This window comes from Agrobacterium sp. V1, assembly GCF_030518355.1.
In the GTDB taxonomy this organism is placed as follows: domain Bacteria; phylum Pseudomonadota; class Alphaproteobacteria; order Rhizobiales; family Rhizobiaceae; genus Agrobacterium; species Agrobacterium cucumeris.
The window spans coordinates 2797436-2855106 of sequence record NZ_JAULSF010000001.1 but is presented as its reverse complement, the minus strand read 5'-3'; the positions used below and the strand labels follow the sequence as shown (position 1 = coordinate 2855106).

General features: G+C 58.7%; 56 protein-coding genes (1 of these 56 cut by a window edge). 38 read left to right on the top strand and 18 right to left on the bottom strand.

Features of this window, described 5'->3' with window-relative positions; genetic code table 11:
• Positions 1–281 precede the first annotated feature (281 nt).
• The 9 genes from QSV77_RS13675 to QSV77_RS13635 all read left to right on the top strand — a co-directional run bounded on the left by QSV77_RS13675 (position 282) and on the right by QSV77_RS13635 (position 9182).
• Positions 282–470, top strand: a complete 189-nt coding sequence (locus QSV77_RS13675; RefSeq protein WP_302733802.1) for a Flp family type IVb pilin — start codon at positions 282–284, stop codon at positions 468–470.
• A gap of 113 nt (positions 471–583) precedes the next feature.
• Complete coding sequence (locus tag QSV77_RS13670) at positions 584–1096, top strand: prepilin peptidase (protein ID WP_302733801.1); 513 nt, start codon at positions 584–586, stop codon at positions 1094–1096.
• 121 nt (positions 1097–1217) lie between these two features.
• On the top strand, positions 1218–2024 hold the full coding sequence (gene cpaB / locus QSV77_RS13665) for a Flp pilus assembly protein CpaB (RefSeq protein WP_052820178.1): 807 nt from the start codon (positions 1218–1220) through the stop codon (positions 2022–2024).
• Positions 2021–3604, top strand: a complete 1584-nt coding sequence (locus QSV77_RS13660) for a type II and III secretion system protein family protein (RefSeq protein ID WP_302733799.1) — start codon at positions 2021–2023, stop codon at positions 3602–3604. The genes cpaB and QSV77_RS13660 overlap by 4 nt, the downstream gene beginning before the upstream one ends.
• Before the next feature lie 56 nt (positions 3605–3660).
• The gene (locus QSV77_RS13655; RefSeq protein WP_269700370.1) at positions 3661–4341 is read left to right on the top strand and encodes a CpaD family pilus assembly protein; all 681 of its coding nucleotides are present in this window, start codon (positions 3661–3663) and stop codon (positions 4339–4341) included.
• Positions 4342–4375: 34 nt separating this feature from the next.
• The gene (locus QSV77_RS13650) at positions 4376–5656 is read left to right on the top strand and encodes a CpaE family protein (RefSeq protein WP_302733797.1); all 1281 of its coding nucleotides are present in this window, start codon (positions 4376–4378) and stop codon (positions 5654–5656) included.
• Between the two features lie 33 nt (positions 5657–5689).
• Positions 5690–7162, top strand: coding sequence for a CpaF family protein (locus tag QSV77_RS13645; protein WP_271360534.1), 1473 nt, complete (start codon positions 5690–5692; stop codon positions 7160–7162).
• 15 nt (positions 7163–7177) lie between these two features.
• Positions 7178–8182 (top strand): type II secretion system F family protein, encoded by a 1005-nt coding sequence (locus QSV77_RS13640; protein WP_142840826.1) that lies wholly within the window; start codon positions 7178–7180, stop codon positions 8180–8182.
• A gap of 10 nt (positions 8183–8192) precedes the next feature.
• Positions 8193–9182 carry a type II secretion system F family protein gene (locus QSV77_RS13635; protein WP_046799210.1) on the top strand — a complete coding sequence of 330 codons (990 nt, stop codon included), beginning with the start codon at positions 8193–8195 and terminating at the stop codon, positions 9180–9182.
• 92 nt (positions 9183–9274) lie between these two features.
• On the opposite strand, the gene QSV77_RS13630 is transcribed toward QSV77_RS13635, so the two are convergent.
• Entirely contained in the window at positions 9275–9985 is a 711-nt protein-coding gene (locus QSV77_RS13630) for a tetratricopeptide repeat protein (protein ID WP_368045856.1), read from the bottom strand.
• 355 nt (positions 9986–10340) lie between these two features.
• On the opposite strand from QSV77_RS13630, the gene QSV77_RS13625 reads away from it, so the two are divergent.
• Complete coding sequence (locus tag QSV77_RS13625; protein ID WP_302733794.1) at positions 10341–11735, top strand: M17 family metallopeptidase; 1395 nt, start codon at positions 10341–10343, stop codon at positions 11733–11735.
• A gap of 43 nt (positions 11736–11778) precedes the next feature.
• Here the strand turns inward: QSV77_RS13625 and pncB are convergent, their stop codons facing one another.
• The 8 genes from pncB to QSV77_RS13585 form a co-directional block, all read right to left on the bottom strand.
• Complete coding sequence (gene pncB / locus QSV77_RS13620; protein ID WP_046799208.1) at positions 11779–13083, bottom strand: nicotinate phosphoribosyltransferase; 1305 nt, start codon at positions 13081–13083, stop codon at positions 11779–11781.
• Positions 13084–13283: 200 nt separating this feature from the next.
• Positions 13284–13643: a hypothetical protein gene (locus QSV77_RS13615; RefSeq protein WP_302733793.1), complete on the bottom strand. Its 360-nt coding sequence runs from the start codon at positions 13641–13643 to the stop codon at positions 13284–13286.
• Between the two features lie 95 nt (positions 13644–13738).
• On the bottom strand, positions 13739–14590 hold the full coding sequence (locus QSV77_RS13610; protein ID WP_302733791.1) for a C40 family peptidase: 852 nt from the start codon (positions 14588–14590) through the stop codon (positions 13739–13741).
• A 17-nt stretch (positions 14591–14607) separates the two neighbouring features.
• Positions 14608–14952, bottom strand: coding sequence for a helix-turn-helix domain-containing protein (locus QSV77_RS13605; protein ID WP_302733790.1), 345 nt, complete (start codon positions 14950–14952; stop codon positions 14608–14610).
• 384 nt (positions 14953–15336) lie between these two features.
• Entirely contained in the window at positions 15337–16443 is a 1107-nt protein-coding gene (locus QSV77_RS13600; protein ID WP_052820170.1) for a DUF475 domain-containing protein, read from the bottom strand.
• A gap of 292 nt (positions 16444–16735) precedes the next feature.
• Positions 16736–17653: a DMT family transporter gene (locus QSV77_RS13595; RefSeq protein WP_269700647.1), complete on the bottom strand. Its 918-nt coding sequence runs from the start codon at positions 17651–17653 to the stop codon at positions 16736–16738.
• Between the two features lie 124 nt (positions 17654–17777).
• A complete protein-coding gene (locus tag QSV77_RS13590; protein WP_269700386.1) occupies positions 17778–18659 on the bottom strand; it encodes a LysR family transcriptional regulator in 882 nt (293 codons plus the stop codon).
• Positions 18656–18973: a putative quinol monooxygenase gene (locus QSV77_RS13585; RefSeq protein WP_302733947.1), complete on the bottom strand. Its 318-nt coding sequence runs from the start codon at positions 18971–18973 to the stop codon at positions 18656–18658. The genes QSV77_RS13590 and QSV77_RS13585 overlap by 4 nt, the downstream gene beginning before the upstream one ends.
• A gap of 167 nt (positions 18974–19140) precedes the next feature.
• On the opposite strand from QSV77_RS13585, the gene QSV77_RS13580 reads away from it, so the two are divergent.
• The 3 genes from QSV77_RS13580 (at position 19141) to QSV77_RS13570 (ending at position 22995) form a co-directional block, all read left to right on the top strand.
• Positions 19141–20637 (top strand): CoA-acylating methylmalonate-semialdehyde dehydrogenase, encoded by a 1497-nt coding sequence (locus tag QSV77_RS13580; RefSeq protein WP_142840819.1) that lies wholly within the window; start codon positions 19141–19143, stop codon positions 20635–20637.
• A 227-nt stretch (positions 20638–20864) separates the two neighbouring features.
• Positions 20865–21935, top strand: a complete 1071-nt coding sequence (locus tag QSV77_RS13575) for a YjgN family protein (protein WP_142840818.1) — start codon at positions 20865–20867, stop codon at positions 21933–21935.
• On the top strand, positions 21925–22995 hold the full coding sequence (locus QSV77_RS13570) for a M48 family metallopeptidase (RefSeq protein WP_271360528.1): 1071 nt from the start codon (positions 21925–21927) through the stop codon (positions 22993–22995). Before QSV77_RS13575 ends, QSV77_RS13570 begins: the two co-directional genes overlap by 11 nt.
• Before the next feature lie 46 nt (positions 22996–23041).
• Here the strand turns inward: QSV77_RS13570 and QSV77_RS13565 are convergent, their stop codons facing one another.
• Positions 23042–24091 carry a Fe(3+) ABC transporter substrate-binding protein gene (locus QSV77_RS13565; protein WP_271360527.1) on the bottom strand — a complete coding sequence of 350 codons (1050 nt, stop codon included), beginning with the start codon at positions 24089–24091 and terminating at the stop codon, positions 23042–23044.
• A gap of 173 nt (positions 24092–24264) precedes the next feature.
• Here QSV77_RS13565 and rirA point away from each other — a divergent pair, with 173 nt between their 5' ends.
• The 7 genes from rirA (at position 24265) to QSV77_RS13530 (ending at position 30524) form a co-directional block, all read left to right on the top strand.
• Positions 24265–24735 carry an iron-responsive transcriptional regulator RirA gene (gene rirA / locus QSV77_RS13560; protein ID WP_142840815.1) on the top strand — a complete coding sequence of 157 codons (471 nt, stop codon included), beginning with the start codon at positions 24265–24267 and terminating at the stop codon, positions 24733–24735.
• A 169-nt stretch (positions 24736–24904) separates the two neighbouring features.
• Entirely contained in the window at positions 24905–25951 is a 1047-nt protein-coding gene (locus tag QSV77_RS13555) for an AbrB family transcriptional regulator (RefSeq protein ID WP_302733789.1), read from the top strand.
• Between the two features lie 138 nt (positions 25952–26089).
• The gene (locus QSV77_RS13550; protein ID WP_142840813.1) at positions 26090–27001 is read left to right on the top strand and encodes an ABC transporter substrate-binding protein; all 912 of its coding nucleotides are present in this window, start codon (positions 26090–26092) and stop codon (positions 26999–27001) included.
• A gap of 87 nt (positions 27002–27088) precedes the next feature.
• Positions 27089–28255 (top strand): ABC transporter permease, encoded by a 1167-nt coding sequence (locus tag QSV77_RS13545; protein WP_302733788.1) that lies wholly within the window; start codon positions 27089–27091, stop codon positions 28253–28255.
• Positions 28252–29190 (top strand): ABC transporter ATP-binding protein, encoded by a 939-nt coding sequence (locus QSV77_RS13540; RefSeq protein ID WP_302733787.1) that lies wholly within the window; start codon positions 28252–28254, stop codon positions 29188–29190. Before QSV77_RS13545 ends, QSV77_RS13540 begins: the two co-directional genes overlap by 4 nt.
• Positions 29187–29927 (top strand): ABC transporter permease, encoded by a 741-nt coding sequence (locus tag QSV77_RS13535; RefSeq protein WP_142855168.1) that lies wholly within the window; start codon positions 29187–29189, stop codon positions 29925–29927. Before QSV77_RS13540 ends, QSV77_RS13535 begins: the two co-directional genes overlap by 4 nt.
• Positions 29928–30035: 108 nt before the next feature.
• Entirely contained in the window at positions 30036–30524 is a 489-nt protein-coding gene (locus tag QSV77_RS13530) for a gluconokinase (RefSeq protein ID WP_065114584.1), read from the top strand.
• Between the two features lie 54 nt (positions 30525–30578).
• On the opposite strand, the gene QSV77_RS13525 is transcribed toward QSV77_RS13530, so the two are convergent.
• The 7 genes from QSV77_RS13525 to QSV77_RS13495 form a co-directional block, all read right to left on the bottom strand.
• The gene (locus QSV77_RS13525) at positions 30579–31880 is read right to left on the bottom strand and encodes an FAD-binding oxidoreductase (protein ID WP_302733786.1); all 1302 of its coding nucleotides are present in this window, start codon (positions 31878–31880) and stop codon (positions 30579–30581) included.
• A gap of 1 nt (position 31881) precedes the next feature.
• On the bottom strand, positions 31882–33243 hold the full coding sequence (locus QSV77_RS13520) for a glutamine synthetase family protein (protein ID WP_161991293.1): 1362 nt from the start codon (positions 33241–33243) through the stop codon (positions 31882–31884).
• Positions 33244–33415: 172 nt separating this feature from the next.
• Positions 33416–34663, bottom strand: coding sequence for an FAD-binding oxidoreductase (locus QSV77_RS13515; RefSeq protein WP_302733784.1), 1248 nt, complete (start codon positions 34661–34663; stop codon positions 33416–33418).
• Positions 34664–34763: 100 nt separating this feature from the next.
• The gene (locus tag QSV77_RS13510) at positions 34764–36404 is read right to left on the bottom strand and encodes an ABC transporter ATP-binding protein (protein WP_302733783.1); all 1641 of its coding nucleotides are present in this window, start codon (positions 36402–36404) and stop codon (positions 34764–34766) included.
• Positions 36405–36409: 5 nt separating this feature from the next.
• Positions 36410–37555 carry an ABC transporter permease gene (locus tag QSV77_RS13505; protein WP_142840807.1) on the bottom strand — a complete coding sequence of 382 codons (1146 nt, stop codon included), beginning with the start codon at positions 37553–37555 and terminating at the stop codon, positions 36410–36412.
• Positions 37555–38649: a microcin C ABC transporter permease YejB gene (locus QSV77_RS13500; RefSeq protein WP_046799187.1), complete on the bottom strand. Its 1095-nt coding sequence runs from the start codon at positions 38647–38649 to the stop codon at positions 37555–37557. The genes QSV77_RS13505 and QSV77_RS13500 overlap by 1 nt, the downstream gene beginning before the upstream one ends.
• Before the next feature lie 141 nt (positions 38650–38790).
• Positions 38791–40635 carry an extracellular solute-binding protein gene (locus tag QSV77_RS13495; RefSeq protein WP_302733782.1) on the bottom strand — a complete coding sequence of 615 codons (1845 nt, stop codon included), beginning with the start codon at positions 40633–40635 and terminating at the stop codon, positions 38791–38793.
• Positions 40636–40838: 203 nt separating this feature from the next.
• Here QSV77_RS13495 and mepA point away from each other — a divergent pair, with 203 nt between their 5' ends.
• The 4 genes from mepA to dapB all read left to right on the top strand — a co-directional run bounded on the left by mepA (position 40839) and on the right by dapB (position 44397).
• Positions 40839–41894, top strand: a complete 1056-nt coding sequence (mepA, locus tag QSV77_RS13490) for a penicillin-insensitive murein endopeptidase (protein ID WP_302733781.1) — start codon at positions 40839–40841, stop codon at positions 41892–41894.
• Positions 41895–41995: 101 nt separating this feature from the next.
• Positions 41996–42379, top strand: coding sequence for a methylglyoxal synthase (locus tag QSV77_RS13485; protein ID WP_302733780.1), 384 nt, complete (start codon positions 41996–41998; stop codon positions 42377–42379).
• 27 nt (positions 42380–42406) lie between these two features.
• A complete protein-coding gene (locus tag QSV77_RS13480) occupies positions 42407–43429 on the top strand; it encodes a glucokinase (protein ID WP_302733779.1) in 1023 nt (340 codons plus the stop codon).
• A gap of 140 nt (positions 43430–43569) precedes the next feature.
• Positions 43570–44397 (top strand): 4-hydroxy-tetrahydrodipicolinate reductase, encoded by an 828-nt coding sequence (dapB, locus tag QSV77_RS13475; RefSeq protein WP_142840803.1) that lies wholly within the window; start codon positions 43570–43572, stop codon positions 44395–44397.
• A 9-nt stretch (positions 44398–44406) separates the two neighbouring features.
• Here dapB and phnF read toward each other — a convergent pair whose 3' ends face one another.
• Positions 44407–45144, bottom strand: a complete 738-nt coding sequence (gene phnF / locus QSV77_RS13470; protein ID WP_302733777.1) for a phosphonate metabolism transcriptional regulator PhnF — start codon at positions 45142–45144, stop codon at positions 44407–44409.
• An 82-nt stretch (positions 45145–45226) separates the two neighbouring features.
• On the opposite strand from phnF, the gene phnG reads away from it, so the two are divergent.
• The 14 genes from phnG to phnN all read left to right on the top strand — a co-directional run.
• Entirely contained in the window at positions 45227–45688 is a 462-nt protein-coding gene (phnG, locus tag QSV77_RS13465; RefSeq protein WP_142840801.1) for a phosphonate C-P lyase system protein PhnG, read from the top strand.
• Entirely contained in the window at positions 45688–46296 is a 609-nt protein-coding gene (gene phnH / locus QSV77_RS13460) for a phosphonate C-P lyase system protein PhnH (protein ID WP_269700425.1), read from the top strand. The genes phnG and phnH overlap by 1 nt, the downstream gene beginning before the upstream one ends.
• Before the next feature lies 1 nt (position 46297).
• On the top strand, positions 46298–47407 hold the full coding sequence (locus QSV77_RS13455; protein WP_302733776.1) for a carbon-phosphorus lyase complex subunit PhnI: 1110 nt from the start codon (positions 46298–46300) through the stop codon (positions 47405–47407).
• A 133-nt stretch (positions 47408–47540) separates the two neighbouring features.
• On the top strand, positions 47541–48443 hold the full coding sequence (locus tag QSV77_RS13450; RefSeq protein ID WP_065114568.1) for an alpha-D-ribose 1-methylphosphonate 5-phosphate C-P-lyase PhnJ: 903 nt from the start codon (positions 47541–47543) through the stop codon (positions 48441–48443).
• The gene (gene phnK / locus QSV77_RS13445; RefSeq protein ID WP_003524419.1) at positions 48440–49216 is read left to right on the top strand and encodes a phosphonate C-P lyase system protein PhnK; all 777 of its coding nucleotides are present in this window, start codon (positions 48440–48442) and stop codon (positions 49214–49216) included. Before QSV77_RS13450 ends, phnK begins: the two co-directional genes overlap by 4 nt.
• A gap of 4 nt (positions 49217–49220) precedes the next feature.
• Positions 49221–49928, top strand: a complete 708-nt coding sequence (gene phnL / locus QSV77_RS13440; protein WP_142840798.1) for a phosphonate C-P lyase system protein PhnL — start codon at positions 49221–49223, stop codon at positions 49926–49928.
• Positions 49925–50542, top strand: a complete 618-nt coding sequence (locus QSV77_RS13435; RefSeq protein WP_142840797.1) for a DapH/DapD/GlmU-related protein — start codon at positions 49925–49927, stop codon at positions 50540–50542. The genes phnL and QSV77_RS13435 overlap by 4 nt, the downstream gene beginning before the upstream one ends.
• Positions 50543–50779: 237 nt before the next feature.
• Positions 50780–51640: a phosphonate ABC transporter ATP-binding protein gene (phnC, locus tag QSV77_RS13430; RefSeq protein WP_142840796.1), complete on the top strand. Its 861-nt coding sequence runs from the start codon at positions 50780–50782 to the stop codon at positions 51638–51640.
• 85 nt (positions 51641–51725) lie between these two features.
• Positions 51726–52631 (top strand): phosphonate ABC transporter substrate-binding protein, encoded by a 906-nt coding sequence (gene phnD, locus QSV77_RS13425; protein WP_142840795.1) that lies wholly within the window; start codon positions 51726–51728, stop codon positions 52629–52631.
• A 70-nt stretch (positions 52632–52701) separates the two neighbouring features.
• Positions 52702–53688 carry a phosphonate ABC transporter, permease protein PhnE gene (phnE, locus tag QSV77_RS13420; RefSeq protein ID WP_142840794.1) on the top strand — a complete coding sequence of 329 codons (987 nt, stop codon included), beginning with the start codon at positions 52702–52704 and terminating at the stop codon, positions 53686–53688.
• Positions 53688–55037 carry a phosphonate ABC transporter, permease protein PhnE gene (gene phnE, locus QSV77_RS13415; protein WP_302733774.1) on the top strand — a complete coding sequence of 450 codons (1350 nt, stop codon included), beginning with the start codon at positions 53688–53690 and terminating at the stop codon, positions 55035–55037. The genes phnE (QSV77_RS13420) and phnE (QSV77_RS13415) overlap by 1 nt, the downstream gene beginning before the upstream one ends.
• 290 nt (positions 55038–55327) lie before the next feature.
• Positions 55328–56026, top strand: coding sequence for a DUF1045 domain-containing protein (locus QSV77_RS13410; protein WP_161991291.1), 699 nt, complete (start codon positions 55328–55330; stop codon positions 56024–56026).
• On the top strand, positions 56023–57159 hold the full coding sequence (locus tag QSV77_RS13405; RefSeq protein WP_271360510.1) for an alpha-D-ribose 1-methylphosphonate 5-triphosphate diphosphatase: 1137 nt from the start codon (positions 56023–56025) through the stop codon (positions 57157–57159). Before QSV77_RS13410 ends, QSV77_RS13405 begins: the two co-directional genes overlap by 4 nt.
• On the top strand, positions 57156–57671 hold the 5' portion of the coding sequence (phnN, locus tag QSV77_RS13400; protein WP_161991290.1) for a phosphonate metabolism protein/1,5-bisphosphokinase (PRPP-forming) PhnN. 78 nt of this gene lie beyond the right edge of the window; the window shows 516 of its 594 coding nt (coding positions 1–516); the start codon lies at positions 57156–57158; its stop codon lies beyond the right edge, outside the window. The genes QSV77_RS13405 and phnN overlap by 4 nt, the downstream gene beginning before the upstream one ends.

Sequence of the window (57671 nt, the reverse complement as noted above, 5' to 3'; positions counted from 1 at the left end):
CACCGGCTCGCATCAAAATTGAACATATATGTCCCATCGAGGGAGTCGCTTTCCAAAAATGGGAAATCCCTTGCGCCGGAATATATTTGTTTATCAGCAAATATAAAAATACGCGCAATACTTTTTATCTTTGTTTACCAAGAGAAACTCATCATGCCATTTACTTTGGATTAAGGATTTTTTTTAAGTGGTTGGAAATCGCTCGGCTGTAGTTTGAACGCAACCGAACAACGGAAAACAGTTGTCGGCGTGCTGAACCAAACAAGAGTTAGGAGATACTCATGACCAAGATTTTCGCTCGTTTCCTCAAGGACGAATCCGGCGCCACGGCAATTGAATACGGCCTGATCGCCGCGCTTATTTCCGTTGCAATCATCGGCGGTGCCACGACCGTCGGCAGCCAAATCGGCACACTTTTCGACAACATTGGATCGAAGATGACAGAGGCCGCGACGAAGTCGGGCGAATAGTCCCTTTACTTCCTTGGGTGGCCGCTCCGGAAAGGCGCGGCCATCTTAATATTTTTGATTCCGCCTTTCATTGCTCGCCACTCACACACGGAATCCTTTGTGGAATTGATCCAATGGTCGTAGCAGCAATTTTTCTGACTTTGCCTTTGTGCCTGGCTTTTGCTGCGCTGAACGATTTATTCAGCATGACCATACCCAATAGAATACCGCTTATCTTGCTAGTTTGCTTCCTCGTTGTTGCACCATTTACCGGCATGGAATGGCAGACTTTCGCAATGAGCATTGCAGCAGCGGCCGCCGTTTTTTTTGCTTGTTTTGCGCTCTTTGCCGCCAATGTGATGGGTGGGGGGGACGCCAAGCTGTTGACCGCGGCTACGGTCTGGTATGGATTCAATTCTTCGCTCATCGAATTCTTGCTTGGAGTCTCCGTCATTGGCGGCTTGTTGACAATCGGCATCCTGCTTTTGCGGTCGCGATCGCAGCAAATCATGGCGATTGGCATTCCCATTCCGGACTCCCTGATAGTGGCAAAAAAAATCCCTTATGGCATCGGAATCGCCATTGCCGGCCTTTTGACTTACGGTGACGCGCCTCTTGTAAAAGCCGCCATCGCCAGTCTTTCCTGAACAACAGCGCTGACGGATTAAAGTACGGTTAACCACAAATCCAAGCATAATATTAACCATAATTATACCAATCACACGCCATCCTGAGGGGAGAACAACCTGATTCCCTCAAGGATCGAGCATGAAACCGTCGCGTATCGTTATTCTATCCGTTGCCCTGGTCGCTGCCGGTCTTGCCGGTCTCGTCGCCATGCAGATTTCCGGCGCAAAGCAGGTCATCGAAAAAGCGGAAACGATCATCCAGAAGGAGCCGACGGTCAATGTTCTCGTTTCCTCGGTCAACTTGCCTGTCGGTAGCCGCCTGAACGATAGTTCGATGCGCTGGACACCGTGGCCACAGGGCAATGTCGTCGACAACTTCATAACCGAAACCAAAAATCCGAACGCGATCACCGAACTCACCGGTGCCGTCGTGCGGTTGCCCCTGTTCGAGGGCGAACCGGTGCGGCCGGAAAAGGTCGTCGATTCCAGTACCCGCATCATGTCTTCACTTCTGCCGGCGGGCAAACGCGCCGTCGCTACGGAAATTTCCGTCTCCACCGGCGCCGGCGGTTTCGTGCTGCCGAATGACCGGGTGGATGTCATCATGGTTCGCAAGGGCGATAACGGCAATTTCCTGACCGAGAACGTTTTGAACAATGTCCGCGTTCTCGCAATCGACCAGCAGATCAAGGAAGGCGAGGACGGCATCTCCGCCGTCGTCGGTGCGACTGCAACTCTGGAGCTGACGCCAGAACAGGCAAAAATCATAACGGTGGCGCAGCAGATGGCGGATCGGCTCACTCTTGCGTTGCGCTCGATCGCCGACGCGCAGGAAAACGATACGCTTTCAGCAGGCTACCTTCTCAACGGCGGCTCCGGTCAACCGGAAATACAGGTGATCAAGTCCGGGTCGATCGTCAAAGGCAGTCAAGGAGCATCACAATGACCGGGGAGTTCATGGCAAAGCGCGTTAAAAGACACCTGCGTTCATCGATGCTGGGCGGACTTGCATTCTGCGTGGCTTTTTCAGGCATTCCAGGCTCGCATTCGCCTGAATTTCTGCGCCTTGGCGAAGCCGCGGCACAAAGCGCAAGTATCGTTCGGATTACCGAGAGCGGATCAGGCATCCGCAAACGGCTGAAGCTAGGTCTCAACAAGGCATTGGTGATTGATCTGCCTGAGGATGCGCACGACATTCTCGTTGCGGATCCAAGCCTTGCCGATGCCGTGACACGCACTTCTCGGCGTATTTATCTCTTCGGCAAGACGGTGGGACAGACCAATATTTTTATTTTCGGTCAGGGCGGTCGCGAAATCGTCAGTCTCGATCTTGAAGTGGAGCGCGACATCTCCGGCCTCGAGGCCAATATCCGACGCTTTATTCCCGAGTCGGATATCAAGGTGGAAATCGTTTCGGACAACATCGTTCTCACCGGCTCTGTGCGCACGCCGCAGGATTCTGCGCGTGCCGTGCAGCTCGCCGACGCGTTTCTAAAGGGCGGGGAAGCCACCACGCGCAATATATCACTCACCGGCGGTGACAATGGCGGCGATGCAGCGATTTTTGCGGAAAGACGCCAAGTATCGCAAATCGTCAACATGTTGACGATCGAGGGCGAGGATCAGGTAACACTGAAGGTGACTGTCGCCGAAGTCAGCCGGCAGGTGCTGAAACAGCTCGGCTTCAACGGCTCCATTGGCAGCTCGACAAGCAATAACGGCTTTTCGTTCTCCAATCCGTCCAATCTTGGAAATGCAATCAGCACTGCCTCGCGAATAGCCAGCGGTTCAATCGGTTCCGGCTCGATGAACTTTGCCAGCTACCTCAATGCCATGGAGCAGGCTGGCGTCGTGCGCACCCTTGCGGAGCCTAGTCTCACCGCCATCTCCGGTGAACAGGCCAAGTTCTATGTGGGTGGAGATTTCCGTCTGGCCGCAGAGCAAGAAGTATCCGTTGACAAGGAAACCGGCCAGCAGACCATAACACGTAAAACAGATACGGTTGACTACGGCATCACGTTGAACTTCAAGCCCGTTGTACTTTCGCCAGGGCGTATCAGCCTTAAGATCGAGACCAATGTTTCCGAGCCGACATATGAAGGCAACGTGGTAACGGGAAATTCGGGCGGCAACATTCCCGGCTCGACCTATATGTCAGTCCGCAAGCGCGAAACGTCCACAACCGTCGAGCTTCCGTCCGGCGGATCGATCGTGATCGCGGGTCTTGTTCAGGACAATGTCCGTCAGGCCATGTCCGGACTTCCGGGCATGTCGAAAATCCCGATTTTCGGCACGCTTTTCCGCAGCAAGGACTTTATCCGCAACGAGACGGAGCTGGTCATCATCGCCACGCCCTATCTGGTGCGGCCTGTTGCGCGCAACCAGATCGCCCGCCCGGATGACAACTTCAACCCGGAAAACGATGCCGCCATGTATTTCATGAACCGCGTCAACAAGGTCTATGGCCGGAAAGACCAGGTTCAGGCAGCGCCCTATCAGGGATCAGTGGGGTTCATCTACAAATGACGACACGCGCACGAAATCTCCTCTTCAGAGCAAGCCCGATAAGGGCAGGGAACGTCATGCCGGAAATAACCTCTTCTTCTTCCCTCAGACGGGCCGGTCTCGTCTCCATGGTTGCGCTCGTCGCTGGCCTGCTGCAAGGCTGCGCACGCGATCCGCTAACAACCAATGCCATTCCCGATGATTATCGCACACGTCATCCGATCACCCTTTCGGAAGCGGAGCACTCGCTGGATATTCCGGTTTCAGCGGGCGACAGCCGCTTGACCACCGCAGTGGCGGATAACGTTCGTGGTTTCGCCCAGAATTACGCATCCATGTCGACCGGCATCATCAATATTCAGACGCCGTCGGGATCAGCCAATTCGGCAGCGGCCTCCAGAATGGCAAAGCAGATCCGTTCAACGCTTTCCGGCGCTGGCGTCCCTTCGGGCAAAATCATGGAAACACGTTATGCGGCATCCCCAAATGGCGATGCCGCCCCCATCCGCCTGAGTTATGTCGCTGTTACCGCCATGACCGGGCAATGCGGCCAGTGGCCCGAAGACCTTTCGGACAATACCTTCGCCAACAAGAACTGGTACAATTTCGGATGCGCTTCGCAGAGCAATCTCGCCGCACAGGTTGCCAATCCAATGGATCTGGTCGGCCCGCGGGGCATGAGTCCGATCGATGCCGAGCGTCGCGCCGTGGTCATAGACTCCTATCGCGGCAAGAGCACGACGGCTGCGACGGACTGATGTGGTTCCACCATTTGTTACGGCAGGATAGACGATGAGCGCTGTAGAATACGATATCAAATCAAGCGGCGGCATAGACGCCGCGCCCGTCCGCGCCGGGGACATGGATCGTCTGCGGCCCCTGCCCCGCATTTCCGTCCATGCCTTCTCTGTCAGCGACAATATGCAGGGCGTCATGGACGCATTGTCCGGCGACAGACGCATGAGCAAGGTGACCCTTCGGGTGACCAAGGGGGACATCAACGCGGCAGCCACGATGTTCTCCGCTTCGCCCACGCCCAATCTCATCATTCTGGAGACGGCAAGCGCACCCGCTTCCCTGCTGGATGATCTCGCTCCGCTGGCGGAGGTTTGCGACCCCACCACCCGTGTCATCATCATCGGCCGACACAATGACATAACGCTTTATCGCGATCTCATCCGTAACGGCATTTCCGAATATCTTGTCGCCCCGGTCAGCATGGCCGATCTGCTAGGCTCGATCGCGACGATCTTCGTCGATCCGGAGGCGGAACCGCTCGGCCGCAACATTGCCTTCATCGGCGCCAAAGGCGGAGTGGGCTCCTCGACGATCGCGCATAACTGCGCCTTCGGCATATCCACGCTGTTTTCCACCGAAACCATCCTGGCCGACATGGACCTTGCCTATGGCACGGCCAATATCGATTTTGATCAGGACCCTGCCCAAGGCATGGCGGAAGCCGTGTTTTCACCGGAACGGCTGGACGAGGTGTTTCTCGACCGTCTTTTGACGAAATGCTCCGACCATCTGTCACTTCTGGCGGCACCGTCACTTCTCGACAGGACCTATGATCTCGATCGTCAGGCTTTTCTCCCAATTCTCGAGGTTCTGCAGCGTAGCGCCCCTGTTGCGGTCCTCGATCTTCCCCACCAATGGTGCGACTGGACGCGGGCAGTCCTTGCGGAAGCCGATGAAGTGGTGATTACGGCGGTTCCCGATCTCGCAAATTTGCGTAATACGAAGAACCTGTTCGATGCGCTGATAAAACTGCGACCGAATGACAAGTTACCGCACCTCATTCTCAATCAGGTGGGCATGCCGAAACGTCCGGAAATCGCGCCGGCGGACTTTCTCGAGCCATTGGAAATCGAGCCGATTGCGATCATTCCGTTCGATACCCTGCTGTTTGGAAATGCCGCCAACAGTGGTCGCATGATCAGCGAGATGGATGAAAAATCCCAGATCGCGGAAACTTTCTCACAGATCGCCCATACGATTACCGGCCGTACCGTGCTGCGCAAAAGCAAACGCGGCGGCCTGGACAAACTCAAGAATATTCTCAAGCGCAAATAGGCTTCGCCTGTGCGTCCTTAGACGGAAACGCCGATGTTCGGAAAACGCGGGTCTGACGGCCCATCCAGAAACACAAAGCCGGATTTGGCCGCAGCTGTCCCCATGCAGGCGGCGGTGGCAGCCGAGCCTCGGCCTCTTACGATCGACACGCTTGAACCCGGCCAGTCGCCCGCGACGCGCCAGGCGCAGGCAACATCGCAGTCGCCGCAGAAAAAACGCGCGCGCACGGAAGATTATTACAACACCAAGAGCCAGGTTTTCTCTGCGCTCATCGATACGATCGACCTTTCGCAGCTTGCCAAGCTCGACGCGGAGAGCGCGCGCGAGGAAATTCGCGATATCGTCAACGATATCATCACGATCAAGAACTTCGCCATGTCGATTGCCGAGCAGGAAGAACTGCTCGAAGACATCTGCAATGACGTTCTCGGTTACGGCCCGCTGGAGCCGCTTCTCGCCCGCGACGATATTGCCGATATCATGGTCAACGGATCCGGCCAGACCTTCATCGAAGTTGGCGGCAAGACCATTGAATCCGACATCCGCTTTCGTGACAACGGCCAGTTGCTGTCCATCTGCCAGCGTATCGTCAGCCAGGTCGGCCGGCGTGTGGATGAATCGAGCCCGATATGCGACGCCCGCCTGCCGGACGGATCACGCGTCAACGTCATCGCGCCGCCGCTTGCCATTGACGGACCGGCGCTGACAATCCGAAAATTCAAGAAGGACAAGCTGACACTCGATCAGCTGGTACGTTTCGGCGCAATCACGCCCGAAGGCGCGACCTTGCTCAAGATCATCGGGCGCGTACGCTGCAATATTGTCATTTCGGGCGGTACTGGCTCCGGCAAGACCACGCTGCTCAACTGCCTGACCAGTTTCATTGACAGGGACGAACGTGTCATCACCTGTGAGGACACGGCCGAACTGCAACTGCAGCAGCCACATGTGGTGAGGCTGGAAACACGCCCGCCAAACATCGAAGGTGAAGGCGAGATCACCATGCGCGATCTGGTCAAGAACTGCCTTCGTATGCGTCCAGAACGTATCATCGTCGGCGAAGTGCGTGGACCGGAAGTTTTCGACCTGCTTCAGGCCATGAACACCGGTCACGACGGCTCGATGGGGACGCTGCACGCCAACACGCCGCGTGAATGCCTTAGCCGTATCGAATCCATGATTGCCATGGGTGGCTTTACCCTGCCGGCCAAGACCGTGCGCGAAATTATCTCCGGATCAATCGATATCGTCGTTCAGGCGGCGCGCCTGCGCGACGGCTCCCGCCGGATAACGCAGATTACCGAAGTCATCGGCATGGAAGGCGACGTCATCGTTACCCAGGATTTGATGCGGTACGAGATTGAAGGCGAAGATGCGAATGGCAAGCTGATCGGCAGACATGTGTCGACCGGCATCAGCAAACCGCATTTCTGGGATCGCGCACGTTATTATGGCGAAGAGAAACGTCTGGCGGCCGCGCTCGACGAAATGGAAAAGACATCCTAAGGGAAGGCGACTGCCATGGACCCGACAATCCTGTTACTGGCCGTACTTGTCGCCATTTCGGCAGGAGCGCTGGCTTACGCCTTCCTTTTTCAGCAGATAGAGGTCGAAAAAAAGACCACCAGCCGTTTCAAGCGGGTGAAGGCTGCGGAAACGGACCACGCCAATATCAAAGCTGCGCGCGACCGGGTCCAGGAGCTCGGCAAACGCCGCAAATCCATGCAGGACAGCCTGCGGGAAATGGAAAAGAAACAAAATGAAAAGGCAAAAAGGACAAAGAATGTCAGTTTGCGCGACAAACTGGTTCAGGCTGGCCTGCGACTTTCGATCCGGCAGTTCCACCTGCTGAGCGCAGGCGGGGCTGTTGCCGCCGGTATCATAGCAATTCTTTATGGCCTGTCGCCGCTCATCGCTCTGCTTATAGGAGTGGTCGTTGGGTTGGGACTGCCACGGTGGGTATTGGCCTTTCTTCTCAAGCGGCGGCAGAAAAAATTCCTGGAGGAGTTTCCCAATTCGCTGGACGTCATGTGCCGGTCGATCAAGTCCGGGTTGCCGCTGAACGACGCCGTGCGATTGATCGCATCGGATGGCCAGGAGCCGGTGAAAACGGAATTTCAGCGGGTTGTCGATGCACAACAGGTCGGGATCAGCATTCCTCAGGCAATCGAGCGTATGATGCTGACCATGCCCCTGTTCGAGGTCAGTTTCTTCGGCACCGTCATTACCATTCAGGCACAGGCGGGCGGCAATCTTTCAGAAGCGCTGTCCAATCTTTCAAAAGTCCTGCGTGACCGCAAGAAGATGCGCGCCAAGGTGAATGCCCTCTCAATGGAGGCGAAAGCCTCGGCGGTCATCATTGGGGCACTGCCTTTCATCGTCATGACGCTGGTGCACTTCACGTCGCCCGATTACCTGTCTGTGCTTTTCACCGATTTGCGCGGGCACATCATTCTCGGAGCATCCGGCATCTGGATGCTGATTGGCATTTTCATCATGCGCCAAATGATCAATTTCGATATCTGAGGGCGGGGCCATGACAGGAAATCTCGTTTCCCGCCTGACGGATCCGCAGACGATCATTGCCATTCTGGTCACGCTTGCGGTTTTTGCCACCCTTTACACCCTCATCATGCCGTTCTTCGAGCGCAAGGACTTCGCCAAGCGCATGAAAGCGGTGTCGACGGAACGCGATGTTATCCGCAGCCGCGAACGCGAGCGGCTCGCAACGACCTCCAGAGATGGAAAGACCTCGTTGCGTGGTAGCAACAACAAGTCCGCGCGCCGCATCGTCGAAAGGTTCAATCTTCAGGAAGCACTTGCCGACGCAAATACGATGAACAAGCTGCGTGCAGCGGGTTTTCGTTCACAGAATGCGCTCAACACATTTCTCGCCGCGCGATTCGTCCTACCATTCGCCTTTCTTGCCATCGCTTTTACCTGGGTTTTCGTCTTGGGAAACCTCGCCGACAAGGCCTTTGTCGTCAGGCTGATGGCTGTCCTGCTTTTCGGTTATATCGGCTTTTACGCGCCGAATATCTACGTTTCCAACGCCATGACAAAGCGACAGGGGTCGATCAAGCGTGCGTGGCCGGATGCGCTGGATCTGATGCTGATCTGTATAGAATCCGGTGTCTCGATGGAAGCCGCGATGCGCCGTGTGGCAGAAGAAATGGGCGAGCAATCCCCTGAACTGGCGGAAGAAATGATGCTGACGACAGCCGAGCTCTCCTTCCTTCAGGACAGGCGCATTGCCCTGGAGAATTTCGGTATGCGAACCCAACTGGATGGTGTCAAAAGCGTGGTGCAGGCGCTTATCCAGGCGGAGCGCTATGGCACGCCGCTGGCTCAGGCGCTACGCGTGCTGGCGCAGGAAGGCCGTGACGAGCGCATGAACGAGGCCGAAAAGAAAGCCGCCGCGCTGCCACCGAAACTGACCGTGCCGATGATCATATTCTTCCTGCCGGTGCTCATCGCCGTCATCCTCGGGCCGGCCATCATCCGGGTTATGGACACGTTCAAATAAAAAACCGCCGGCATTTTGCGCGGCGGTATATTCCGATCCCGGCTGGCAAGATCGCCGGCCACTTATGCCGGCGGCTGCACCTAAAAGCCTTATCAGCCTGCAGGCTTTGCGTCTTTTTTCGCCAGCTGCTGCCAGGAATTCTGCTGCGAGAGCATCGCGCGCAGATAGGTGAGATTTGCCTGCGCCTGCTGCGCCGAAAGCTCCTGAACCGCGATGCGCTCGGCTTCGGCGAAACGTCCCTGAAGACCCACAACAAGCGCAAGGTTCTGGCGAACGCGGCTATCCGCGCCGGGCTGCGAAATGGCGGACTGCAAATATGTTTCGGCGGTGCGGGGATCGCTCGACAGGACATAGGACATGCCAAGGTTCGAAAGCACGCTTGGATCGTTCGGCTTGAGGTCGAGCGCCTGCCGGTACCGCGAGCGCGCCTCGTTCGAGCGGCCCAGCTGGTCGAGCACAGCGCCTTCGGCGGAATAAAGCCGCCAGTCGGGACGGTCGGGGGTCTGCGCCCGCTGTATGGTCGAAAGCGCCTGCTCCAGCTGGCCGGCCGCCGCCTGCGCCTTGCCATAGGCCGCAAGCACATCGCGATCCGCCGGATTGGCGATGGCAATCTGCTGCATGACGGCGAGCGCCTGGGTATTCTTGCCCGTCATCATCAGAACGCTGGCATAGCTCATGCCCACCGACTTGTCCTTTGGGCTGCGCTCATAGGCTTTGCCGGCGGTCGCTTCCGCCTGCCGCAGCTGATCCATGTTCATCGTGTCATAGGAACGTGTGGCGGCGGGAATGGAACCGGTGGACATGCGATCCGGCTTGTTGGTGCTCGCGCATCCGGAAACGGCTAGAACCAGCGCTAACAGGCACGTTCCGCGCAGCAATCCGGTCCGGCCTGTTTTGGCCAAAGAAAAAGCAGTCATGGCAGCGCCCCCGCCCAAAAATGATCGATCTTGCGCCCGACATACGACAGACTCACATGACGCAACTTTCACTAAAGCAATAATCTGTTAACCCTAACAGAGCGTTAATCGCACCGATTCACGACACTGGAGCGCCGCGTCCGAGAGGATGCAAAAGGCCGCTCCGGCACTTTGAAACTACGCATCGTTCCTGTCGAAAATCATTCCGATTTTCGGGCCGATGCACCAACGGAAGCATACAATGGCGCCCTATCAGTTCATCGAACGCCCCACCCCTTTCAGCTCGAAGGCCGGCAGCACCTTACCGGTTTTTGCCGTCACGCCAGCCCATATCGAACAGGGCGCCATCGATCCTGTCGCTCTGGACTGGGCGAAAAAGGCCGGGTTCAAGGCAGAAGCAGGCGCCATCCTGCTCGTGCCTTCCGCCGACGGTTCGCTGGGTGGCGCGCTTCTCGGGCTTGGCGGCAATCCCTCCGAAATTCCCTTCATAACCGGGAAACTCGCCCGTGAACTGCCGGAAGGCGAGTGGCACATCGAAACGGCGCCCCTGACCGCCAACCGCCTGGCGCTCGGCTTCGGCCTCGGCAGCTATCGCTTCGACAAATACAGAACCACCAAGACCAACGGGGCAAAACTTCTCATTCCGCAGGATGCGGAAGACGGCGACATCAAGCGCATTCTGGCCGGCGTTTTCCTTGCCCGCGATCTCATCAATATACCGGCCAATGACATGGGACCGGACGAGCTTGAAATCGCCTTCCGTGCTCTTGCCGCTCACTATAAGGCAAAGGTCAGCGTCACCACCGGCGACGATCTGTTGAAGGAAAACTTCCCGCTGATCCACGCCGTTGGCCGCGCCAGCGAAAGTGCCCCGCGCCTCCTTGAGATGAACTGGGGCAAGAAGGGCAATCCGCGTCTCACCCTCGTCGGCAAGGGCGTCTGCTTTGATACCGGCGGTCTCGATATCAAACCCGCTGCCTCCATGGCTTTGATGAAGAAGGATATGGGCGGAGCGGCCAATGTTCTTGGCCTTGCACTGATGATCATGGACGCGAAGCTGCCGGTCGACCTTCGCGTGCTTGTACCAGCCGTCGAAAATTCCATCTCTTCCAATGCCTTCCGCCCCGGCGACATCTACAAAAGCCGCAAGGGCCTGACGGTGCAGATCGACAATACTGACGCGGAGGGACGTCTCGTTCTGGCGGATGCGCTCGCCTATGCCGATGAGGATGCGCCCGACCTGATGATCGACATGGCGACGCTGACGGGTGCCGCCCGCGTTGCCCTCGGCCCGGATCTGCCGCCTTTTTATACCGATGACGAAGATCTGGCCCATGACATCTCGGAAGCCAGCATCGATATAGACGACCCGCTGTGGCGGATGCCGCTCTATATGGGATATGACAAGGATATCCGCTCGCGCGCAGCCGATATCACCAACGCCCCGTCAGGCGGCATGGCCGGCTCGATCACCGCAGCCCTGTTTCTCAAGCGTTTCGTGACCAACACCAAGCGCTGGGCGCATTTCGACATTTACGGCTGGTCGCTGAGCGAGAGGCATCACTCGTCGATTGGCGGCGAGGCGCAGGGTATCCGGGCGCTCTTCCATTACATCGCACATCAATTCGCGAAGTAATCACTTCCACGGGCGCTTCGTTAACAGGAGCGCCCGGTCTTTCTCAAACCAGAACCTTCTGTTCCTTGTGGTCTTCCTCGCCGAAGAACTTCAGGTAGCGCTCCACTTCGGCCGGCTCGCCCGTCGCCTTTTGCGGATTGTCCGAAAGCTTGACCGCCGGCCGGCCATTGGCATCGCTGACCTTGCAGACGATCGAGATCGGCTTGAGGCTGGCGATGGTCTTCGGCGCGCAGCCGGCAAAGTCGTTGGTCAGATTGGTGCCCCAGCCGAAGCTCATGCGAACCCGGCCTTCGAAATGCCGGTAGGTGTCGATGATCGCGTTGACATCGAGGCCATCGGAAAAGATCAGCATTTTTTTACGCGGGTCGCGGCCCATCTTCTGCCACCACTCGATGATCTTTTCGCCGCCTTCGATCGGCGGCGCGCTGTCTGGACGAAAGCCAGTCCAGTCCGCCACCCATTCCGGCGCGTTGCGCAGAAACGCTGCCGTGCCGAAGGCATCAGGCAGCACGATCAGCAGGTTACCGCCATAAAGCCGGTTCCAGTCTTTCAGAACCTGATAGGGGGCAGCAGCCAGTTCCTCGTTCGTCTGCGCGAGTGCTGCAACGACCATCGGCAATTCATGCGCGTTGGTACCCACGGCTTCGAGATCGGAATCCATGGCGAGCAGAACATTGCTCGTGCCCGTGAAAGCCGGTCCAATGCCTTCCTTCAGCGCCTCGACGCACCAGCGTTGCCACAGGAAGCTGTGGCGGCGGCGCGTGCCGAAATCGGAAATGCGCAGGCCCGGCAGTTCCCGCAGCCGTTCGACCTTTTCCCACATCTTGGCCTTCGCCCGGGCATAAAGGACATCCAGCGTGAAATAACCGAGCGAGCGCATGGCGCTGCGCGAGCGCAACTCGTTGATGATCGCCAGCGCCGGAATCTCCCAGAGCGTCGTATCCATCCAACGGCCATGGAAGTTCAGTTCATACTGCCCGTCACGCTTGAAAAGCTCATATTCCGGCAATTGATAACTCGAAAGCCAGGAGAGGAACTCGGGCTCGAAAATCTGCGAGCGACCGTAAAAGGAGTTACCCGCGAGCCAGATGTTCTCCTTCTTGGAGAGACGCAGGGTGCGCGCGTGATCGAGCTGCTCGCGCAGTTCCATCTCGTCAATCTCTTCGGCCAGCCGCACCGTCTTGGTACGGTTGATCAGGGAAAATGTCGCGTCGACTTCCGGATAGAGCTTCCAGATCATCTGCAACATCAAGAGCTTGTAAAAATCCGTATCGATCAGGCTGCGAACGATTGGATCGAGCTTCCAGGTGTGATTGTGGACACGGGTCGCTATATCGGTCTTCGTCATGCTCGCATTCCCCAACATCGGCCGAGACCCGACGTCACCCCGCACCTCGGCAGGTCTCAACCTGTCATGGCAAAGACTTATCTGAAAAAGCGACAACAAGTCCAGAGCACCGACAGCAGAGGGCCTTAGTTTTGCGCACGCATCGGATTTTTCGAAAAGCATACCGCACCTTTCGGGCAGAGGCACTCAATGCCTTTGCCTCAGAAGGTCGGGTCGACGGGGTTGATGCCGGGATACCAGTCCTTCGAGACCGGATTTCTGCCGCCGAAGCTGGAAATACCATTTTCATCCGTGCAGCGATAACCCTGAACGGGAAGTCCCCGGCTACCAAAAACATTGCGGTAGGCGCCTCTGGAATATCCAGTTCTTCCCAGTTCGCTGTGGCATGTATAACGCACCTTGGGCTGCAGCGTGCGCGGATCCTTGACCCCGGGCAGGTTCGCATAGGCATCGGGTGCGGGGGCAAAGCCATTCTGGAAAACGGTCTGCGCCTGAGCCGAGGCGCTCAATAGAACCGCCGTCAGGAATGCTGCCAATTTTGTCGTGGTTTTTGTCTTCATCGATGCCGGTCCCGTACCATCCTTCCTCAGATGTAGGCCGTTGACGACCGTCCTACAAAGGGTGGGGCGGGCACGATTTCGTGAAAACGGCTTTCTCAGCCCTCCAGACGACGAAAAGCCGTCGGCTTTTCATAAAGCCAGCCGATACGCTCGATGGCCGCATCGAGATTTTCGCGAGCGACATTCATCGTATGCCCATTGGCGTGAAGCAGCGTTTCCTCGTTTTCCATGAGGCCGACATGACCCTTCCAGAAAACAAGGTCACCGCGGCGCAATTCGTCGCGCTCTATTTCCACGCCGAGCGACTTTACCTGCATATCGGTATCACGCAGAACCCGCCGGCCCGCCATTGCCATGGAAAGCTGCACGAGGCCGGAACAATCGATGCCATGGCCGGAGCGTCCGCCCCACAGATAGGGCGTCTCGATAAAGCGCAGTGCTATCGCCACATAGTCCTCTTCGAGAGCATCACCGACTGCCCGGCAATGGGCGGCGATGATGCCCTCGCCTTTTTCAGTCATGAGATAGCGGGTGCCGCGCGTCTCCGCGTCACCGACGATGCGAACAAGGCTGCCCATGGAAAGCGCCGCGACCGGCGGCTTGCGCAGTTCAGCGGCAGGATAGAGGAAGGTGCGCGGCGCCACGACACGATGGGTGGCGGCAACGACATCGCCGATAGCGGTTTCCGGCACGTAACCCGCGTAACCATCGGCATCCGCCTGTACCCATGCCCAGCCGTTCGCTCTGTCGAAAACACGAACAGTTTCGCCAAACAAAAGCTCCGTATCGATACCGGAGGCTAAGTCTGGCGTCGGTCGCAGGCCAATGACGGGAACGGCGACTTGCGCGGGAGAACCACTGACGAAACGGTCGGCCTGCACCACACCTTGCAGTTTTTCATCGGCGAGGTCAGAGCGGAAGACATTCAGGCGGCGGTCGAGCATCATGGGTTTCACGTCCAGAGTTAGATCTTACGCGCCTGATCAATAATCAGATCGCCGAATTTTTCCAGATAGAGCGCACCTGTGACGGTGCGTTTTATCACAACATTGCGCCTGTCCCGTTCATCCCGCACCCTGTCGACCAGCCCAAGCGCCCCGAGACTGTCGAGTGCGCGGGTGATGACCGGCTTGGTCACGCCGAGCATTGCGGCGAGACCACGAACGGTGTGCGGCGGCGGCACGAGATAAATCTGCAGCAGGATGGCGGTCTGGCGCAAGGTCAAATCCGGCGCGTCGGCAACGACCTGCTCGATCGCGACGCGATGCCAGAGCCCCAAGGCTTCCGTGGGCGAAAGTTCTGCAGGCACGCCGATAAACCTTCCAGTCGTTATCGTGCCTTTTTCAGGCAACGAAAGGCAAAACTCAAGAACCATGGCGCACAAACAAAACCGCCGCGCTGTTGCAGACCGGATAGATCGAACAGCGCGGCGGTGTTTCTGGACCCGTTTTCCGGGCTTCCAACGTCCCCTCTGGACTTAAAACAAGAGAAGCAGGAAGCGTGCCAACTTTATTGCAGCGCACAAATATGAGAAAAAACAACCATTTGTCGTGCGATCCTGGCGCCGTGGCCAGATTTTCTGCAAACGCAGATGAGCAATAAAAATAAGCAGACAGAAATTCAGTGCTTAAAAACTGCCTTCCGCCGCAGAGGCGGAAGGCAAGGATCGTTGTGGATCAGATTTCCGCGTTGCTCAGATTTCTGCACCGCGGGCCGTATCAGCGGCATTGGCGCCTTGCTGCCGGTTATGCCGGATCGACGACCAGAGCGAAATACCGATCAGGGTCGCACCGCCAAGACCGGTGATGACCTCAGGTATATGGAACATGGTCTGCACATACATGATGACCGACAGGATAAGGATCGCGTAAAAAGCGCCGTGTTCCAGATAGCGGTATTCGGCAAGCGTTCCCTTCTCAACCAGCATGATCGTCATCGAGCGCACATACATGGCGCCGATGCCAAGGCCGATGGCGATGATGAAGAGGTTCTGGGTCAGTGCGAAAGCACCGATCACGCCGTCGAAGGAGAAGCTGGCATCCAGCACTTCGAGGTAAAGAAACGCACCGAAGCCGCCTTTGGCCGCGCCTTCCAGCATTTCCTGGCTGCGGTCGAGAATACCGCCGACGACTTCCACCAGCAGGAAGGTCAAAAGACCCCAGATCGCCGAATGGAAGAAGGTGTTGGCAGCGACCGGGCCGAGTTCCGGGTTGTCACTGGCACCGATGATACGGGAAAACACCAGCATGACGACCAGCACGAAGGCGATCTCGATGCCCTTGACGGAGGAGTAGGTCGCAGCCTTTTCCTCGATCCAGCGCACCCAGTGAACGTCCTTTTCATGGTCGAAGAAGAAATTGAGACCGACCATCATCAGGAAGGTGCCGCCAAAAGCCGCAATCGGCAGATGGGCGTCACGCATGATTTCCGAATAACGTTCCGGCTGCGTTGCCGCCATGACGATCGCCGTCCAGGGGCCGACATTGGCGGCAACGACGACGATGAGCAGCGGAAAGACGATACGCATGCCGAAAACGGCAATCAGGATACCCCAGGTCAGGAAGCGGTGCTGCCAGACCGGCGTCATATCCTTGAGCTTGTTGGCGTTGACGATGGCGTTGTCGAAGGAGAGCGAGATTTCCAGCACCGCAAGAACGACGCAGATAAAGAAGATCGTCGCCGTGCCGCCCACCGTTCCGGTCATTTCCCAGCCGAGATAACCGCCGAGGATCAGACCGACGATGGTGACGATAAATGCCCACTTGAAGTAGGAAAGCGTGGTTTTCTGGGCGGGGCTCATGTCCGGTCGCCTCCGATAACGAGGACGTTCACGGACCGACGCGGAGCGTCAGGCCGCACGCAGAAAGCACGCGCGCGAAGCACATTCAGGTTTTTCATAGTTTTTAATCCGCCGGCCAATTTTTGCAGGCGGTACCGACATCGCGAGAGCGCCGTAAAACTCTCGCCAGAGGGGCCCGGCACCTTTGTTTCCTCTGCCCATGCGAGACATATGATCGCAGGGCCTTCTCTTACTCCCTGAAGATCACGCCTTCGTCAAGTCCCGTGATTGTATCGACAGTGGCCAGGATAGATCAAACCTGTTCTTCGACCAGTCCTTCCGCCGTTTCGCGGCGTCGCTTCAGCGTATTTTCGCGGAAGAAAATATAGAGGCCGGATAGAACAATCAGGCCTGCGCCGATGACGATGCTGATATGCGGCACATCCCCGAAGAATGCCCAGCCGAAGATCACCGCCCACAGCAGCAGCGTATATTGCAGCGGCGCGACGGTCGCAGCATCGGCAAGCTTCAGAGCCCGATTGACCAGCACATGCGCCGCCATGGCGACTACGCCAAGCAGGCTGAGGAACGCCAGATCGAAGCTGGACTGGACCGGCAGCCAGCCAGATGGTGTCAGAAACACCGCAACGATGCCCGCAACACCGGCACCGATGATCTGCCAGAAGGCAAGCACCGTATCCGGCGTATTGCGCAGCTGGCGTCCGGACAACATCATGAAGGCGAAGGCAGCACTGCCGAGAATGGAAAACAGCGCAGCGGAAGTGAGGCTTGCCGAACTGGGTTTCAAGGCGATGAGAACGCCGACGAAACCGATGGCGATGGCCGTCCACCGACGCCAGCCGACCTTTTCTCCGAGCAGAAACGGCGCCAGAGCCGCCACATAAATGGGCGCTGCCAGCCAGTAGGTCATGACATCTGCCAGTGGCAGGCTCGCAACCGCGAAATAGAAACAGAAAAGCTCGGCAGTGGAGAAGAAGACACGCGCCGCCTGCAATCCGGGCCGCTCGACCTTCACTAGGCCGGAAAGGCCGGCTCGCCAGACGATGGGGACAAGGATGACAAGAGCCGCAGCACTTCGGATCAGGATAACCTGCCCCTGGCTATAGGTTGATACCAGCCATTTTCCCATGGCATCGTTCAACGCGAAAAGCAGCATTCCAAGCAGCATGACGGCCACGCCGAGGCCAGTCGGCGAAAGCTTTCGTATCATAGTCGACATGTCAGTTCCGATCTCTCCCAATCGCTGCATTGGTCGTTCAGCCAGCCACCCCTTGTCAAGCCCGGAGCGGGCCAACTTGTGTAATTAATATTACTAATGGAACGACCTATCGACCTCAGGCGAAGATTCGCCGCTCTTCGGCAACAAGTTCCTGAAGAAAATCAACTACGGTGCGGACACGGACCAATTGGCGGGCGGACTCGTGATAAGCCGTCCAGTAAGACCTGATGATGCTGATATGCGGCATGATCCGCAGAAGTTCAGGATATTGCCCGGCGATGTAATTGTGCAGAATGCCGATGCCCGCCCCCGACCGCACCGCCTCCGTCTGGCCGGTGGCACTGGAGATTTCAAAGGCGGCGTCCCAGTCGCGCATGATCTCACCGGTAAAGTTCAGTGAGGGCGAGAAGATCAGGTCCTCCACGTAACCGATGCGACGATGACGCTTGAGCGCCTCGACATCCGCCGGCGTTCCATATTCGGCCAGATAGTCCGCTGAGGCATAAAGCCCGAGCGAATAATCAGTGAGCTTTGAGAACATCAGCCTGCCCTGCTCCGGCCGTTCGATGGTGATGGCGATATCGGCCTCGCGTTGCGACAAAGAGAAGGAACGCGGCACGGGCACGAGCTGGATTTTGAGGTCAGGATAACGGGCCGTCAGCCGGCCGAGCCGTGGCGCGAGAAAGGAAACGCCAAGACCGTCCGGCGCGCCGATGCGCACCGTTCCCGCCACCGCCGTATCGACGCGACCGAGATTGGCCTGGGCATTCAGCATTTCGGTTTCCATGCGCTCGGCGGCGCCCAAAAACCGCTGACCTTCCTCGGTCATTTCGCAGCCATTCGTCCGGCGGATAAACAGCTGGGTCTTCAATGCCTGCTCCAGCAGCGTCAATCGCCGCGAAAGCGTTGCATGATTGAGCCCAAGCCGTTTCGATGCGGCGAGAATCTGCCCGGAGCGGGCAACGGCAAGGAATATGCGCACGTCATCCCAATTCATGGCTTGCCACGCATCATTACGGGTTCAACTTCGATCAAAGTCAGCGATGTCACCATTCCCGCCACACCCTGTTTATATTTCAGGAAATGCGGCGTCTGCAGATGCGCCTCATATGCAGTCTGGTTCGCATAAACTTCGAGGATGCGAATCTTTTCCGGGCTGCCTTTGATCGCCACCGCATTTAATGCAAGCACGCCATTTTCAAGACGGACAGACGCCTCGATCTCCTCTGCAAGCAATCTGCGATAGGCTTCCAGATGGGTCGGATCGATTTCTATTTCAGCCATCCTCACGACAGGTTCATCGCTTGCCATCTTTTGACTTTCTTTTTGAATGGCGAACTCGCCATGCCGGATCAGGAAACGCCTAAGAATGCTCATCGTGCTTTAATTTACGCACAACGGTTTCTTATCCGAGTTCATTGCTTTGTACAAATTCAAGTGCAATGCTGCACCCATCAAAAAATCGCGGAGGATTACCCATGAAGGAAATCGGTCATTTCATTAACGGCAAGCATGTGCAGGGCACCAGCGGCCGCACATCGAATGTCTATAACCCGGCGACCGGCGAAGTGCAGGCAACCGTTGCGCTTGCGAGCGACGCCGAACTGCGCGCCGCCGTTGAAAGCGCCAAGGCGGCACAGCCGAAATGGGCTGCCACCAACCCGCAGCGCCGCGCCCGTGTCTTTTTCAAATTCGTCGAACTTCTGAACCGCGACCTCAACGAGTTGGCGGTGCTGCTTTCCAGCGAGCACGGCAAAACTGTTGAGGATTCCAAGGGCGACATCATCCGCGGCCTCGAAGTCTGCGAATTCGTCTGCGGCATTCCGCATCTGCAGAAGGGTGAGTTCACCGAGGGCGCTGGCCCGGCCATCGACATGTATTCGATCCGCCAGCCGGTCGGCATCGGTGCCGGTATCACGCCGTTCAACTTCCCCGGCATGATCCCGATGTGGATGTTTGCGCCGGCGATCGCCTGCGGCAACGCCTTCATCCTCAAGCCTTCCGAGCGCGATCCGTCGCTGCCGATCCGCCTTGCCGAATTGATGATCGAAGCCGGTCTTCCGGCCGGTATCCTCAATGTCGTCAATGGTGACAAGGGCGCCGTCGACGCCATCCTGACCGATCCCGATATCGGCGCGGTCTCCTTCGTTGGCTCGACGCCGATCGCCCGCTACGTCTATGGCACTGCCGCCATGAACGGCAAGCGCGCGCAGTGCTTCGGCGGCGCGAAGAACCACATGATCATCATGCCGGATGCCGATCTTGATCAGGCGGTGAATGCATTGATGGGTGCGGGTTACGGTTCGGCCGGCGAGCGCTGCATGGCTGTTTCCGTTGCGGTTCCGGTTGGCGAAGAAACGGCCAATCGGCTCGTGGAAAAGCTCATCCCGCAGATCGAGAGCCTGAGAATCGGCCCCTATACCGATGACAAGGCCGATATGGGCCCGCTCGTCACCAAGGAAGCCCAGACACGCGTCAAGGGTCTGATCGACAGCGGTGTTGAACAGGGCGCAAAACTGCTGGTCGATGGCCGCGATTTCAAGCTGCAGGGTTACGAGGACGGTTATTTCGTCGGCGGCTGCCTGTTCGACCACGTCACGCCTGACATGGACATCTACAAGACGGAAATCTTTGGACCGGTTCTGTCGGTCGTTCGCGCCAAGAACTACGAAGATGCGCTGGAACTGCCGATGAAGCATGAGTACGGCAACGGCGTTGCGATCTACACCCGTGACGGCGATGCAGCACGCGACTTCGCAAGCCGCATCAACATCGGCATGATCGGCGTCAACGTTCCGATCCCGGTTCCGCTTGCCTACCACTCCTTCGGCGGCTGGAAGGCCTCGAGCTTCGGTGACCTTAACCAGCACGGCACGGATTCGATCAAGTTCTGGACCAAGACCAAGACGATCACCTCGCGCTGGCCGTCCGGCATCAAGTCTGGTGCCGAATTCGTCATGCCGACGATGAAATAAGCCGAAAAACCGGCAACCAAAACAAAAAGCCCCGCTGCGAAAACAGCGGGGCTTTTTTTGACTAAAAAGACTACTAAAAAAATCAAGTTTTTTCGTCAAAATAATTCCACTTAAAGCTGTTATCGCGTAAGAGAGCCGTTGCGGCGTGGGGACGCTGCCAATCGACGATTACGGGGAAGCCTGCAAACTCAATCTGCCCGGAGAGGGGCATGTCATGAGGGACTATTATGAGTGAAATCTCAGTCAGCGCGGATCAGCGCGCGCTCGAACGTGGCTCGTTCAGTGGAAATGCCAAGGAATATTTTGGCATCTGGATCGTCAATATTCTGCTGACGATCGTCACGATCGGCATCTATTCCGCCTGGGCAAAGGTGCGCCGCAAGCGTTATTTCAATGGCAACACCGTGCTGGCCGGCCGCGCTTTCGGTTATCACGCCACCGGCGGGCAAATCTTCAAGGGTCGGCTGATTGCATTTGCATTCATCGTCGTCTCGCAGCTTGTTGGCCTCATCCATCCGTTTCTGGTCTTCGTGCCGGCGATCCTGCTGATGATCTTCTTTCCCTGGCTCATCACGCGCAGCATTCGTTTCAATGCGCGGGTGACGAGCTATCGCAATGTCCGTTTCGATTTCGTCGGCACTGCGGGAGGCGCCTTCGTCTCCATTCTGCTCGGCAGCCTCGTCGCGCTTTTCTCCTTCGGCATTCTGGCACCACTGTCCAGCCGCTGGGCAAACCGCTACATTTTCAGCAACCTGCGTTACGGTGACCGGCCTTTCAGTGCCGACCCGAAGATCAGCGCGCTTTACCAGGTCTGGATCATTCCTGCGATCATGGTGGTGATCGGCAGCATCGTGGTCGGTTTCTTCGGCATTGCCGCCTTTGCGGCCAATAGCGCTATCCTCGAAGACGAGACGGCCGCCATGGTTACCGCGCTTGCCTCCCTCTATGTCGGCCTTTTCGGCGCATTTCTGGTTTATGGCCTCGCGGGCGTCGTTTATCGCACGGGCGTTCGCAACGTCGTTATTTCGTCCATGCTGCTGGATGGAAAGCACGACCTGCACAGCGACCTGCATCGCGGGCGCTACCTTTGGATCGTCATCTCCAACCTTGTTGTCACCGTTTTCACACTTGGCCTGATGCGGCCATGGGCAGCGGTGCGCGAGGCGCGTTATACCGTGGAACGCACGGCGATCCGCTTCAACGGCGATGTGGGCGAGGTCCTTTCTTCGATGGAAGCAACGGGTGCTGCCGTCAGCGCCGAATATATGGATATGGAAGGCTTCGAATTTGGTTTCTGATATCGGAGGAACCGTTTCGGGCGAGTGGCATGCCGCTCGCTCCAGCCTTTCCAGCGCCGCCAGGCTGAAGCTTGGCGGCACGGTCCTTCTCGTGCTCGACGCGAAGGACAATCATGTCAGAACCCAGGCCGAGATAAAAACGGTCGAGATCAGCCACCGGGTCGGCGCCATTCCCCGGGAGTTGCATTTTCCCGATGGTTCGCTGTTCGAAACACGTGACAATGACGGCGTGGACAGATTGCTGCACGCGCACATCGCCAGACGCACCGGCGTCGTGCACTGGCTGGAACAGTTCCGCCCGCGATTGATCGGCATCACCGCAGCAGCCGTTCTTCTGGCCTATGGCACCTACAAGCTGGCGCTTCCCGCGCTCGTCGAACTGGCGGTCGCTGTCACCCCGCCGATCGTTCCGCAGGTCATGTCGGCCAGTACCATGCAGGCCTTCGACCAGACAGTCTTCTCCGCAAGCGAACTACCGCAGGAGGAGCAGGATGCCATCCGCGCGGAATTTGCCCGGATCGCCGCCCATGCGGAAGGTTCGCCTGAGGACTACAAGCTGAATTTCCGCAAGGGCGGTTACATCGGCCCCAATGCCTTCGCGCTACCGGATGGAACGCTGGTACTGACGGATGAGCTGGTGGAGCTGGCAGGTGACGACAGGCAGATGATCACCGGCGTTCTCGCGCATGAAATCGGCCATGTGGAATATGAGCACAGCCTGCGACAGCTTTATCGCGCCGCCGGTGTCGCCGGTCTCGTCATGCTGATTGCCGGTGATGTCGGTTCGGCCATGGAAGATATTCTCACCCAGGGCGGCGGTCTTCTGGCGCTATCACATTCGCGCGATGCCGAGCGGCAGGCGGACGAGCGCTCCGTGGTACTGATGCGCAAGGCTGGACTCGACCCCACCGCTATCGAGCGCTTCTTCGCGTTGCTTGAGGAAAAGCTCGGCGACAAGGGCGGCACCAGCATCGTCTCCACCCATCCGGGAACACCGGAAAGGCGTAAAGCGATCCTCGATTACAACGCTTCACTCGATAACAAACCGGCGGGCAACTGACCCGCCGATAATCAAGGCACTCGAGTTGCAAGCCTTGAGAACGGCATCAGTTGGTCGGACCGTCGTTGAAACCCACTTCGTCCACCAGTTCGGACGCCTGCTTGCGATGAGCGGCAATATCCGTCAACGGCAGCTTATCCGGATTGATGGGCCCAAAACCCTTGACGACATCGGACGGCTCGGCACCTGGCAGTACCGGATATTCAAAGACCTGCTTGGCGTAGATTTCCTGCGCCTCGCGGGACGCCAGGAATTCCATCAGCTTCAGCGCATTGTCCTTGTTGGGCGCATATTTCGTCAGTGCCATGCCGGAAATATTCACATGCGTGCCGCGGTCGCCGGCATTGGGGAAGATCACCCGCACCGATCCCGCCCACACTTTTTCTTCCGGTTCCTGATCATTGGTCAGCATCAGGCCGACATAATAGGTATTGCCGAGCGCGATGTCACATTCGCCGGAAAAGATCGATTTCGCCTGGCTGCGGTCGGTTCCATCCGGCTTGCGGGCGAGATTGTTCTTCAGACCGGTCAGCCATGTGCGGGTGTAATCGACGCCATGATGGGCGATCATCGAGGCGATCAGGGCAATATTGTAGGAATGCTGGCCGTCACGAATGCAGATCTTGCCCTTCCATTTCGGGTCGGCAAGCTCCTCATAGGTAATGTCCTTCTGGGTTACCCGCTCCTTCGAGGCATAGACCACCCGGCCGCGCGTCGTCAGGCCGAACCACTCGCCCTGCGGATCGCGCAGATTGGCGGGGATGTCCTTCTCGATCACTGGATCGTTTAGAACCGGCTGCGTGACGCCGCCTTCCTTCGCCTCAACGAGACGGGCGATATCAACCGTCAGCAGCAGATCGGCGGGGGAGTTGACGCCCTCGGCCTGAATGCGCTCCACCAGCCCCTTGTCGAGGAAAAGAACGTTGGCTTCTATGCCCGTTTCTTTCGTGAAGGCATCGAGCAGCGGCTGGATCAGCTCGGGCTGGCGATAGGAATAGACATTCACCTCGCCTTCCGCAAAAGCCACGGGCGCGCCGGAAAGGATCGTCAGCCCTGAAAAAACGGCAGCGGAAAAATACGATTTCAAGCTTGCCATTACGAATGCCTCCATTACATTCAGATTCTTGACTTGTTTGTTCATGAATCATTGAGGCGGTCAACAAGGCTGTTCGAGAAATATCGTATGGCCGCCAGTTTTTTCGGTTTCTGGAATTGTTCTAAACTGAAAAAGAGACTATATAACTCCACATTGAGAGTTAGGAGACCAGCATGCGTTTGACCAAACAGACCAACTATGCCGTTCGCATGTTGATGTATTGCGCTGCGAATGAAGGCAAGCTTAGCCGCATTCCGGAGATCGCCAGGGCTTACGGCGTATCTGAGCTGTTCCTTTTCAAAATCCTGCAGCCGCTCAACAAGGCGGGCCTCGTAGAAACCGTGCGTGGCCGCAATGGTGGCGTGCGGCTTGGCAAGCCTGCCGAAAAGATCAGCCTGTTCGACGTGGTGCGCGTGACCGAAGACAGCTTTGCCATGGCAGAATGCTTCGAGGACGGTGCCGTGGAGTGTCCGCTTGTGGACAGCTGCGGCTTGAACTCGGCGCTGCGCAAGGCGCTCAATGCCTTCTTTGATGTTCTTGCGGAATATTCGATCGACGATCTGGTCAAGGCGCGCCCGCAGATCAACTTCCTGCTCGGGATCGATACGGAAATGCCGAAGGCCATGACCCTTCCCGCCGCCTGATCACGCGGATACCAGAACAGCAAAAGCCAAAGCCCGCGCCTACAGGTTGCGGGTTTTTCTTTTATAAAATACTCATGAAATACAATATTTTTGGCGATGCAGGTTGACGCCGCCAGACGAAGCGGCGCATTTGGTCACGAGCTTTTTCAAGCAACCAATCAGCGTCGCAATGATCATCAAGCCTGAATTCCATACATTTGCGCTTACCGCCCTTGTCGGCAGCATGGGCGCACTGCTCGCCAGCCTGCTGCATATCCCCGCCCCCTTCCTTTCCGGGCCGGCGGTTGCCGTAACGATCACCGGACTGGCGGGCGTCAAGCTTGGAATTCCGGCCTTCATCCGCAATGCCTGTTTCGTCGTCGTCGGCATATCGATGGGAACGAGCGTGACGCCCTCGGTCATCGATGCGGCAAAGACATGGCCGCTGAGCTTCGTCATTGTGCTCGTCGCCGTCGTCATCATGCTCTATGTCGCCTATTGGATCCTGCATTACGGTTTCGGATACGACCGGACGACGGCAATGCTGGGCGCTTCCCCCGGCCACCTCAGCTATATCATCAGCCTTGGGGCGGAGACGAAAAGCGACCTTGCGACCGTCAGCATCGTGCAGAGCGTCAGGGTACTGGCGCTGACGCTGTCCGTACCGCTGATCGTTGAATATTTCGATCTGGTCAGCACCGAACCGCTGATAACCAACCCGCCAATGGGCCTGTTAACCCTGGCGCTAACCATCGCTGCATCGCTTCTGACCGGCTGGCTTTTCCTGCGCTGGAGATTTCCGGCAGCCCTGCTGCTTGGCGGCGTGGCAATTTCCATCGGCACCCATATTACCGGCCTCACAGAGGGCGGCGTTCCTACCTGGCTCAGCCTGCCGGTCTATGTGCTGATCGGCTGTCTCATTGGCACGCGTTTTTCCAACGTATCGCTGATGGAAGTGCGCAAGGGTTTTCTGGCCGGCTTCGTCGTCACCATCGCCGTGATGGTGATTGCCGGCAGCATTGCCTGGATGATTTCCAGCGTCACCGGTGTTCCGCTCAATGCCGTGATGATCGCCTATGCGCCGGGCGGTCTCGAAACCATGGCGGCCATGGCGGTGATGATGCATGCCGATACTGCCTATGTCGGCTCCCATCATGTCATAAGGCTTCTTTTCCTCTCCGTCCTCATGCCACTCGTCATGGGCAAGGACGCCCGCAAGCCGAACGGCGAGACCTGACGAACCCCAGCCGGAACCGCCAGCGCTAAAAATCTGACTGGCGTGCAACCATTTTTCCTCCCACCCGTTGATATTCAGCCGCAACTGCGGCGGCGATCTCTCGCCTGTTCAGCAGGCTGACCCACCGGAGGACCATTCATGAACCGCTTGATGACGTTGACGGGCGCCGGACTTGCGCTTGCCTTTTCTGTTTCCATCGCTCAGGCGCAGGTGGTTGTGTCGTCGAAGATCGACACGGAGGGCGGCGTTCTCGGCAACATCATCCTCGCCGTGCTGAACAAGAATAATATCGAGACGACGGACCGCATCCAGCTTGGCGCCACCCCGGTGGTGAGGAAAGCGATTACGGCGGGCGAAATCGATATCTACCCGGAATATACAGGCAACGCCGCCTTCTTTTTCTCCAAGGCCGATGATCCGCTCTGGAAAGATGCCGCCAAGGGCTATGAAGAGGCGAAAACGCTAGATTACGACGCCAACAAGATCGTCTGGCTGACGCCATCCCCGGCAAACAACACCTGGGCTATCGCGTTACGCAAGGATGTCGCCGACAAGAACAATCTGAAGTCGCTTTCGGACTTCGGTAAATATGTCGCCGATGGCGGCGAGGTGGTTCTTGCCGCATCCTCCGAATTCGTCAATTCCGCCGCCGCCTTGCCGGCGTTTCAGACGACCTATGGCTTTACCCTGAAACCGGAGCAGCTGATCACGCTGTCCGGCGGTGACACGGCGGCCACGATCGCAGCTGCCGCCAATCAGACCAACAATGCCAATGCCGCCATGGTTTACGGCACAGATGGCGGCATCGCGCCTTCGGGGCTTGTCGTGCTGGAAGACGACAAACATGTGCAGCCGGTCTATCAGCCTGCGCCGGTCATTCGCGAAGAGGTTCTGAAAAAGAACCCCAATATCGAGGAACTGTTGAAACCCGTGTTCGAAAAACTTGATCTGGCGACGCTGCAGGATCTGAATGCCCGCGTACAGGTGGGTGGCGAACAGGCCAAGACCGTGGCACTCGACTTCCTGACAAAGAACGGTTTCGTCAAATAATCACCTATGAGACAATGATGCGGGATGGCGAAAAGCAGGTGCGGTTTTCAACATCCCGCCCCAGCTTGGCGTCCAGGGGAGCGGAATTTGACGAAATGGCCTGACAAGGTGGGTGTGCTGATTTCGTGCCTGCTGCTCTACGCACTCTCCGCCTCGCCCTTCATGATATTCCGCGCCAATCGGATTGTTCAGGGTGAAGCGCGAACGATCTTCGAAGCCCTTCCCGCAACGGCCGCAGCCTTGCTTGTCGCCATTATCCTGATTGCCGCCTTCATCGCCTTCTTTCGCTTCCCGGCGCAGCTAAAACTGGCGGCAGCGCTGGGGGGGCTGGCGGCACTGGCAATCTTCGTCGGTCAGGCAGCCTCCGCCCTGATACCGGAGGGCAACAGTTTTGCCCGCGTTTCGCCTGCCAGCGGGTTCTGGCTGATGTTTGCCGGGCTGTCATTGCTTGCGACAGACTGCATTGCCCGTCTCCAGCCGAAGCCCGCCATGCGTATTTTTCTGCTGCTGCTAGCCATCGCTGCCCTCGCAGCGGTCTTGACCAGCGGCCTCTGGAATGACCTCTCCATCATCAAGGAATATGACGGCCGGGCGGATATATTCTGGACCGAGGCCCTGCGGCATGTGGAGCTGGCCATAGGTTCGCTGATCGCGGCGACCGTCGTGGGTATTCCGCTGGGGATACTCTGTTACAAGGTCGCGCGGTTGCGCGCCGGCCTGCTCAACAGCCTCAACATCATCCAGACTATCCCGTCCATCGCCCTTTTCGGCCTTCTGATCGCGCCGCTCGGATGGATCGCCGCCACTGTGCCGGGCGCCGCAAAGATCGGCATTGCCGGCATCGGCATGGCGCCCGCTTTTGTGGCGCTGTTTCTCTATTCGCTGCTGCCGGTCGTTTCCAATACGGTCGTCGGTCTTTCCGGCGTCTCGCAGGCGGTCCGGGAAGCGGCGCGTGGACTTGGCATGACGCCGGTGCAAAGGCTGCTGCGGGTGGAATTTCCACTGGCCATGCCGGTCATCCTCACGGGCATCCGCATCGTACTGGTGCAGAATATCGGGCTGGCGACCATCGCCGCGCTGATCGGCGGCGGCGGTTTTGGCGTTTTCGTGTTTCAGGGCATCGGACAGACGGCGATGGACCTCGTACTGCTCGGCACCGTGCCGACCGCTCTCCTCGGTTTTGCCGCCGCGATCACACTCGATGCCCTCATCGACAGCAATCTCTTCAGCGCAGGCGGAAGGCAACGGGCATGATCGAGATCGACACCATCACAAAACGATATGGCGATGCGGCCGTGGTGGATCAGGTGTCGCTGACTGTCGCACCGCGCACCGTGACCGTCATCGTCGGCACCTCAGGATCGGGGAAAACCACGTTGCTGCGGATGATAAACCGGCTGGTGGAACCGACCTCCGGCACGATCCGGATCGACGGCGAGGATGTCAGCACGATGCCGGGTTACAAACTGCGCCGACAGATCGGCTATGCCATTCAGGGCCATGGCCTGTTTCCACACAGGACGGTGGCGGAGAATATCGCCACCGTTCCGCAGTTGGTCGGCTGGGACCGCAAACGCATCGAGGCGAAGATCGATGCGTTGATGCACCTCTTCCAGCTTGATCCCGCGCTTTATGCGGACCGTTTTCCGCATGAGCTTTCCGGCGGCCAGCAGCAGCGTGTCGGCGTGGCGCGGGCGCTTGCCGCAGAGCCTAATATCTTGCTGATGGATGAACCCTTCGGCGCGCTCGACCCGGTGATCCGCGCCAAGGCGCAGAACGATCTTCTCGATATTCAAAAAAAGCTCGGCGTTACCATCGTTCTCGTGACGCACGATATGGACGAGGCCTTTCATCTGGCGGATCGCATTGCGGTGATGGACAAGGGCCGCATCGTGCAGGATTGCCCGCCGGCCGAACTGGTGCTGAAACCGGCAACCGATTTCGTGCGCACCCTGATCGGCGAAAACGAGCGCGCGCTGAAACTGCTGTCGGTTCTCTCGATTGCTGACATCGTGGAGCCGGGAAGCGCCGAGGGTGAACCGCTCACCGAACATACAAGCCAGCGCGATGCCCTGTCAGCGATGTTATGGGCGGGCTGCGATGTCCTGCCGGTCGTCAAGGACGACGGCCAGCTCGCCGGCCGGGTGCGGCGGGACGTTCTCCTCCAGCGTGCTGCCGGAGCCTTATGAAAAACGCGGCCTCTTTTCTTGCAATCGGCTTTCTGGTGCTGGTGCTGATCGTCTTTCTTGCAGCGCCGCAAATCTTCGCGCCGATATTCCGCCCTCTTGTGCAGGCCAATGCACCGGCGATCTACACGCAGGCCAATCTGCTCTCGCTCACCCTCTCGCATCTGACCACCGTGGCGATCGCCACGGGGCTGGCCACGCTGGTAGCGGGCGCGCTCGCAGTTCTAGTCACTAGGCCTTTCGGGGCGGATTTCCTGCCGCTGTCGCGCAGCATCGTCAATATCGGCCAGACCTTCCCGCCCGTGGCGGTACTGGCGCTTGCGGTGCCGATGATCGGTTTCGGGGAAAAACCGACGCTTATTGCACTGTTTTTATACGCATTGCTGCCGGTGTTCGAAAATACGCTGACCGGGCTTACCACCCTGCCCGCCACGGTGATGGATGCCGCCAGAGGCAGCGGCATGACCGGCTGGCAGCGGCTTGTCAAAGTGGAACTGCCGCTTGCCCTGCCCGCCATTCTTGCAGGTATACGGTTGTCGGCAGTCATCAGCCTTTCAACAGCCACCATCGGCTCCACGGTAGCGGCACGCACGCTTGGTGAAGTGATCATCGCCGGCCTGCAATCCAACAATCTCGCCTTCATCCTGCAGGGCGGCTTGATCGTCGCCGCACTGGCAATTCTGATCCACTCTGCCTTTTCCGCGCTGGAAAGAACCGCCGCCCGCAAAACCGGGCACTGACACGGGCTGGCGCCGCATTTTTATATTCCCGATACCTGCCGCACATGTTAGGGGCTGACCGTCGAAACAGAAACATCAGAGGTTCGGGTGACACAGGCAATCGTCGTGATGGGAGTGAGCGGCTCTGGCAAGTCCACGGTCGCAGAGGAACTGGCGGAAAAACTGGGCATTGCCTTTATTGAAGGCGACAAGCTTCACCCGAAAGCCAATGTCGATAAAATGTCCGAAGGCATTCCACTGACGGACGAAGATCGTTGGCCCTGGCTGGACCTGATCGGCGCGGAACTGCGCAAGGGCAGCGAAGGCAACGGTGTCGTCGTATCCTGCTCGGCACTCAAGAAAATCTATCGTGACCGGCTTCGCACGGCCACCGGCAGCCCGCTTGCTTTTGTTTATCTGGATGGCAGCCTGGAGCTTCTCAGCCGGCGCATGGGTGAACGCAAGGGCCATTTCATGCCGCTCTCGCTACTTCAAACCCAGCTTGCGACGCTGGAAGTGCCGACCGGCGAACCGGGCGTCGTCACCGTCAGCATCGACACCACACCGGAAGAAATCGCGAAAAATGCGCTTTCCGGCCTTAAAACAGTGACGTTCTAACTCCCTGTTTCATTTCCGGAGGAGAAACCGCTTCAGGCTTTTGCGGGAAATGCTCTAAAAGCCGAGCCTGTCCCGCATGCCGTACCACCAGGCGCCAAGCACGGTCAGCGGCACGCGGAAGGTCTTGCCGCCGGGGAACGGATAGTTCGGCAGCGAACTCCAGACATCGAAACGTTCGGCGTGGCCGGCAACGGCCTCGCCCAATATCTTGCCGAGCAGATGTGTGGTCGTGACGCCATGGCCGCTGTCGCCATGCGAAAAATAGATATTGTCCGAAAGCCTGCCCATATGCGGGATGCGCGTCAGCGTCAGCGCAAAATTGCCGCTCCAGGCGAAGTCGATCCTGGTCTTTTCCAGTTGCGGAAAAGTCTTCAGCATGTTCGGGCGGATAACGCCGGTGAGGTCGGCGGGGTCGCTGCCACCATAACCGATGCCGCCGCCGTAAAGCAGGCGGTTATCCGAGGTGCGGCGGTAATAATCGAGAATGTAATTGGCATCCTCGACGCAATAATCGGCGGGCAAAAGCGCCTCGATCAGATCGGCATCGAGCGGTTCCGTCGCCATGACCTGACTTGAGACCGGCATCATCCGCTCGCCGATTTCCGGCAGCAATGTGCCCAGATAGGCATTACCGCAGACGAGCACATATTTCGCCTTCACACTGCCCGTTGCCGCGCGCACAACGGGGTTTGGACCCTGTTCTACCGAGATCACCCGCGAATTTTCGAATATGCGGGCACCGAGACTTTCGGCCGCCGCCGCCTCGCCCTGCACCAGGTTGAGCGGGTGGATGTGGCCGCCGAGGCGGTCGATCATGCCGCCGGCATAACGGTCGGACTTTACATAAGTACCGACATCCGCTCTGGAGACCATTTCCAGCCCGCCATGGCCGTGCTTTTCCCAATGGGCCTTGTGGGCCTCCATCTCGCGGATCTGTTTCGGCGTGAAGGCGGCAAAGAAGCCACCATCGACGAGATCGCAATCGATGGCATATTTGGCGATGCGCTCACGGATAATTGCGCCACCTTCCAGCGACATTGCCCCGAGCTTTACCGCCTTGTCATGCCCATAACGGCCAGCGATGGTTTCGAGATCACGGCTATAGCCATTGACGATCTGGCCGCCATTGCGGCCCGAGGCGCCGAAGCCGACACGCACGCCTTCCAGTACGATGACGGCATAACCGCGTTCACTGAGTTCAAGTGCTGCGGAAATTCCGGTGAAACCGCCGCCGATGATGCAGACATCGGCTTCCAGCGCGCCTTCGAGCGTTGGTCGCACGGATTTGACATTGGCGGAGGCCGCATACCATGAGGATGTGTGGCCCGGATTGGGGATCGTCGTTACCTCAGCCATTTCACACCGTCCTGATATAGGCGTCATATTCGACGTCGGTTACGCGCAGGGAAAATTCGGAAAGCTCCTGCTGCTTGCAGGCAGAAAACAAGGTGCGGTACTTCTGGCCGAGCGTCGCATAGGCAAAGCTCGATCGCGTGAAGCGCTGCAGGGCGTAATCCCAGTTGGTGGGCAGCGGTTCGTGATTGATCGCATGGCTGTCACCGGCGATCGCACCGCCGGGCTGGCGCTTTTCCTTCATGCCGGCAAGTGCGGCACTCAGGATCATCGCCACAACCAGATAGGGATTGGTATCGGCACCGGCGACCCGGTGTTCGATGCGCGTCGCGGCCTTGCTGGCAACGATGACGCGCACCGCCGCCGAGCGGTTGTCGATGCCCCAGGAGGCGTAGGTCGGTGCATGTTCGCTCGGCGTCAGACGGCGGTAGGAATTGGCATGCGGGGCGAAGATCGCCATGCTTTCCCCCATGTTTTCCAACAGGCCGCCAACCGAATGCATCAGCGCATCCGACGGGCCGTTTTCGCCTGCATAGATGTTCCTGCCGTCCTTATCGAGAACGGAAAAATGCACATGCATGCCGTTGCCCGCCTGCAAGCCGTAAGGCTTGGCCATGAAGGTGGCGTCGAGTTCATGCCGCCGCGCTACACCCTTGACGATGCGTTTCAGGAAGACCGCGAAATCGGCGGCCTGCAAGGCGTCCGGCACATGGTTGAGGTTGATCTCATATTGCCCCGGCCCGTTTTCGCGCAACGTCGTATCGGCAAGCACGCCCTGTGCCCGGCAGGCTGTGGCTATATCGTGGAAGACATCCTCGAAATCCTGCAATTCGGAAATCGACAGAACCTGGGTCTGGCCCGTGTGCCAGCGCCCCTCGCGGCTGTGCGGCGGGCGCACGGGATCCAGTGCGGAGCGGACTGGATCGATCAGGTAAAATTCAAGTTCGGTCGCCACGACCGGCGTGAGGCCAGCCTTTTTATAGGCGCTGAGAACCTGCGAGAGAACATGGCGCGGATCGCCATAAAAGCCGGTTCCATCCGGGTTTCTCATCGCCAGCAGAACCTGCGCTGTTGGACGGCCAAGCCATGTCACACGCGACAGTGTACCCGGAACGGGGAAACAAAAACCGTCGGGATCACCCGTGCCTTCGGCAAGGCCTGCGGCGTGCACATCCCGACCCCAGATATCCAGCGCATAAACGGAGCGGGGAATGGCCATTCCCTTTTCGAGAACGTCGATCGCCCTCTCACGTGGAATCCATTTGCCGCGCGGAACGCCGTTCGCGTCTATGACGAAGGCTTCGAGAATTTCGATATCGGGATTATCGGCGAAAAATTTCTTTGCTTTTTCAATATCATCCATCATGCACCAGCAGGCCGTTTCTCTTCTGTTTCGCGCGCGGAAGCGCTTCGCTAACGAAAATCATCCTGCTGCTGATAGATGAGAAACCTCGCCACCATGATGACGTTTGCCCCTTTTCCCCTTTGATAAGCCCATGTTACGTGGCCCGCCGCAGGAAGGCCAGCGGATTCGGCCATCAGGGATTGAACCTTTCCGGGCGATAGGCGTCGATGGCGATAACAGGCGTTTCGCCGGCCATGGTTTCCGCCAGCACTCGACCGGTGATCGGCCCAAGTGTGAGGCCGTGATGAGCGTGGCCGAAGGCAAACCACAAGGTCCTGTGGCGCGGTGCCCTGCCGATGACCGGCATCATGTCAGGCGTGCATGGGCGTGCGCCCATCCATGGCTCCGCATCCAACCGGCCGCCAAGGGGAAAGACGGTACGGGCCACCCGCTCCGCCCGCTCGATCTGAACGGGGGATTTCGGCGCATCGCGTTCGGCAAATTCAGCACCCGTCGTCAGACGGATGCCCTTGCGCATCGGCGCCAGGAAATAACCGCGCTCGGCATCGATCAGCCAGTTGTTGAGCTTTGTCCCTTCCTGCGGCGCATAATGCATGTGGTAGCCGCGCTTCACCCCGAGCGGGAAGCGATAGCCAAGCCTTTCCGTCACGGTATCGGCCCATGGGCCAAGCGCCACGACGGCATGCTCGGCCTCAACTGCGCCGGTTTCGGTGCGCACCGTCCAACCGCTTACCGTCTGGCTAAGCGTCGACGCATCGCCCCGGACAAAGGTTCCGCCGTAGCTCTCAAACAGTTTAAGATAGGCGAGTGTCAGCGCGTGCGGATCGAGCACCGACCAGGGGTCGTTCCATTTCAGGCCGCCGACGAAATCCCGGCTGAGATGCGGTTCGGCGGAGGCAAGCTCATCAGCATCGAGTTTCGTGTGGGAAATGCCGTGGTCACGCGCCAGACGCTCGGCGAAGGCATAGTCGGCATCGCGCCTTGCGGCTGTCCTGTAAGCCTCCATCCAGCCATTCTTCACGATCAGATCGCCAGCCTTCGCCTCATCGATCAAAATACTGTGTTCAGAGACGGAATGTTCGATCAGCGGCGCATAGGCACGGGCAATCGCCGCATGGCGCGTGGCTGCGGAATTATACCAGTAGCGGCCAAGAAAAGGCGCGATCTTCGGCAGAGCCGAGAGATGATAACGGGCATCGATGCTGTTATTCAGGGAATAACGTAGCAGCAGCGCCAGATCCTGCGGAAAGGCGTAAGGTACGACACCTTCTCTCTGGATCAGCCCGGCATTACCGAAGGAGGTCTCCTCGCCCGGTCCGCGCCGATCGACCAACACCACCGATTTTCCCCTTCGGGCCAGTTGCAGGGCGACCGAGACCCCGATGATCCCCGCTCCCAGAACAATCACATCCGCTGCCATGGCAATCAATCCGTTTCCGCATCACGTCTCTCGCAACATGGGTCGGCATTTTTCGCAAAGCAACAGAAAAATCATCACCTTAATAGAAACAGCGATGCGCCTACTGGCTCACCGCTTTGGTTTCGACAGCCTCGATATTGAAGGCCGCCGCCAGCAATGCCCTGGTATAATCCTCCTGCGGATTGGCGAAAATCTCCGCCGCCGGGCCGCTCTCCACCACCTTGCCGTGGCGCATGACGATCAGGTCATTGGCAAGCGCTTTCACCACCTTAAGATCGTGGCTGATGAAGAGGTAGGCAAGTTCGTGCTTGGCCTGGAGATCGCGCAGCAGATCGACCACCTGCGCCTGCACGCTCATGTCGAGTGCCGATGTCGGCTCGTCCAGCATGACGAACCGGGGTTTAAGCACCATGGCGCGGGCGATGGCGATGCGCTGGCGCTGACCGCCGGAAAATTCATGCGGATACCGCCAGCGGGTGGCCGGATCAAGGCCGACCTCTTCCAGCGCGGTAGCGACACGCGTATCGCGCTCATCGGCGGACAGGGACCGCTCGTGCACCTTCAGTCCCTCGGCGACGATTTCACCCACAGACATGCGCGGGCTGAGCGACCCATAGGGATCCTGAAACACCACCTGCAACCGGTTCCTGAGCGGCTTCATCATCTCATAGGAATAATGATCGATCGACTGGCCGATGAAGCTGATGCGCCCCTTGGATGCGATCAGCCGGGAGAGCGCCAGACCAAGCGTGGTCTTGCCCGAGCCTGATTCGCCCACCACGCCCACCGTCTGGCCGGCGCGCAGGGTAATATCGATGCCATCAACCGCCTTCACATGGTCGACCACCCGGCGCATCAGCCCGGCCTTGATCGGGAACCAGACCTTGATGTCGTCGCCCTGCATGACCACCGGTTTGCTAGCATCGGAATGCGGCGGCTCGCCTTTGGGTTCGGCTGCAAGGAGATGGCGCGTATAGGCATGCTGCGGATCGGTAAACACCTGCTCCACGGTGCCGGTCTCGACGATCTTGCCCTTGGTCATGACACAGACACGATCGGCAAATTTGCGAACGATGCCGAGGTCGTGGGTGATGAACAGCATGGACATGCCGTGCTTGGTCTTCAGATCACTCAGAAGCTCGAGGATCTGCGCCTGTACTGTCACGTCGAGCGCCGTGGTCGGCTCATCGGCGATCAGCAGTTTCGGCCGGTTGGCAAGCGCCATGGCGATCATCACGCGTTGCCGCTGGCCGCCGGACAATTCATGCGGATAGGCTTTCAGGCGTTTTTCCGGCTCGCGGATGCCGACCTGCAGCAACAGTTCCAGCGTGCGTGCCCGCGCCTCAGCCCCTGTGATTGCCTGGTGCAGCTCGAGAATCTCGCCGATCTGCCGCTCGATGGTGTGGAGCGGATTGAGCGATGTCATCGGCTCCTGGAAAATCATGGTGATGTCGTTGCCCCGCACCGCGCGCAACGCCCGTTCCGGCAGGGTCAACATATCCTTGCCGTCAAACAGGATTTTCCCGGACGGGTGGCTTGCTGCCGGATAGGGCAGCAATTTGAGAATGGAGTTCGCGGTCACGGATTTGCCGGAGCCGGATTCGCCAACGAGGGCAACGACTTCGCCCGGCATCAGGTCGAAGGACACGTGATCGACGGCAACGCTGGTCGCGCCACCCTGATGGAAAGCCACCGAAAGGTCACGGGCGGAGAGAAGTGGCTGGATGGTTTTTTCCGTCATGGCGATCACCGGAACGTCTTGCGTGGATCGAAGGCGTCGCGCACCGCTTCACCGACGAAAATCAACAGCGAAAGCATGATGGACATGGTGAAAAACGCAGTGAGGCCAAGCCACGGGGCCTGAAGGTTGTTCTTGCCCTGCGCGATCATCTCGCCCAAGGACGGCGATCCCGGCGGCATGCCGAAACCGAGGAAATCGAGCGAGGTGAGCGTCGTGATCGAACCGGAGAGGATGAACGGCAGGAAGGTCAGCGTCGCCACCATGGCGTTGGGCAAAAGATGCCGGAACATGATCGTCCAGTTGCCGACACCGAGTGCACGTGCAGCGCGGACATATTCGAAATTTCTGGCGCGCAGGAATTCCGCACGCACAATGCCGACAAAGCCGACCCATGAGAACAGCAGCATGATGCCGAGCAACACGAAGAAGCCGGGTGGAAGAATGGCCGCAATGATGAGCAGGATATAGAGCACCGGCATGGACGACCAGATTTCGATGAAACGCTGCAAAAGCAAATCCGTCCAGCCGCCGAAATAGCCCTGAATGGCACCGGCGGTGACGCCGACCAGCGCCGACGCGATGGTCAACGTCAGGCCGAACAGCACGGAGATGCGGAAACCATAGATCATCCGCGCCGTGACATCGCGTGCCTGATTGTCGGTTCCGAGCCAGTTGAGATTGCCAAGCGTGCAGCCGGGGTCGGCATTGCCCTGCGGGTAGGCCGAGCAACGGTCTTTTTCATCCATCAGCCAGAAGGGCGCGGTGGGCGCGGAATGCGGAATATTGGAATTGACCGTCTGGTAGGAATAGCGGATCGGCGGCCAGATCATCCAGCCATTGGCGTTGATTTCGTCCTGGATGAAGGAGGATTTGTAATCGGTCTGGGCCAGGAAGCCGCCGAATTTCTCCTCGGGATAATCGACCATGACCGGCACCAGAATCTCACCCTTGTAGGAAGCGAGAATGGGTTTGTCATTGGCGATGAATTCCGCGATCAGGCTCAGGAAAAACAGGACCAGAAACAGCCAGAAGGACCAGTAACCGCGCCGGTTCGCCTTGAAATTCTGCCAGCGGCGTTTGGTGGTCGGCGAAAACCACGGGCGCTTCGGCTTTACCAGTGTTTCGGCAGCGGCGGTGTGGGCAAGCGTCATCACACGTCCCTCCGCTCGAAATCGATGCGCGGATCGATCCATGTATAGATGAGGTCTGATATGAGGCCGACAACGAGGCCCATCAGCGAGAAGATGAAGAGCGTGCCGAACACGATCGGGTAATCACGATTGACGACCGAAAGATAACCGAGGCGGCCGAGACCATCCAGCGAAAAGATGTTCTCGATCAGCAGCGAGCCGGTGAAGAAGGCCGAGATGAAGGCGCCCGGAAAACCGGCAATCACGATCAGCATCGCGTTGCGGAAGACATGGCCGTAGAGAACCTTGCGTTCGGTGAGACCCTTGGCGCGGGCGGTGACGACATACTGCTTCTTGATCTCGTCGATGAAGGAGTTTTTCGTCAGGAGCGTCGTCGTTGCGAAGGCCGAGAGCGACAGCGCGATCAAAGGCAGTGTCAGGTGCCAGAAGTAGTCGATGATCTTCTGCCACCAGTTCAGCTGGTCAAAATTATCCGATACCAGACCACGCAGCGGGAACCAGTCGAAGAACGATCCGCCGGCGAAAAGCACGATGAGCAGGATACCGAACAGGAAGCTCGGCACCGCATAACCAATGATGATGATGCCGGAGGTCCAGACATCGAAAGTCGAGCCATCGGAGACGGCTTTCTTGATGCCGAGGGGAATTGAGATGATGTAGGAGATGATCAGGATCCAGAAACCAAGCGACATCGACACCGGCAGCTTGTCGATGATGAGATCGATGACCGAGGAATTGCGGAAGAAGCTGTCGCCGAAGTCGAAGCGGATGTAATTCCACATCATTTCGAGAAAACGGGTGAGAGGCGGCTTATCGAAACCGAACTGCTTCTCGAGCTTGGCGATCAGTTCCGGATCAAGGCCCTGCGCGCCGCGATATTTTGAGCCGCTTTCATCAAAACCGCCGGACTGACCCATGAGATCGCCGCCGCCAGAAAGCCGGTCGGAGGCGCTGTCGCCCTGCCCCGTCAGCTGCGCGACGACCTGCTCCACCGGGCCGCCCGGTGCAAACTGGATGACGAGAAACGAAATGCCCATGATGCCGATGATGGTCGGGATCATCAGCGCCAGACGTCTGAGGATATAGGCGCCCATCAGCCTTTGTTCCCAGCCGATATGTCAGCGGTTTTCGTCTCTCTCAAACCCTGTCCTTTCCTCAAAAGCGCTCTTCCGCGCTCCAAGCGATTCGTTTCGCCCTATGTGAATCAAGCCTTCGGCGCGAAAGCAAGACCGGCGTCAGTTTCCGGCCTGGCTGGACCACCATGCATCCGGAAAACCGATGCCATATTCGGGCAGGTTTTCAGGGCGGGTGAGCGTGTTCCAGTAAGCGAGGAACATCTCGCCGCGGTAAAATTGCGGAATGACGTAGCTGTTTGCCAAGAGCACCCGGTCGAGCGCCCGCGCCGCGGCCACCTGTTCATCCCGGTTGGGCGCAAATATGACCTTTCTGACCAGCGCATCGACGGCGGGGTTCTTGATGCCGGCAAAGTTGTTGGACCCCTGCCGATCGGCGGCGGCCGAGCCCCAGAAATCCGCCTGTTCATTGCCGGGATTGGCCGATGTCGCCCAGAGCTTGACGGCGATATCAAAATCGAAGCTGCGGGTGCGGTTGGTATATTGCGAGGCATCAACCGTACGGATCGTGGCATTGATGCCGATCTTCTTGAGGTTCTGGACATAGGGCAGGATGGTTCTTTCCATACCCGAGGAATCGATCAGGAATTCAATGTCCAGCTGCTGCCCCGTTGCCGCATTGACCATGCGGTTGCCACGCAGCTCGTAACCGGCCTCCTTCATCAGCTTCACCGCCTCGCGCAGATTGTCGCGCTGCTTGGCAGGATCGCCTGCCACCGGGTTGCGGTATTCGGTGGTGAAGACTTCCGGCGGAACCTGATCCTTCAACTCCTGCAAGAGTTCCAGTTCGCGCCCGGTCGGCAGACCGGAAGAGGCGAGCTCGCTGCCCATGAAGAAGCTGTTGATGCGCTGGAACTGACCGTAAGCCAATGTGCGGTTCAGCTCTTCGAAATCGAAGGCGTAATTGAGTGCCTTGCGCAGGCTGGGGTTCTGGAACTTTTCGCGGCGCATGTTCGGCACGAAGGCCTGCATGATACCGACGGAGCGATAGATATTCGGCAGTTCCTCTTTCTTGACGCGGCCTTCCTTGACGGCCGGAAAATCATAACCCGTGACCCAGCGGCTGGATGAGGCTTCCTGCCGGAAATCGACGGTACCGGATTTGAAGGCCTGGAATTCCACATCCTGATCGGAAAAGAAGCTGTAGGTGATGGTTTTGAAATTGTTCATCCCCACATTCACATTGACGTCCTTGCCCCAATAATCGTCGCGACGCTCATAGGTCATCGTGGAACCGGGAGACAGCGAGGCGATCTTGTAGGGGCCGGAGCCCATCACCGGCTCCAACGTGCCACGGGAGATATCACGCGGCTTGCCGTCCGGGCCGGCGGCTTCCCACCAGTGCTTGGGAACGATCAGCAATTGCCCGACGATCTGCGGCAGTTCGCGATTGTTCTTTTCATCGAAGGTGAAGGTGATGTCCCTCTCGCCGCTCACTTCCGCCTTGGTGACGTGGGTATAATAGGTGGCAAGCTGCGGGCTCAGGTCCTTGGCTTTTTCAAAGCTGAAAACCACATCCTCCGGCGTCACCGGCTTGCCATCCGCCCATTTGGCCTCCGCGCGCAGCCGGAAGGTGGCTTTCGAAATATCGTCGGGATAGCTGACCCCCTCTGCCAGAAGCCCGTAGGAGGCCGACAGTTCCTCCTCCGTCGATTTCATCAGCGTATCGAAAACCAAAGAGAGGCCGGTCGCCGCCTCGCCCTTGGCGAGCAGCGGATTGAGCGTATCGAAGGTTCCCGTCGTCGACATGCGCAACGCACCGCCTTTCGGCGCCTTGGTGTTCACATAGTCAAAATGATCGAAACCATCCGGATGTTTCAGTTCCCCGACCGTCGAAATCCCCTTTCGCCAGACATCGCCCGACTGGGCAAAGGCCGCCGCCGGTATCAGCATGGCGGATGCCGCAAGGGCGATCACAAGGCGGAATTTCAGTGGAGCCAATATCATGCGGGGCGGTTCCTGTTTTCGTGTTTGTTGAAGAGAGCATAAAACAAACATTGGCAAAAAACAGATGCTTCGGCTCACAAGCTCTTTATCGGCACCGTTAATTCCCTGCTTTGCACAAACGGGGCGAAACATGGTTTCAACAAAATCCCGTTCCAGTTTATTCTAGGGGGAAGAGAATCATCTGATCGGACGGACACGGCTATATGACGGCGGGATCATCGAGAGTTTTCAGGGCGGCCATGCTGGCGATTTCAGTCGTTTCCGCGCTGCAGTTGCAGATGGAAACCGCATCGGCCGAGGACCGGCCTGCGAAAGAAGTGTTCGGCCATATGGCCCTGCCCTCCGCAGCAACCTCCCAACCGATCGGCTCCTATGCCAAGGGCTGCCAGTCCGGCGCCATCGCCATGCCGACCGACGGTCCGGGCTGGCAGGCCATGCGACTTTCGCGCAACCGGCGCTGGGGCCAGCCGCAGCTGATTTCCTTCCTCGAACGCTTTTCGCAGGATGCCCAGAAAATCGGCTGGCCGGGTCTGCTGCTGGGCGATATTTCCCAGCCGCGCGGTGGGCCGATGCTGACCGGCCATGCGTCGCACCAGATCGGCCTCGATGTGGACATCTGGTGGCGGCCGATGCCGACCCCGCGGCTCACCGCGGAACAGCGCGAAACGGTGCCTTTCATCTCCATGCTGGACAAGAGCAAGTTCCTGACGGTCGATGACCGCAAGTGGTCACCGCTCAATGCCCGGCTGGTGATGATGGCGGCAAGCTATCCGCAGGTGGAACGCGTTTTCGTCAACCCGGCGATCAAGCAGAAACTCTGCCAGACATGGACCGGCGACCGCACCTTCATGGGCAAGATCAGGCCGATCTATGGGCATGACGAACATTTCCATATCCGCCTCGAATGCCCGCCCGGCGCGCCGAACTGCAAGCCGCAGGCGGCCGTGGGCAAGGGCGATGGCTGCGACAAGTCGCTCGCCTGGTGGTTTTCCAAGGAACCATGGGCAGCACCGAAGAAGGACCCTAACGCCAAGCCGGTGAAACCGCGACAGGTGATGGTCTCCGACCTGCCCGCCGCCTGCGCCGCCGTGGCTGCCGCCCCTTCCGCCAACCCCGAGGGTATTGCTGCGCAGGCCTATTCCTCCGCACCGGTTCAGGCCGTGCGCCAGCAAAGCGTCGAACAGGTCATTCAGAACGCTCCAACCCTGCAGCCGCCTTCGGATATTCCGCTTCCAACCCAACGTCCGACATTGAACTGAAACAGAAATGAGGCATTCAACAGCTTCCCTTTTCAAATGGCGGCAAGCTGTTATAGAAGGCTTCAAATCGATTTAATTCTTTACGGGGACAGGCTGGGACCATGGAAGGGCAACGCTGTATCGCGCTCATCGCTCACGACGAGAAAAAAGACGATATGGCGGATTTCGCCCGTCATCACCAGAAGGCGCTCTCCAGTTTCAGGATCGTCGCCACCGGCACGACCGGCGGGCGGGTACAGGAAGCCTGCCCGGAGCTCGAGGTCGTTCGTCTGAAAAGCGGGCCGCTTGGCGGCGACCAGCAGATCGGAGCGATGATCGCCACCGGCGAGGTGGATATGCTGATCTTTTTCACCGACCCGCTGACGGCCATGCCGCATGATGTGGATGTGAAAGCGTTGACCCGGCTTGCCACGGTTTACGACATTCCCATGGCGCTCAACCGCGCCACCGCAGAAAACCTGATCGACTTCAACTCCGCCGACTGACCCGCACCCACCAATATGGAACAGGCAATGCCGAAGACGTCCGATACCGAATATCTGTCCTTTCCGATCCTTCTTGGCGACATCGGCGGCACCAATGCCCGCTTTTCCATTCTGATCGATTCTTTTGCGGATCCCGTACACCTGACCACGGTAAAGACCGCGGAATATCCGACGATCGACGACGCCATCCAGCAGGCGGTTCTGGACAAGACCTCGCTTCAGCCGGTCTCGACCATTCTTGCGATTGCCGGCCCTATCGAAGGCGACGAGATACCGCTCACCAACTGCCACTGGGTCGTCAAGCCGAAGGGCATGCTGGCTAATCTCGGCCTGAAGGACGTCATCGTCATCAATGATTTCGAAGCACAGGCTCTGGCGATTGCAGCGCTTGACGACGACAACCGCGAGCCTATCGGCTCCGGCAAGAAAGACATGCTGGCGTCGCGCGTCGTTCTCGGACCGGGCACGGGCCTCGGGGTCGCCGGTCTGGTTTACGCCCGCCATATGTGGTTCCCGGTGCCCGGTGAGGGCGGCCATATCGATGTCGGCCCAAGGAGCGCGCGTGATTATGCGGTTTTCCCGCATATCGAGACCATTGAGGGCCGTGTTGCCGGCGAGCAGATCCTGTGCGGGCGCGGACTGGTCAATCTCTACCGCGCCGTCTGCAAGACCGATGGCATCGAACCGGTCTTTTCCGATCCGGCCGACATCACCTCGCAGGGGCTTACGGGCCAGAATGCGCAGGCAAAAGAAACGCTTTCGCTTTTCAGCACCTATCTCGGCCGTGTGGCTGGCGATCTCGCGCTGATTTTCATGGCCAAGGGCGGCGTTTATCTCGCCGGCGGCATTTCGCAGAAGATCATCCCGGCGCTGAAGAGCCCGGAATTCCGGGCCGCATTCGAAGACAAGGCGCCACACAGCGCGCTGATGCGGACCATTCCGACCTTCGTTGTCACCCATCCGCAGGCGGCGCTTTCCGGCCTCGCCACCTATGCGAGAACGCCTTCTGATTTCGGCCTGGCGCTGGATGGGCGGCGCTGGAGAGCCTGATCGCTCGCCTCTCAAAGGGAACTACCCTTCCCATGTGGCGCTTGCGAAGCGAGCGGCTGGTCTTTAACGTCACCGCTGCAAATATGAAACGTCCGATACTGGCGGGTTTCGATCCGCCCGACATGAAAAGTGAGTGAAACATGAGCAGCAGCGGCATGAAACTGGTGGTGGTCGGCGCGGCGGGCCGCATGGGACAGGCACTGATCCGCCTCATTCACCAGACACCAGGCGTCCAGCTGCATGCCGCCGTCGCGCGCGAAGGCTCGGCCTTTGTCGGCCGCGATGCCGGCGAGATTGCCGGTCTCGGCCCGATCGGCGTCGAAATCACCAGCGATCCGCTGCAGGCCTTCCTGCATGCGGAAGGCGTTATCGACTTCACCTCACCGGCAACCAGTGTCACCTTCGCGGGCCTCGCCGCGCAGGCGCGCATCGTGCATGTCATCGGCACCACGGGCTGCTCCCCCGAAGACGAGGAAAAATTCAAGGCGGCGTCGCGCCATGCCCGCATCGTCAAGTCGGGCAATATGAGCCTCGGCGTCAACCTGCTCAGCGTTTTGACGCAGCAGGCGGCGCAGGCGCTGGACGCGCAGAACTGGGATATCGAAATTCTGGAAATGCACCACAAGCACAAGGTGGATGCGCCGTCCGGCACGGCACTTCTGCTGGGTGAAGCAGCGGCGGCCGGCCGCAGGGTCGATCTTACCACCTCTTCCGTGCGCGTACGAGACGGACATACGGGTGCACGCGAGACCGGCACCATCGGTTTCGCCACGCTGCGCGGCGGTTCGGTGATCGGTGAACATTCGGTGATCTTTGCCGGTGAAGGTGAGCGCGTCGAGCTTTCCCACTACGCCGGCGACCGCTCTATTTTCGCACGCGGTGCGATTACGGCGGCTGTCTGGGCCTTCGACAAGAAGCCGGGCTTCTATTCCATGCTGGATGTGCTCGGTCTTTCGCAGGCGGAATAAGCCCTTACCCTAATTTTCCACCGTGAATTCGACGGTATCGGCCGAAAATCGGCTGACGGCATACTGCACCGGCACGCCATCCATATCGGCATTCAGCGCTTGGGTGACGAGCAGGATGGCACCCGGCGACAATTCGAGATCGGCGAGATCCTGCGTATCGGCGTGGCTGGCTGAAATGACCGTCGAGATGCGCACGTAGTCCGCCACACCGAGCGCCTTGAAAGCGGCCGTGATCGACCCGCTTTTCTGATAAGCCTCGCCTATTCCGGCAAAACGATCCGCCGGAAACCATGTGGTCGAACGGGACACCGGCCGGGTGTCGGCCTTGCGCAGGGTCTCCAGACGCACGAGCGGAGCGCCGGTCTGGAGTTGCAGCCGCGCTGCCAGATCGGCGGTTGCAGGCTCGGTCGTGTGGGAAAGAAGCAGCGCCTCCATTTCCTTCACCTGATCGCCGATGCCTGTCGTGAACCGTGTGCGCAGTGAAATCGGAAAACTCAGCCGTTCCTTGCGGGCAATCATCGTGCCGCGCCCCTGCATCGGCTCAAGAATACCTTCGCTCGCCAATGCGGCAATGGCGCTTCTGACGGTATGGCGGTTGACGCCGAATTTTTCCGCCAGCGTCATCTCAGGCGGCAACATGCCGGTTTCATCGTGATCACCAGCCGCAATCTCGCCTCGGATCCGGTCGGCGATCTGCCGCCAGAGTGCGACGCCGTTCTTTCTTTTCATTGCTGCTGCAGGGCTCATGTCACACGCTTGTCATTCATCGACGTTAATTGTAGCTTATATTGTATAGTTGTCTATATCAATAGACATTAGAGGTCAAGCGATGAATAACGAAGCTGCGAATATACTTAGCGAAAGGAAGCGGGTGGCGGCACTTCTTGCCCGCGCTACCGTTCAGGAACTTGAGGCGGTCTGGAACCGGCAGGACGCCAGCCCGCAGACGGAAAACGTGCGCGGGCCGGAAACCGGCCTCGTCATGGTCAAGGGCCGTATCGGCGGCGGCGGCGCGCCTTTCAACCTGGGTGAAACCACCGTTACCCGCGCGACGATCAAGCTTGCTTCCGGCACTGTCGGCCATGCGCATGTTCTCGGCACCGGCCGCAAGAAAGCCTGGTACGCAGCCGTTTTCGACGCGCTCTGGCAGGAAAATCCGACGCGTAACTTCATTGAAACCGAGCTTCTCTCACCGGTCGAAAAAAGACTGACCGAAGAAAAGCAGCGGAAAACGAAAGAGACCGCCGCCACGCGGGTCGATTTCTTCACCATGGTTCGAGGAGAAGACTAATGGGTGTCAAAGCCGAAGCATTGACGGGCGGCTTTTCCGACGCCGTCTTCGATTCCCAACGGGTTTTTAAAAAGCTGATGGACGGCATGGCCCGTCCGGGCACACCGCAGACGATCGAAACCGCAGTCGCCCCGCCGGCACCGCTTGCCACGGCGACGGGTGCGGTTCTGCTGGCGCTTTGCGACCACGACACGCCCCTCTGGCTAAGCAGCACGTTGCGGAAAACCGCCGTGCCGGGTTGGGTTGGGTTTCACACCGGCGCGATTGCGACGGAAGAAAAGGGTGCTGCGCAGTTCGCCGTCATTGAGGCGGGCAGCACCATTGCCTCCTTCGGCCTCTTCGCTCAGGGAAGCCAGGAATATCCCGACCGTTCGACGACGGTCATCATCGAATTGCCCGACCTTGATGGCGGACAGGAGTTGTCCCTGTCCGGCCCAGGCATCCGCCACATCAATATCATCAGCCCTTCCGGCCTGCCGGAGATATTCCCGCGGCTCTGGGCGGAGAACAACGCCATTTTCCCGCGCGGCGTCGATGTCATTTTGACCTGCGCCGACAAATTCGTCTGCCTGCCGCGCACGACGCGCATTAAATCCGTGGAGGCATAAGATGTATGTTGCTGTCAAAGGCGGGGAAACCGCCATCGCCAACGCTCACCGGCTTCTGGCAGACAAGCGGCGCGGCGACCGCAACCTGCCGGCGATGACGGTCGCGCAGATCGTTTCGCAGCTTTCACTCGCCGTCGACCGTGTCATGGCGGAAGCCTCACTTTATGATCAGTCGCTTGCAGCCCTTGCCGTCAAGCAGGCGCGCGGCGACATGATCGAGGCCATCTTCCTGCTGCGCGCCTACCGCACCACGTTGCCGCGCTTCGGCTATTCTCTGCCGGTCAATACCGCTGACATGACGGTGCAGCGACGCGTTTCGGCAACCTACAAGGACTTGCCGGGCGGGCAATTGCTGGGACCGACCTTCGATTATACCCATCGCCTGCTCGACCCCTCGCTGCTCGAAGACGAGGCTGTCGAAACCGCTGCGATTCGTGAAGGCGAACCGGATTATGTCATGCGGGTTTCCGATATTCTCGCCGAAGAAGGGCTGATCGAAAGCGATGGCGATATGCCTGACGATCATATTGCCGGCGATCTGACGCGCGAGCCGATGGAGTTTCCGATGCCACGCGACCTGCGCCTGCAATCGCTGGCGCGCGGCGACGAGGGCTTCCTTCTCGCACTCGCCTATTCGACGCAGCGCGGTTACGGCCGCACGCATCCTTTCGTCGGGGAAATTCGCATCGGAGATGTGGAAGTGGAACTGGAGGTTCCCGAACTCGGCTTTGCCGTCTCGCTTGGCGACATCCAGGTTACCGAATGCCAGATGGTCAACCAGTTCAAGGGTTCGGCCAAGGCGCCGCCACAATTCACCCGCGGTTACGGGCTCGTGTTCGGGCAGAGCGAACGCAAGGCGATGGCCATGTCGCTGGTCGACAGGGCACTGCGGGCCGGTGAATTCGGCGAAGATGTCGTTGCCCCGGCGCAGGATGAGGAATTCGTCATCTCACACGCCGACAATGTGCAGGCGACAGGTTTTGTCGAACACCTGAAATTGCCGCATTACGTGGATTTTCAGGCCGAGCTCGGTCTGGTCAGGAAAATGCGCGCCGATTTCGAGGCGATCAACGCTGGCGGCGCGGAATGGATGGGCGATGCGGCCGAATAGCTCAGCGGCTGTGCTGCTCACCAAACCAGTAAGCGCAAAAGACGGTCGATGCTGCAAACACAGCAAAGAACACGGCTGCAAGAATTCCAATCTCCATGAGCTTGTACTCCTTTTTTCGCAAGGTTAACGCGCAATGCTTGAAGAAGTTTCATTTGACGACGGGCTGGCTGCCTACAACTTCGCCTATCTGGACGAACAGACCAAGCGGATGATCCGCCGGGCGATCCTGAAGGCCATCGCCATTCCCGGTTATCAGGTTCCCTTCGCTTCCCGTGAAATGCCCATGCCTTATGGCTGGGGCACCGGCGGCGTGCAGCTCACCGCTTCCATCGTCGGCCCCGACGATGTGCTGAAGGTGATCGACCAGGGTGCCGACGACACCACCAACGCGGTATCCATTCGTGCCTTTTTCCAGAAAGTGGCGAATGTCGCGGTCACCACCCGCACCAGGGATGCGACCATCATCCAGACGCGGCACCGCATTCCGGAAGAAGAACTGCATTCCGGACAGGTTCTGGTCTATCAGGTTCCCATTCCCGAACCCTTGCGCTTCCTTGAGCCACGCGAGACCGAAACCCGCGTCATGCACGCGCTGGAAGAATACGGCCTGATGCACGTCAAGCTCTACGAGGACATCGCCCGCAACGGCCGCATCTCCACCACCTATGCCTATCCGGTGAAGGTTGCCGGACGTTATGTGATGGACCCCTCGCCGACGCCGAAATTCGACAATCCGAAAATGAATATGTCGGACGCCCTGCAACTGTTCGGCGCCGGGCGCGAAAAGCGTATCTATGCCGTACCGCCCTATACCGACGTCGTCAGCCTCGATTTCGAAGACCATCCGTTTGAAATCCAGCGCTTCGACAAGCCCTGCGCACTGTGCGGCGCGGAGAATGTCTATCTGGACGAGGTGGTGCTTGATGATAAAGGCGGGCGGATGTTCGTCTGCTCCGATACCGACCATTGCGAAGACCGCCGCGCCCATGGCCACAAGGGCCATATGCTGGCGGATGTGAAGGAGGCCGCAGAATGAGCGACGCACCGCTTTTGAAAGTCCGGGACGTTTCCAAATATTACGGCGACCGCGCCGGTTGCCGCAACGTTTCCTTCGAGCTTTATCCGGGCGAGGTTCTGGCCATTGTCGGTGAATCCGGTTCCGGCAAGACCACGCTTCTCAACTGCATTTCCACCCGGCTGATGCCAACGGCGGGCAGCGTGGAATATCGCATGCGCGACGGTTCGGTACGTGACCTTTATCACATGGGTGAGGCTGAACGGCGTTTCCTGATGCGCACCGACTGGGGTTTCGTGCACCAGAACCCGGCGGACGGGCTGCGAATGGCGGTTTCGGCCGGCGCCAATGTCGGTGAGCGGCTGATGGCCGTGGGCAACCGGCATTACGGCAATATAAGGCAATCGGCCAGCGAATGGCTGGAGCGGGTGGAAATCGGCACCGACCGCATCGACGACCAGCCGCGCGCCTTCTCCGGCGGCATGCGCCAGCGCCTGCAGATTGCCCGCAATCTCGTCACCTCGCCGCGCCTCGTCTTCATGGACGAACCGACGGGCGGCCTCGATGTCTCCGTGCAGGCGCGCCTGCTCGATCTGGTTCGCGGTCTCGTCAATGATCTCGGCCTGGCCGTCGTCGTCGTCACCCATGATCTGGCCGTGGCACGACTGCTGTCTCATCGCATGATGGTGATGAAGGGCGGCGACGTCATCGAGCATGGTCTCACCGATCGGGTGCTGGATGATCCGCGCGAGCCCTACACGCAATTGCTTGTTTCCTCCATTTTGCAGGTTTGACGCCATGGCGACGCCCCTTATCGTTTCGGAAGTCTTCAAAAGCTTCACCATGCATCTTCGCGACGGCATCGAGCTGCCCGTTGTCCGCGATGTCAATTTCTCCGTTTCGGGCGGCGAATGCGTCGTTCTCGGCGGTCCCTCGGGTATCGGCAAAAGCTCGATCCTGAAAATGCTCTATGGCAACTACGCCATCGACAGCGGGCAGATCCTCATCCGTCATGAGGATCAGGTCGTTGATATCGGCAATGCCTCGCCGCGCACGATCCTCGAAATTCGCCATCGCACCATCGGTTATGTCAGCCAGTTCCTGCGCACCGTGCCGCGTGTTCCGGCAATCGACGTCGTTGCCGAACCGCTCTTCGCGCGCAAAGTGGCCGCCGAGGAGGCGCGTGAGCAGGCAGCTATGCTGCTGTCGAAACTCAACCTGCCGCGCGAACTATGGTCCCTGCCGCCGGCGACCTTTTCGGGCGGCGAGCAGCAGCGCGTCAACATAGCGCGCGGCTTCATCACCGATCATGCGATCCTGCTTCTCGATGAGCCGACCGCATCGCTGGATGCCGCCAACCGGCGGGTGGTCGTCGACATGATCATCGAGAAAAAAGCCAAAGGCACGGCGCTGCTGGGCATTTTCCACGACGAGGAAGTGCGCGAAGCCGTTGCCGACCGCATTCTCGACGTCTCGCAATTCTCTCCCCGGAAGGCAGCGGCATGAGTGTCAAGGTCGGTCTCGAACCCGTCATTCACGACACCGCCCGCGTCACCAATTCCTCGATCGGCCGCTATACCGAAATTTCGGAGCGCTGCCGCCTCGAGGAGGTTGAGATGGGCGACTACTCCTACGTCATGCAGGATGGCGCGATCTGGTGCGCCACCATCGGAAAATTCGTCAATATTGCCGCTTCCGTCCGCATCAATGCCACCAATCACCCGATGCAGCGGGCGACATTGCACCATTTCACCTATCGCGCCCGCAGCTACTGGGACGACGCCGAGGATGAAACGGATTTCTTTGCCGCACGCCGCGCCAAGCGGGTGGTGATCGGTCACGATGTCTGGATCGGCCATGGTGCGACCCTCCTGCCCGGCGTGACGGTGGGGAACGGTGCGGTGATCGGTGCTGGCGCGGTGGTATCGAAAGATGTCGCGCCCTATACCATCGTCGGCGGCGTACCCGCCCGGCTGATCCGCGAGCGTTTTTCAGCGGAGCTCGGCCGGCGAATGGATAATCTGAATTGGTGGGATTGGGACCATGCAAGGCTGCGCGGCGCGCTCGATGATTTCCGCGCGCTCGCCGCCGAGGATTTCGTGGCGAAATATGGTGGATGAACTCCGCTCATGGCGAGGCAATTGCAGTCCCGGGACCATGTCCCGGGATTTCTGTTTGTCGCCTCCAGACATGCCCGGCGGGATTTCCTGCTCATGACTTGCCTGACGAAAGGTTTGTCGGCGAACCCCTGGGCGTCGTATCTGCGAATTCTGTAATATTTTCTTCATTAAACTGACACGCGCAGTTCATGGACCGCTGTTAGGTCGAACCCCGTCATAAGAAGATTGGACGGGGAAATGAGCTTTCACCTGAAGCAAGTCACGCGCCGTTTCGGCAACCACACCGCGGTCGATGCCGTAAATGTCGAGATACCGCAGGGTCAGATGGTCGGTGTGATCGGACGCTCCGGCGCCGGCAAATCGACGTTGCTGCGCATGATCAATCGCCTCGTCGATCCCTCTTCGGGTTCCATTCACTTCAACGACATGGAAGTTTCGTCGCTGAAGGGTGCGGCGCTGCGCAACTGGCAGCGCGATTGCGCCATGATTTTCCAGCAGTTCAATCTGGTGCCGCGTCTCGATGTGCTCACCAATGTCATGCTTGGCCGTCTCAACCACCGTTCGACGGCGCTCAGCCTGTTCAACATTTTCACCAATGATGAGCGCCTGATGGCAATCGCCGCCCTCGAGCGGCTCGGCATCGAACATGTGGCCATGCAGGCCGCTGGCACGCTTTCCGGCGGCCAGCAGCAGCGCGTCGCCATCGCCCGCGCCCTGATGCAGTCTCCGAAGATGGTTCTGGCCGATGAGCCGATCGCATCGCTCGACCCGCTCAATGCCAAGATCGTGATGGACGCGCTGCGCGACATCAACGAGCGCGAAGGCATCACCGTCATCACCAACCTGCACACGCTGGATACGGCGCGCAATTATTGCGAACGCATCATCGGCATGTCGCAGGGTCGTGTTGTCTTCGACGGAACGCCGGCGGAGCTGACCGCTGCGGCCGTCACGGAGATTTACGGGACCGATTCACAAGGGTCCGGCATCGACGAGACCATGACGTCGACCAGCATCAACATTCCCGGCGCGCAGCTTCCCGCACGGCCGATACAGCAATCTGCCGGTCCCGAACCGCTCGCTCTCGCCGGGCTCTGAGGAACCGCTCAGCATCGTTTGTGCCCGCGTCAAGGGCCGACATTTCACAACAAACTCCGGCTCGCCGGGAAACAGGAGAAAGTCCATGTTGAAGAAAATCCTTCTTTCGGCAGTCGCCCTTGGCGTTCTGGCCGGTTCCGCCATGGCTCAGGACGTCAAGGTCCTGCGTATCGGTCTCGACGGTTCTGAAAACGAAGCCGACCAGATCCGCAACACGAAGTGCGTTGCCGATGGCCTCAAGGCTGCGACCGGCGTTTCCGAAGTTCAGGTTTTCCCGTCGCCGGACTATAACGGCGTCATCCAGGGTCTGCTCGGCGGCACCATCGACATCGCTTCCATGGGCGCTTCCTCCTACGCCAAGATCGCTCTGGCCGATCCGAAGGCCGTCGATCCGATCCTGACCACCGCTGGCGCCGATGGTTCGACCGGCTATTACACGATCATGGTTGCCCGCAAGGACAGCGGTATCAAGACGCTGGCTGACGCCAAGGGCAAGAAGATCGGTTTTGCCGACCCTGACTCCACCTCCGGCTTCCTCGTCCCGAACGTGGCTATCCCGAAGGAAACCGGCGTTCCGGTGAAGGAATACTTCTCCGAGACCGGCTTCGGTGGCGGCCATGAGAACCTCGTTCTCGCCGTTCTCGACAAGAAGTTCGACGTTGGCACGACCTTCGGTTCGGGCGTTGGCAAGTGGGAAGAAGGCTACACGGCCGGCAACCTCTACCAGATGGTCAAGAAGGGCAACCTCGACATGGACGATATCGTCGAAGTCTGGAAGTCGCCGCTGATCCCGAACGGCCCGCTGATGGTTACCAACAAGCTCGGCGACGCCATGAAGCAGAAGGTCGAAGACTTCTTCATGGAACTGCCGAAGAAGGACCTCGCCTGCTTCCAGGGTTTCACCCAGGGCAAGAACACCGCCTACATCAAGGTCGACCCGTCCTTCTACCAGACGATCATCGACGCCCGTAAGTCCGTTATCGGCGGCTGATCCTGCGATCATACCCGGAAGCGGCGGTGCCTTGCGGCGCCGCCGCTTTTGCCAATAAAGGAAAAGCGGCATGACGACCACACTGCATCATGGCACCCTCTCCCCCAAGGGATTGAGCGCATCGTCCCAGACGGTGATGCGTCATTATCAACAGCAGCTTGCGACAAGACGGATTTATACCGTTATTTCGCTTGTGATCTTCCTCGTTATCCTCGCCGCTTCACTGAATTTTGCCAACGCGGCCAATTCAGGCAAATTCTTCGAGCGCCTGCCCTATTTCTTCGACTTCATGAAAACCTTCGTGCCGGACAGCCCGCTTGAAATTTTCCGGGCGATGTTCGACCTTCCGTCACCCTATGCGGACGGTTCGCTGAAATATAATTACGTCGCGGATCGTGTTTACATCACTGACAGCTTCTACATCCCGCACTTCATCTATCAGCTGATCATCACGCTCAACATCGCGCTGGTTTCGACAATCATCGGCACCAGTTTTGCCTTCGTGCTCTGCTTTTTTGCCTCCACCAATCTCGTCGGCGCCGGGATCGTGCGCTGGGTCGTGCGCCGGGTAATGGAAGTTTTGCGCGCCTTTCCGGAAATCGTCGTTGCCGGATTGCTGACCGCCATTCTCTCGATCGGTCCGATTGCCGCGATCATCGCGATTTCGGTCCACACGATCGGCGCTCTGGGCAAGCTGTTCTTCGAAGTGGTGGAAAATGCCGACATGAAGCCGGATGAAGGCCTTCGCGCGTCCGGCGCAAACTGGCTGGAACGCGTTCGCTTCGCCATCGTGCCGCAGGTTCTGCCCAACTTCGTGTCCTACGCGCTGCTGCGCGCCGAAATCAACGTGCGCGCCTCCACCATCATCGGTGCTGTCGGTGGCGGCGGCATCGGCGAGGTGTTCCGGTTGTCGATCGGCAACGATCATGCTTCCAAGACCTATGCCATCATCATCCTGCTGCTGATCACCATCATCGCCGTCGACCAGTTTTCCAGCTGGCTGCGCCGCAGACTGATCGGCCATCAATCCTTCGAATTCGGACGGGGAGCAGCCTGATGTCCTCCAGCTTCATTCTCAACACTGCCGAGCGCGAAAGGCTGACCGCCGCGCATCCCGCGATTTTCAAACGCGGCTTCATGAAGCGTTACGGTCTGCTGATCGGTATTCTCGCCACCGTCGTCTATCTCATCAGCTGCTTTTTCTTCTTTAATGTCGGGCCGGCTTTCATGCAGGGCCGCTGGGATCGTGCCTCGAGCTATATTCAAGACTGGTATTCCTGGCGTGCCCAGCCGCGCCTGCGCTTCGAAGATGGCAAGGTCGCGCCGCAATGGTCGAGCCGCGGGCAATATCCGGTCGACTCAAAGATCGACTGGTTGCAGCCCTTGCCGGATGGCGGCTACAGCGTGATCTATGCAGGCATGGAAAATCGCATCGACGTGACGCCAACCCGGGTGGACGTTTATGTCGACGGCAAGAACTATCCCGTCATCATCAACGGTGAGCAGGCGCGGGCGCCTGAGCGACTGCCGGAAGAAATCCAGCAGGACGGTAACAAGGTTCTCGTGCATTACGGTTTTGCCGGCCAAGCGGAAATCCGCACCAGCCAGGTCTATGTACAGCGCCGCTTCCTTGGATGGGCAAACTTCCTGTTTGACACCAAGTCGGAATTCTGGGGCAAAGGCTATGGTGAACTCGCGGCTCTGGCGCTGTGGGGAGAAAGGCTCGATCCTGAGCGCTCCAATATCAGCCATATGGTGGATGATTTTCTCGACAACAGCGTCTGGCAGCATGCCGATATTCTTTCCAAGCTGATGCAGACGCTGGTCATGGCCTTTGTTGGCACGTTGTTTGGCACGCTCGTTGCCCTGCCGCTCGCCTTCATCGCCGCCCGCAACATTACCGCCAACAGGGCTGCCAACTGGGGCATGAAGCGTCTGTTTGACTTCCTGCGTTCGATCGACATGCTGATCTGGGCGCTGTTCTTCACCCGCAGTTTCGGTCCCGGACCGATCCCCGGCATTGCCGCGATCTTCTTTACCGATACCGGAGCGCTCGGCAAGGTCTATGCCGAGGCGTTGGAGAATGTCGATGACAAGCAGCGCGAGGGCGTCAAATCGGTTGGGGCTTCCCCGATTGCCGTCAATCGTTTCGGCGTGCTTCCGCAGGTGCTGCCGGTCTTTATTTCCCAGTCGCTCTATTTCTGGGAAAGCAATACCCGCTCCGCCACGATCATCGGTGCTGTGGGTGCGGGCGGTATCGGCCTGAAGCTGCTGGAAGCGATGGGCACCAACGCCGACTGGGACAAGGTTGCCTATATGGTCCTGCTCATCCTCTTCGTCGTTTTCCTGTTCGACCATATCTCCAATTCACTGCGTTCGCGCCTGATTGGAAAAACGCAGCACTAGGCCATAAAAGATAAGGGGCGGGATGTATGCGAAGACCGTAGCGGCTTCCCTATCCCGCCCTGCTAAAACCACGGGTCCAAAGACGGATTTTTATCCCTGATGCATTCGTCCTGATGTCCGGGCGCCCCCCAAGGGGCATTCCGGGGCTTAACCGCATTTCGAATGTGCTTTTTTCCATCTGCATCATCATTCTGTCACGGAAAGCGATTACCTCGCACTCCTGACCTTGCGGGAAGCGGGCGAGTCACGCCAAATAGCTTCTCATCCCTGGTTTTCCATGACACTGAAGAGTGCTTGCCGTGCGCTACGCCATCTATTTTTCTCCGGCTAAAGATCATCCGCTGACTGAAGCAGCGTCGCGCTGGCTTGGGCGCAATGCATTTTCCGGTACGCTGCATGATGACCATGACGCCTATGCGGACATGACGGAAGAACCCCGCCGTTACGGTTTCCACGCGACCCTGAAGGCTCCCTTCGAGCTTGCCGAAAAATACAGCGAGGCCGAGCTTCTTGCCGCTGTCGAAGGTTTTGCCGCAAGCCAGCCGGCCTTCGATATTCCGCGTGTCGTCGTTGGCGCGCTCGGGCCGTTTTTCGCGCTGGTTCCAGACCGGACCTACCAGCCGCTGCAGGATTTTGCCGCCGAGATCGTCGACCATTTTGACCGGTTTCGCGCGCCTCTGTCCGAGACCGATATCGCCCGCCGACGGCCACAGATGCTGACGGAAAGCCAGCGGCAAAATCTGTCGCTCTGGGGGTATCCGCATGTCATGGACGACTTCCGTTTTCACATGACGCTGACCGGTCGTATCGACGAAGACGACCAGCCCGCCATGCAGGAGGTACTTTCGGCGCGTTTTGCCGAATTCGTCGATCAGCCTCTCACCATTTCCGGCCTCGCTTTGTTCATCGAAAAAACGCGCGGCGCGCCCTTTACCGTTCATCGCTGGCACCCGCTTGGCCAGCAGCCAAAGAAAGATGCGAACCCATGACCGAGCACGCCCTCTCCAATGCCCGTATCGTTTTGGAAGACGATATCATTCTGGGATCCGTTCTGATCCGCGACGGCAAGATTGCCGATATCAGCGAAGGCGCCTCCAAAACCGGGGAAGACCTCGAAGGCGACTTCCTGATCCCCGGTCTGGTAGAACTTCACACCGACCATCTGGAGCAGCACTATTCACCGCGCCCCGGCGTGATCTGGGACAAGATTGCCGCCATTCAGGCCCATGATGCACAGGTTGCGTCATCAGGCATCACCACCGTGTTCGATTGCCTGCGGCTCGGCTCGGATGAGGATGGCGGCTTCAAAAAGGGCGAAATGCGGGAAATGGCTGATGCCATCGAAGCGGCGGCGGATCAGAACCGTCTGCGCGCAGATCACCTGCTGCATCTGCGCTGTGAGGTCGCCTCCGCCGATGTGCTGGAACATTTCGAAGATTTCGAAACCGATCCGCGTGTGCGGCTGATTTCGCTGATGGACCACTCCCCGGGCCAGCGCCAGTTCCAGTCGATGGACCAGTACATCTTCTATTACCAGAAGAAGCGCGGGCTGAGCGACGAGGCTTTTGGCGAGTTCGTGCGCCGGCGGCAGGCCGCATCGGCCGAATATTCCGCCAAGCACCGGGATTATCTGGCCGCCAGCTGCGCCAAGCGCGGCATCACCGTCGCAAGCCATGACGACGCCACCGAAGCGCATGTGGGCGAAGCCATTGGCCACGGTGTTAAACTGGCGGAATTCCCCACCAGCGTCGAGGCTGCAAAAGCCTCGCATAGCGCCGGCATGAGTGTCTTGATGGGCGCTCCGAATATCGTTCGCGGCAAGTCCCATTCCGGCAACATCGCAGCTCGCGATCTCGCCGAGATCGGCGTGCTGGATGTTCTTTCTTCCGACTATGTGCCGTTCAGCCTGCTTTTCGCACCGTTCCTGCTCGCCGATCAGGTGGAAGCCATCACCCTGCCTGAAGCGCTCCGTATGGTCACCGCCACACCGGCTCGCACCGTTGGTCTTCTTGACCGCGGCCGTATCGCCACGGGATTGCGGGCCGATCTGGTTCGGGTTCACCGCGAAGATGGCGTACCGGTCACCCGCTCGGTCTGGCGTCAGGGCAAGCGCGTGGCATGACCGGCAACGGAGAAGGCAGCCGGCGCGAGAAAACGCCCGGCACGATGATTGTGGTTGTCGGCCCAAGCGGGGCCGGCAAGGATACGCTGATGGACTATGCGGCAACGCAATTATCCGGACGGCCCGGCTTCCACTTCACCCGCCGGGTGATTACCCGCAGTGGTGATGCGGGCGGCGAAAATCACGATGCCGTTTCGATGCAGGAGTTCAACCGGCTGCAGGATGAGGGCGCATTCGCCGTCTCCTGGCAGGCGCATGGGCTGAAATATGGTATTCCGGCTGCGGTCTATCGCCAGCTTGAGGCGGGAGACGTGGTCATCGCCAACGGTTCCCGCTCGGCTTTGCCTGAGTTCAGCTCCGCCTTTTCCCGCCTCAGGGTGGTGAACATTGTCGCCCGGCCGGAAGTGCTGGCGCGGCGGCTGGAACAGCGCGGACGGGAAAGCCGCGAGGATATTCTACGGCGGCTGGAACGCAGCTCGCTTGCGGTCGTCGGAGATTTTGACGTGACGACG

Coding starts and splice junctions, on each gene's coding strand:
- QSV77_RS13675 (WP_302733802.1), top strand. CDS start 282: ATGACCAAGATTTTCGCTCGTTTCCTCAAGGACGAATCCGGCGCCACG.
- QSV77_RS13670 (WP_302733801.1), top strand. CDS start 584: ATGGTCGTAGCAGCAATTTTTCTGACTTTGCCTTTGTGCCTGGCTTTT.
- cpaB (WP_052820178.1), top strand. CDS start 1,218: ATGAAACCGTCGCGTATCGTTATTCTATCCGTTGCCCTGGTCGCTGCC.
- QSV77_RS13660 (WP_302733799.1), top strand. CDS start 2,021: ATGACCGGGGAGTTCATGGCAAAGCGCGTTAAAAGACACCTGCGTTCA.
- QSV77_RS13655 (WP_269700370.1), top strand. CDS start 3,661: ATGCCGGAAATAACCTCTTCTTCTTCCCTCAGACGGGCCGGTCTCGTC.
- QSV77_RS13650 (WP_302733797.1), top strand. CDS start 4,376: ATGAGCGCTGTAGAATACGATATCAAATCAAGCGGCGGCATAGACGCC.
- QSV77_RS13645 (WP_271360534.1), top strand. CDS start 5,690: ATGTTCGGAAAACGCGGGTCTGACGGCCCATCCAGAAACACAAAGCCG.
- QSV77_RS13640 (WP_142840826.1), top strand. CDS start 7,178: ATGGACCCGACAATCCTGTTACTGGCCGTACTTGTCGCCATTTCGGCA.
- QSV77_RS13635 (WP_046799210.1), top strand. CDS start 8,193: ATGACAGGAAATCTCGTTTCCCGCCTGACGGATCCGCAGACGATCATT.
- QSV77_RS13630 (WP_368045856.1), bottom strand. CDS start 9,985: ATGTCCACCGGTTCCATTCCCGCCGCCACACGTTCCTATGACACGATG.
- QSV77_RS13625 (WP_302733794.1), top strand. CDS start 10,341: ATGGCGCCCTATCAGTTCATCGAACGCCCCACCCCTTTCAGCTCGAAG.
- pncB (WP_046799208.1), bottom strand. CDS start 13,083: ATGACGAAGACCGATATAGCGACCCGTGTCCACAATCACACCTGGAAG.
- QSV77_RS13615 (WP_302733793.1), bottom strand. CDS start 13,643: ATGAAGACAAAAACCACGACAAAATTGGCAGCATTCCTGACGGCGGTT.
- QSV77_RS13610 (WP_302733791.1), bottom strand. CDS start 14,590: ATGATGCTCGACCGCCGCCTGAATGTCTTCCGCTCTGACCTCGCCGAT.
- QSV77_RS13600 (WP_052820170.1), bottom strand. CDS start 16,443: ATGAGCCCCGCCCAGAAAACCACGCTTTCCTACTTCAAGTGGGCATTT.
- QSV77_RS13595 (WP_269700647.1), bottom strand. CDS start 17,653: ATGATACGAAAGCTTTCGCCGACTGGCCTCGGCGTGGCCGTCATGCTG.
- QSV77_RS13590 (WP_269700386.1), bottom strand. CDS start 18,659: ATGAATTGGGATGACGTGCGCATATTCCTTGCCGTTGCCCGCTCCGGG.
- QSV77_RS13585 (WP_302733947.1), bottom strand. CDS start 18,973: ATGGCAAGCGATGAACCTGTCGTGAGGATGGCTGAAATAGAAATCGAT.
- QSV77_RS13580 (WP_142840819.1), top strand. CDS start 19,141: ATGAAGGAAATCGGTCATTTCATTAACGGCAAGCATGTGCAGGGCACC.
- QSV77_RS13575 (WP_142840818.1), top strand. CDS start 20,865: ATGAGTGAAATCTCAGTCAGCGCGGATCAGCGCGCGCTCGAACGTGGC.
- QSV77_RS13565 (WP_271360527.1), bottom strand. CDS start 24,091: ATGGCAAGCTTGAAATCGTATTTTTCCGCTGCCGTTTTTTCAGGGCTG.
- rirA (WP_142840815.1), top strand. CDS start 24,265: ATGCGTTTGACCAAACAGACCAACTATGCCGTTCGCATGTTGATGTAT.
- QSV77_RS13555 (WP_302733789.1), top strand. CDS start 24,905: ATGATCATCAAGCCTGAATTCCATACATTTGCGCTTACCGCCCTTGTC.
- QSV77_RS13550 (WP_142840813.1), top strand. CDS start 26,090: ATGAACCGCTTGATGACGTTGACGGGCGCCGGACTTGCGCTTGCCTTT.
- QSV77_RS13540 (WP_302733787.1), top strand. CDS start 28,252: ATGATCGAGATCGACACCATCACAAAACGATATGGCGATGCGGCCGTG.
- QSV77_RS13535 (WP_142855168.1), top strand. CDS start 29,187: ATGAAAAACGCGGCCTCTTTTCTTGCAATCGGCTTTCTGGTGCTGGTG.
- QSV77_RS13530 (WP_065114584.1), top strand. CDS start 30,036: ATGGGAGTGAGCGGCTCTGGCAAGTCCACGGTCGCAGAGGAACTGGCG.
- QSV77_RS13525 (WP_302733786.1), bottom strand. CDS start 31,880: ATGGCTGAGGTAACGACGATCCCCAATCCGGGCCACACATCCTCATGG.
- QSV77_RS13520 (WP_161991293.1), bottom strand. CDS start 33,243: ATGATGGATGATATTGAAAAAGCAAAGAAATTTTTCGCCGATAATCCC.
- QSV77_RS13515 (WP_302733784.1), bottom strand. CDS start 34,663: ATGGCAGCGGATGTGATTGTTCTGGGAGCGGGGATCATCGGGGTCTCG.
- QSV77_RS13510 (WP_302733783.1), bottom strand. CDS start 36,404: ATGACGGAAAAAACCATCCAGCCACTTCTCTCCGCCCGTGACCTTTCG.
- QSV77_RS13505 (WP_142840807.1), bottom strand. CDS start 37,555: ATGACGCTTGCCCACACCGCCGCTGCCGAAACACTGGTAAAGCCGAAG.
- QSV77_RS13500 (WP_046799187.1), bottom strand. CDS start 38,649: ATGGGCGCCTATATCCTCAGACGTCTGGCGCTGATGATCCCGACCATC.
- QSV77_RS13495 (WP_302733782.1), bottom strand. CDS start 40,635: ATGATATTGGCTCCACTGAAATTCCGCCTTGTGATCGCCCTTGCGGCA.
- mepA (WP_302733781.1), top strand. CDS start 40,839: ATGACGGCGGGATCATCGAGAGTTTTCAGGGCGGCCATGCTGGCGATT.
- QSV77_RS13485 (WP_302733780.1), top strand. CDS start 41,996: ATGGAAGGGCAACGCTGTATCGCGCTCATCGCTCACGACGAGAAAAAA.
- QSV77_RS13480 (WP_302733779.1), top strand. CDS start 42,407: ATGCCGAAGACGTCCGATACCGAATATCTGTCCTTTCCGATCCTTCTT.
- dapB (WP_142840803.1), top strand. CDS start 43,570: ATGAGCAGCAGCGGCATGAAACTGGTGGTGGTCGGCGCGGCGGGCCGC.
- phnF (WP_302733777.1), bottom strand. CDS start 45,144: ATGAGCCCTGCAGCAGCAATGAAAAGAAAGAACGGCGTCGCACTCTGG.
- phnG (WP_142840801.1), top strand. CDS start 45,227: ATGAATAACGAAGCTGCGAATATACTTAGCGAAAGGAAGCGGGTGGCG.
- phnH (WP_269700425.1), top strand. CDS start 45,688: ATGGGTGTCAAAGCCGAAGCATTGACGGGCGGCTTTTCCGACGCCGTC.
- QSV77_RS13455 (WP_302733776.1), top strand. CDS start 46,298: ATGTATGTTGCTGTCAAAGGCGGGGAAACCGCCATCGCCAACGCTCAC.
- QSV77_RS13450 (WP_065114568.1), top strand. CDS start 47,541: ATGCTTGAAGAAGTTTCATTTGACGACGGGCTGGCTGCCTACAACTTC.
- phnK (WP_003524419.1), top strand. CDS start 48,440: ATGAGCGACGCACCGCTTTTGAAAGTCCGGGACGTTTCCAAATATTAC.
- phnL (WP_142840798.1), top strand. CDS start 49,221: ATGGCGACGCCCCTTATCGTTTCGGAAGTCTTCAAAAGCTTCACCATG.
- QSV77_RS13435 (WP_142840797.1), top strand. CDS start 49,925: ATGAGTGTCAAGGTCGGTCTCGAACCCGTCATTCACGACACCGCCCGC.
- phnC (WP_142840796.1), top strand. CDS start 50,780: ATGAGCTTTCACCTGAAGCAAGTCACGCGCCGTTTCGGCAACCACACC.
- phnD (WP_142840795.1), top strand. CDS start 51,726: ATGTTGAAGAAAATCCTTCTTTCGGCAGTCGCCCTTGGCGTTCTGGCC.
- phnE (WP_142840794.1), top strand. CDS start 52,702: ATGACGACCACACTGCATCATGGCACCCTCTCCCCCAAGGGATTGAGC.
- phnE (WP_302733774.1), top strand. CDS start 53,688: ATGTCCTCCAGCTTCATTCTCAACACTGCCGAGCGCGAAAGGCTGACC.
- QSV77_RS13405 (WP_271360510.1), top strand. CDS start 56,023: ATGACCGAGCACGCCCTCTCCAATGCCCGTATCGTTTTGGAAGACGAT.